Origin of the sequence: Microbacterium sp. SZ1, assembly GCF_002362255.1 — a bacterium.
Classification (GTDB): Bacteria; Actinomycetota; Actinomycetes; order Actinomycetales; family Microbacteriaceae; genus Microbacterium.
In genome coordinates this window covers 114,057-170,282 of record NZ_LPVV01000012.1, presented here as the reverse complement: position 1 = coordinate 170,282, position 56,226 = coordinate 114,057, and the positions used below count along the sequence as shown (strand labels likewise).

Genomic DNA, 56,226 nt, shown 5'->3' with positions numbered 1-56,226 from the left:
GGACCATGGCGTCACTGGCCGAACGCGGAATCGACCCGAAGGTGGTCGACGACCAGCGCGGGCGCCTCACGTTCGCCTCGCAGATCGCTCGCTTCATCCGCCATCTTCTCGATACCCGTCCCGACTACGGTGTGTACAATCTCACCTCCGAGGGCGACGTCGTCACGTGGGCGGATATCGCGCGACGTGTGTTCGAGCTGACGGGACATGACCCCGTGCGAGTGACGGGCGTGTCCACGGAGGACTACTTCGCTGCAGCGAAGGCACCCGTCGCGCCACGTCCGAGGAACAGCGTGCTGGATCTCACTCGCGCACGAGAGAGCGGATTCACAGCGGAGAGCGGGGACTCGCTGCTGCAGGAGTATCTCGCTCCGTGAGCACAGTGGTTCAAGAACAGGGGCGGTCGGTAGAGGCGAAGGATCGCAAGGTCTTCCGTACCGATATCCAGGCCTTGCGCGCCGTCGCGATCGGACTCGTCGTACTGAACCACCTGTGGCCCTTGAGGCTCACGGGCGGTTATGTCGGTGTCGACGTGTTCTTCGTCATCTCGGGCTTCCTCATCACCGGTCATCTCACGGGCGAGATCGCTCGGACAGGGGGAGTACGGCTCGGGGCGTTCTACGCGCGACGGATCCGCCGTCTGCTTCCAGCGGCGTTCCTGGTTCTCATCGTGTCGCTCGTGCTCGCCGCAGCTTTCCTGCCCTATCCACGGTGGGGACGCAATGCCTGGGAGATCGTTGCCAGCGCCGGATACGTCGAGAACTGGTTCCTCGCAGCCATGTCCGTCAACTACTCCGCCCTCAACGACGCGGCGAGCCTCGTCCAGCATTACTGGTCTCTCTCAGTGGAGGAGCAGTTCTACATCGTCTGGCCCGTGCTCCTGCTCGTCGCGGTCCTCATCGCGCGCCGGGCACCTTCGCTCACCCGGCGTGGCGCCAGATCGCGAGCCGCAACGGCGATCTCCATCGTGGTGATCATCGTCGGGGGACTCTCGCTCGCCTCGAGCGTCGTCTACACGCATCTCGCTCCCTCCCAGGCGTATTTCGCGACGTTCACCCGAGGTTGGGAGTTCGCGGCGGGGGCCGCGATCGCTTTGCTGGGACCGAAGATCCCGCTGCATCGTCTTGCGGCCAATGTCCTCAGCCTCGTCGGGTTCGGCCTCATCGCCTACGCGGCGCTCACATTCGACCACACGACGTCATTTCCGGGGTACGCGGCGCTGGCCCCTGTACTCGGAACGGCTTTGGTGATCCTCGCAGGCAATCATCATGCCGCCCTGTGGCACGCGCGCATCACGGCGCTCCGCCCCGTCCAATGGGTGGGCGGAGTGTCGTACTCGCTGTACCTCTGGCATTGGCCGCTGATAGTCGTCGCTCCGTTCGCCTTGGCCACGGAGGCCTCGACCTTGTCGAAGTTCGCCGTCCTCGGCATCGCGCTCATGCTCGCGGCACTCACGAAGGGGTTCGTGGAGGACGCCGGTCAGCGGTGGAGCTACTGGAAGGGGTCCACTGCACGGTCTCTCGCGCTCATGATCGCCGGCATGCTGACGATCGGCGCACTCGTCGCCGGTCTCCTCGTCTGGTACAACGCACGAGTCGAGGCGGACAGGCCACCCGACGAGGTCGTCGCCCTCTCGTGCGAGGGCCCGCTTGCGCTCGCGCCCGGAGCCGACTGCGATGATCCATTCGGAGCCGCCGACTACTCCGTCATGACTGACCGCAACCTCTACTCGTACACGCCCCCTGAGTGCGGAGCGTTCCTCCCCATCCTCGAGTACGGCGAGAAGAAGACCACGGTGGAGTGCGACTTCTCCGGCGGAGCGGAGGACCCGACGCGTGTCTGGCTGGTCGGCGATTCCCACGCCCAGCAGTGGCAGGGAGCGATCTTCGACATAGCTCGGGAGCGGGAATGGATCGTGACGACCAGCTACTTCGGCGGCTGCCCGGTGGCCGATGTCGCGTTCGTGGGCTTCCGTGGAGCCTGGGCACCGGCTGACGCGCGCCTCTGCGAGGAATGGTCGCACGACCTCTCAGAGACCATCATCGATGAGTCTCCCGATCTGGTCGTCACCGCCATGGCTTCTCGCCAGCAGACCGCGGACGACGGCAGTGGCACGCCACCCGATGAGCAGATGAAGCGGGGGCTGTCGAGTTACTGGCGGTCTTGGGCCTCGGTCGGGACGCGCGTGCTCGCGGTCGCCGATCCGCCCTGGAACGGAGAGGTGCGCTCGCCCGATTGCGTGCTGCTCAATGCGGAGGATCCGCTCGTGTGTGCTCGCCCGCGCGCTGAGGCTCAGCCGCCCGATCCGGTCGTCGCGGCCGCTGCGGACTCAGCGTCGCCACTGATCGCGTCGGTCGATCTCACGACCTCGTTCTGTGACGATGCGTCGTGCTACGCGGTGGTCGGCGGCGTTCCCGTCTACTATGACGCCGACCATCTCAATCTCGAGTACGTGCGGATGCTGAAGCCGCGTCTGGCCGAGGCGGTCGACGGCCTGCTACGTGCGACCGAATAGGCTGTCCACACCACTACGTCGACGAGGTGCGAGTGGCGCCGAGCCTTGCCGATACCGACATGTACGGAAGGCTCTCTAGGTGTGATGTCCAGGGACGTTGTTGAGTCGGTCGAAGGGTACGCCGCCAATCGCAGAGTGGTGTCGGTGGTGGTTGTAGAAGTGGAGCCAGCCGGGCAGCGCCAGGCGTCGTTCGGCCTCTGAACCGTAAAACCTGGCATAGGCCCAGCCGTCCCCGAGCGTGCGGTGGAATCGCTCGATCTTCCCGTTCGTCTGCGGCCGGTAGGGGCGTGTCCGCTTGTGTCGGATGCCGAGCCGAGCGCAGAAGTCCCTCCATGCGTGGGATCTGTATGCCGACCCGTTGTCGGATAGGACTCGCTCGACGGTCACGCCTCGTTCGGCGAACCAGGCCACGGCGCGTTCGAGAACTCCCACCGCTGTGCTCGCCTGCTCATCCGACCAGATTTCTGCGTATGCGACGCGGGAGTGGTCGTCGATGACTGTGTGAACGAACGCCGTCCCGGTGCGCGGCTTGTGATCTTTTCCTCGTGGTAATCCCGGAGTCGCGAGCTTGTTCCGTGCGCCTTGCTGCCGACCTACGTAACGATGTCCACCGCCGTCGGGGATGTTGCCGAACTTCGTGACATCGACATGAATCAACGATCCCGGATGAGGATGCTCATATCGCCGCAATGGCTCGCCAGTGACACGATCGATATGCGAGAGGCGGTTCACGCGGCAACGGACGAGGACCGCGTGAACAGTCGACGTCGAGAGACCAAGTCGCGCAGCGATCTGGGCTGGCCCCAGTCGAAGCCGCCAGCGCAGGTTGATGATCTTCTTCTTGACATGCTCGGGCGTCCTGCCTGGGATCCGGTGCGGCTTGCTGGAGCGATCCTGCATCCCAAACTCACCCTCTTCCCGGTAGCGGCCTGCCCATTTCCGGGCAGTGATCGGGGAGACCATGAACATCTTTGCGGCGATCGTGGCCGGATAGCCGTCTTCGACAATCAGCCGGGCTAACCGGAGACGGGCACGAGGAGTGAGAAGAGCGTTCGGATGGGTCATCAATTGGCCTCCGCCGCGGTCTTCGTAAGCGCGCGTCTGGTGAGAAGCATGATGACGAGAGCGATCGCTGTCAGCACCGAAGCGACCCAAACCGGCGCGAGCAGCCCCAGCCCGGTCGCGAGCCCGAGCGCACCAAGCACGGGCCCCGCTGCAGCTCCGATATTCAATGCTGCGGTTGCGTACGAACCGCCCATCGTTGGCGCACCCGATGCTGCATACAGCACACGCGTGATCAGAGTACTGCCGACGCCGAACGACAGGAATCCCTGAACGAGGACGAGGACGATAAGCGCGACGGGATGAGATGCGACCACTGCCAACACGATCCAGCCTGTCAGCAATAGCGGTCCGCCGACTGCGAGCACGAGGCCAGGTCGTTGATCTGATAGTCGTCCTGCGATCGTGACGCCAAGGAACGATCCGATGCCGAACATCACCAGCGCGACGGACACCCACGCTTCGGCCAAGCCCGCGGTCTCGGTCACGATGGGTGCCAGGAAGGTGAATGCCGCAAAGGTCCCTCCGTTGATCAGCGCTCCGAGTACCATGGCCAGGATGAGCCGCGGCGTCGCCAACTGGCTGAGCTCGACACGGAGCCTTGGTGAGGTCGCGCTAGTCTCGCTCCGACCAACATTGTTCGTGACGCCACGAATGACTCCAACGGCCGCGGGAATACAGAGGATGGCGATCGCCCAGAACGTCGTTCGCCAGCCCAGCGCTGTGCCGAGCAGTGCCCCGGCGGGGACGCCCACGACGGTTGCGATCGTCGTGCCGGAGAGCAGGATCGACAGTGCACGCCCCTTCTGGTTCGCTGGCACGAGGGTAGTGGCCGTGCTCAGTGCTACGGCGAGGAATCCTGCGTTTGCGAGAGCGCTGAGCACCCGGGTGATGAGCAGGAGAGAGAACACTGGTGTCATCGCTCCGATGACGTGGCTTCCCGCGAACACGAGAAGGCAAACGATCAATGTGAGCCGCGGTGGCCAACGGCGAGCGAATGCCGCCATCACTGGCGCGCCGACGACCATACCGACTGCGAATGCGGAGGTCAGCAGGCCCGCAGTGCCGACCGAGACGTCAAGTTCGGTCGCGATCGCGGGGAGCAATCCCGCGAGCATGAATTCTGAAGTGCCCATGACGAAGACCGCCAGGGCAAGCATGTAGAGGGCAAAAGGCATCGAGTACTCCGAGGTGTGAGATCAAGAAATGGTTCTTCTTGTCACCACGGCCAGCGCCCCGGGTACGCCAGACATACGCCCACACAGATCGTGGGCGTCGTAACTAGTGGTTCAAGGGGCTGGCGGTGTGACCGACAACCCCTGACCTGTCTGATTCGGGACTCGACATGCCCTAAACTCTAACATGCCTTCAATGGCGAGCGGTCTGGACAGATACTTCTTGAATCGGCACGGTGTCATTACGGGCGGGGGCCAGAACAACGTCCCTAGACATCACATCTAGGCGTGCCCTGCACCCGGCGGCTTCACCGGCGTGACTCCCGGCCAGGACTGCACCCGGAGGAGACCTGGCAAGCGGCGCTCTATATCGACGGCGATGACATGTCGGCCGCAGACGGGCGTGCTTCTGCCACGGTCGCCCGGATGCCGGGTCTCCGAGACCGGGCACCCGTCGACCCGCGCCGACGAGCCTGACAGGTTCGCAGACGGCGCTGCCGGTAGAGTGGACTGCTGTGTGCCGCGGCCAGTACCGCGCGTCTCTGAGCCTCCTCGGACAGAAAGCAGCAATATGGACCTCCTCGTCGTCGGATCGGGCTTCTTCGGCCTCACCATCGCAGAGCGGGCGGCTGAAGCCGGCCGCAAGGTCACGGTCATCGACCGTCGGCACCACATCGGCGGGAACGCCTACAGCGAGGCGGAGCCGGAGACCGGCATCGAAGTCCACCGCTACGGAGCGCACCTCTTCCACACATCGAACGCCACGGTCTGGGAGTACGTCAACCGCTTCACGTCGTTCACGAACTACGTCCACCGCGTGTACACGACCCACAAGGGCACGGTGTTCCCCATGCCGGTGAACCTCGGCACGATCAACCAGTTCTTCCAGTCGGCCTACACTCCCGACCAGGCGCGCGCCCTCGTCAAGGAGCAGGCGGGGGAGTTCGACGTCAGCAACGCCTCCAACTTCGAGGAGAAGGGCATCGCCCTCGTCGGACGGCCACTCTTCGAGGCGTTCTTCCGCGACTACACGGCCAAGCAGTGGCAGACCGACCCGCAGAAGCTCTCGGGCGACATCATCAGCCGCCTGCCGGTCCGGTACACGTATGACAACCGCTACTTCAACGACACGTGGGAAGGGCTGCCCACCGACGGTTACACCGCCTGGCTCGAGCGGATGGCTGATCACCCCAACATCGAGGTCAAGCTCGACGTGGACTACTTCGACGAATCCCAGCCGCTCAACAAGCGCGCGACGGTCGGGCAGCTTCCGATCGTCTACACCGGTCCTGTCGACCGATACTTCGACTACGCGGAGGGTGCACTGAGCTGGCGCACACTCGACTTCGAGCAGGAGGTGCTCAACGTCGGCGACTTCCAGGGCACCAGCGTCATGAACTATCCGGACATGGACGTCCCGTACACGCGCATCCACGAGTTCAAGCACTTCCACCCGGAGCGCAAGGACGTGTACAACTCCGACAAGACGGTCATCATGCGCGAGTTCTCGCGGTTCGCCGATCGCGAGGACGAGCCGTATTACCCGGTCAACACACCGACCGATCGCGAAGGCCTGCTGGCGTACCGCGAACTCGCCAAGGGCGAGCGGGACGTGCACTTCGGCGGCCGCCTCGGAACGTACCAGTACCTCGACATGCACATGGCGATCGGGTCTGCGCTGTCGATGTGGAACAACTCGCTCGCATAGACTCGACGCTGTGAGTCACGATGCTGTCGGGGCGCCGGGAACGCCCCGACGTTATCTGCATTCGCTGTGGTTGCTATCCGCCCGCGACCTGAAAGTCCGGTACGCGACGAGCTCACTGGGGTACCTGTGGTCGGTGCTCGACCCTCTGGTGATGAGTGCGATCTACTGGTTCGTGTTCACCCAGATCTTCCACCGCAGCGTGGGAGAGGAACCGTACATCGTGTTCCTCATCGTGGCTCTGCTTCCGTGGGTGTGGTTCAACACCTCCGTGTCGGATTTCACCCGCGCCTTCCGCAAGGACTCGCGGCTCGTGAGGTCGACGGCGATCCCTCGATCGATCTGGGTGAACAGGATCGTGCTCAGCAAGGGGATCGAGTTCCTCTTCTCGATGCCCGTTCTCGTACTGTTCGCGGTGTTCAGTGGAGCGACCGTGTCGTGGTCGTTGCTCTGGTTCCCCGTCGCTGTGGTGATGCAGGTCGTGCTGCTGGTCGGGCTCGGTCTTCTCGTGGCGCCGCTGTGCGTGCTGTACACCGATCTCGAGCGCACCACGGCGCTCATCCTCCGCGCGCTGTTCTACGCCTCGCCGGTGATCTACAGCTTCCGCGACCTGCCCGACCCGTTCCACATCATCGGCGCCTTCAATCCGCTCGCAGGGATCTTCACCCTCTACCGGGTCGGATTCTTCCCGGAGCTCTGGGATCCCGTACCCGTGCTGATCAGTGCCGTCATGTGTGTGCTCATCTTCGCGGCGGGCACATGGACCTTCCGCGCCCTCGAACGACCCGTCCTGAAGGAGCTGTGATGTCGGCAGCCATCGAGGTGTCAGGACTCGGCGTCCGCTTCCGGCGCAATCGCCGTGGGCGCCGAAGCTTCAAGGACCTGTTCTCCGGGTCGTCTCGACGGTCGCGCCCTGGCGAGTTCTGGGCGCTCCGGGACGTGACGTTCTCGGTGCAGCCCGGGGAGTCGATCGGGGTCGTCGGTCGAAACGGTCAGGGCAAGTCGACCCTCCTCAGGCTCGTAGCGGGAGTGCTGCTCCCAGACGAGGGCGCGGTCGAGGTGAACGGCGGCGTCGCTCCACTGATCGAGATCACCGGCGGCTTCGTCGGGGATCTCACGGTGCGGGAGAACGTCCGGCTGACCGCAGGGCTCCACGGCATGTCCCGCGACGAGGTGGCGCGTCGCTACGACGACATCATCGCGTTCGCCGAACTCGCCGGGTTCGAGGACACTCCGTACAAGCACCTCTCCAACGGCATGAAGGTGCGTCTGGCCTTCTCCGTCGTGTCGCAACTGGACGAGCCGATCCTGCTCGTCGACGAGGTGCTCGCTGTCGGAGACAAGGCGTTCCGAGACAAGTGCTACAAGCGCATCGATGAACTCCTCGCTGAAGGTCGCACCTTGTTCTTCGTGAGCCATAACGAGCGCGACCTGCGTCGCTTCTGCACGCGGGGACTGTACCTCGACAGGGGCGCCCTGGTCCTCGACGGCCCGATCGTCGACGTCCTGGATCGCTATAACGCCGACTACAACGCGTAGATCTCCGAGAGGCGGTGGTCAGCCGCCGAGCTTCTTCTGCTCGACGTGCGCGTTGATCGCCGTCAGCTCGGGGTGCGCGTCGAGGACGGCCACGAGTCCGGCGGCGTCGAGCCGTGCCGCGTCGTGATCTTCGATGAGCCTGCGGATGACGGTGAGGTCGTCCGCTGTGTCGAGCGTGATCCGGTGCCTCGAGGCGTCCGGCGTTCGTGTGATCGAGCGCAGGGTCGTGCGCCCGGATCGATTCGCGTAGAGGTACGGGGTGACGTGCTCGCGGTCGGACGGGTCGGTCGCCGACGCATCCGCATCCGCAAGTGCCGCGGCGGAGAAGACCTCGACATCGAGCCCGCGCGGGTAGGTGCGCTCGATGACGTTGGAGACGTACGCATCGGGATCGTTGAGCTCCGTGAAAAGGCGCACGGCGTCGCCGATGACCTCGGGGTCCAGCAGCGGGCAGTCGGAGGTGACTCGGACGACGGCGTCGAGGCCTGCTTCGTCCGCCGCTCCCGCGAAGCGACCGAGGACGTCCTCCTCGCTGCCGCGGAAGACGGTGAGGCCCCTGCTGCCTGCCAGACCGGCGATGGGGTCATCAGCGGCATTGGTCGTCGTCGCGACGATGACGGGCAGGTCGGTCGCGCTGAGCCGGTCCAGATGGATGTCGAGCAGCGGTCGACCCGCTGCCGTCAGCATGACCTTTCCCGGGAGACGAGTGCTCGTCATCCGCGCCTGGGTGATGATGCCGACCTTCATCGAAGCGCCTCGACGAGCGCGTCCACGACCGAGTCGACCTGCGAGTCGGTGAGCTCGGGGTGGATCGGGAGCGACAGCTCCTCCTGGTAGAAGGCCTCGGCGTTCGGACACATCCCGCGCCGGTAACCGGCGTCGGCATACACCGGGTGCCAGTAGACGGGCATGTAGTTCACCTGGACTCCGATGCCGTTCGCGCGCATGCGCTCGAAGACCTCGCGACGTCGCCCGTCGAGGATCCGCACGGGGTAGAGATGCCGCATCGGATCCACGTCAGCCCGTTGCACGGGTGTGCGAACGCCGTCGATGTCCGAGAGCGCGTCATCGTAACGACGGGTGATCTGAGTGCGACGCCGCTTGAATGCATCGAGTCGAGCGAGTTGCGAGAGGCCGAGGGCGCTCGCGATGTCGGTGAGCCGGTAGTTGACTCCGAACTCGTGCACCTCCTGGTGCCAGGGGCCCTCGTCGATGATCCGGAAGCGCTCCGGATCGCGCACCAGACCGATGAAGTGGAACTCGTGAGCACGCTGCGCGAGTTGCGCATCCTTGGCGATGAGAGCGCCGCCCTCGCCCGTGGTGAGGTTCTTGGTAGGAAAGAACGACAGTGCGGTGAGATCGGCGAGATCTCCCACCGGTCGGCCCTTGTACGTGCTGCCGATCGAGTGCGCTGCATCGTCGAGGACGAGCGCGCCGACCCGTGCCGCTGTGGCGTTCAGCGGGTCGTAGTCCGCGGGGTGGCCGGCGTAGTCGACGGCGGCGATGACGCGGGTCCTCTCGTCGGCGAGCGCGTCGACGGCAAGCGGGTCGATGAGCGCGGTGTCCTCCTCGACGTCGGCGAAGACGATGCGGGCTCCGAGCATCGACGCGGTGGCCGTCGTCGCCACGAATGTCATGGGCGTCGAGATCACCACGTCTCCGGCCGAGATCCCGGCTGCGGCGTAGGCCATGTGGAGGGCAGCCGTGCCGGATGTCGCTGAGACCGCGCGGTGTCCGCCTGCGATCTCTGCGAGACGCGTTTCGAACGCCGCTACAACCGGGCCGGTGGTGAGCCAGTCGCCGCGGAGGACATCGACCACCGCTTCGATGTCGCCCTCCGAGATCGACTGCCTCCCGTACGGCAGCATCGTCAGATCCCCGCCTCGATGATCGCGGCGATCTCCTCCCGCGAGTACCACTCGTCGTTGCTGTCCGAGCGATACGCGAAACCCTCCGGCACGGGGACGGCACCCTCCGGTACTCGGTAGCCCCACGAAGCGAGGTCGGGCTGGATGATGAAGTATCTCCCGTCCTGGACGACGACGGCACGTCGCCCCTCCTCCGGGCTGATCATCTCCTCGTGCAGCTTCTCGCCGGGTCGCAGGCCGACATCGACGAGCTCGGCGCCCGGCACGACGGCGTGCGCGAGGTCGGTCACCCTCATCGACGGGATTCGGGGGACGAGGAGCTCGCCGCCCTGCATGAGTTCGAACGTGTCGACGACCATCTGGACCGCCTGCGGCAGGGTGATGAAGAATCGAGTGCACCGCAGATCGGTGATCGGCAGCGGCTTGCCCTCGGCTCCGAGTCTCTCGAAGAACGGGATGACCGAGCCGCGCGACCCCATCACGTTGCCGTACCGCACGACGGCGAATCGCGTGTCGTACGCGGCCGCGTAGTGATTCCCCGTGATGAAGAGCTTGTCCGCGGTGAGCTTGGTGGCGCCGTAGAGGTTGATCGGGCTCGACGCCTTGTCCGTGGACAGTGCGACGACACGCTTGACCCCCGCGTCGATGGAGGCTTCGATCACGTTCTGACTTCCGAGCACGTTGGTCTTCACGAATTCGAACGGGTTGTACTCGGCGGTGTCGACCTGCTTCAACGCCGCGGCGTGCACGACGTAGTCGACGCCGTGGAGAGCACGCGCCAGGCGCCGCTCGTCGCGGATGTCGCCGATGAACCAGCGCAGGCGCGCGTCGTCGCCGAAGTGCTGTCGAACCTCGTATTGCTTGAGCTCGTCGCGCGAGAAGATGACCAGTCGACGCGGGTTCAGGTGGGTCAGAGCGTGGCGGATGAAGGCCTTGCCGAACGACCCGGTGCCGCCAGTGATGAGGATGCTCGCGCCCTCGAGAACTGACACTCTGTCTCCCTCAGCGTTGTCGTCGACGCGCGGATGCTCGGGTTGTCCCACGCCCGCCCTATCCTATCGGGTGGGTGCCTCCGCACCTCGGCAGGGAGGAGATCGCATGACCGCCGCTCGACGGGTCCTCTTCCACTGCAACGCCGGAGACGGCTTCGGCATGGGACACCTCATGCGGGTGATCGCGATTGCTCGGACAGCGGAGGAGCGGGGGTGGGTCACGTCCATCGCCGGCGATCTCGACGACGCGGCGGCGTCGGTCCTGGGGCGTCTTCTGCCTGGCTCCACGCTTCTTCGTGTCGCCCTCTCCAGCCAGACGGAGATGCTCGACGCTGCCAGGGGCGTCGACGTCGTGCACCTCGACACGTACTGGTCGGTGCCTGACCTGTCGCGGACCGGCGCCCTGATCAGCAATATGCAGGATGGCTCCTACGGCGTGCGCGCCGCCGACCTGTCCATCGACGCGAACCTGGGAGCCGAGCGCTCTTTCGTCGCACCCGAGCTCGGCCGCACGCATCTCGTCGGCATCGATGCTGCCGTGATTCGCGATCAGGTTCGACGCCAGCGCGCCGCGCCTCGCACCGAGAACTTGACGCCGCGGCTGCTCGTGGTGATGGGCGGCACGGACCCCGGGGGACTCACCGCGCGAATCGTCTCCGCGCTCGACGCGATCGACGATCCGCTCGAGGTCACCGCCGTCGATCCACGAGGACGAGCGGAGGTCGTGCAGGCGGCGCGGGCTTCGCGACACGCTGTCCGCGTCGCCGGCTTCGTCGACGACCTTCCGGCGCTCGCCCGGACGCACGACGTGGCAGTGACAGCGGCGGGAACCTCGGTGTGGGACTTCGCCTGCATGGGTCTGCCGATGGCGCTCGTCTGCGCGGTGGACAATCAACGTGCCGGCTATCGTGAGGTCGTCGAGGCGGGGCTCGCTGAAGGGCTCGGCGAACCCCCGCACGATGAGCTCGAGGAGCGGATCCGTTCTCTCGACCGCCTGCTTCGCTCCCCGCAGGAGCTGGCGGAGCTGGCGGCGCGTCTGTCGGCGACCGTCGACGGCCTCGGCACCTGGCGCATCGTCGCCTCCTGGGAGCAATTGCTGAGGACGCCTCGGATCGCGACGCCGACTGACGGATCGTCGACCGGTGATGCGCCAGCGTGCGCGCGTCCGGCTCGCCTGGACGACGCGGGGTTGCTCCTGGCGTGGCGGAACGACGAGATCACGCGCCGGAACTCACGCGACGGTTCACTCGTGGACGAGCGGGGGCATCTCGCGTGGCTCACCCGCAGTCTTGCTGCCGACGACCGGCGACTGCTCGTCATCGAAGAGGGAGCTGTTCCCGTGGCGACGTGCCGCTGGGACCGGCGCTCTGTCACGGACTGGGAGATCTCGATCACCGTCGCCCCCGACGCTCGCGGACGAGGTGTGGCCGGACGCGCCCTCGCCGCGGCGCAGCGAGCGCTGATCGCGCCGGACCCGGTGCGGATGATCGCCGTCGTGCACGAGCAGAACGCCGCATCGCGGCGCGTCTTCGAGCGAGCGGGGTATCTGCCGCAGAACCCTCCCGACGAGGCCGGATTCCTCAGCCTCTCGAGGTGGCGTCTACCAGAGCGATGAGCCGCCTCTAGAGCAGATCCCAGGTCAGCGGAGTGCCTCGCCGGACGTCGCGCGAGAAGGTGCGCGTGCGCACGAGATCGATATCGTCCGGATCGAGACCCCCGGCGGGGCGAATGGAGCGGACGTTCTCTGGAGTGATCCTGTCGCCGGCACGGACATCGGCGACCACGAAGAGCGAACGACGTAGCGCGAGCACCGCGTGCTCCTGCTCGGTCGGACCGAAGGAGACCCCGCTGGCGACGGCGATGCGGGCCTGCTCAGAGGCGGTGACGAGCGAGCCGAACTCTGAGGGCGTGAGCGAGAAGTCGGAGTCGACGCCGCCGTCGGCGCGGTCGAGAGTGACATGCTTCTCGATCACGACGGCGCCGAGGGCGGCCGCCGCGACCGCCACGCCGATGCCGAGCGTGTGGTCGGACAGCCCGACGGGTACGTCGAAAGCCTCGCGCAGCGCCCGGATGTTACCCAGACGCGCCTCTTCGGGGACTGCCGGATACGAAGCAGTGCAGGCGAGAAGGACGAGCTCGGTGCCCCCCGCTCCCCGGATCGCCGACACAGCGGCGTCGATCTCCGAGAGGGTGGCCATGCCGGTCGAGACGATCATCGGCTTGCCGGTGCGTGCGACCTCACGCAGCAGAGGCAGATCGACGATCTCCGCCGATGCTGTCTTGTAGAGCTCCACGCCGAGTTCCTCGAGGAAGGCCACGGAGCTGGGGTCGAACGGCGTGGAGAAGGGGATCAGCCCATGCGACCTCGCGCGCTCGAAGATGGCCGCGTGCCACTCCCAGGGGGTGTGCGCCTCCTGATACAGCGCGTACAGGTTGCGATCGCCCCACAGCCCGTGGTCGCTCGTCACGCGGAACGCCGGCAGGTCGGAGTCGATCGTGAGGGTGTCGGCCGTATAGGTCTGAATCTTGAGCGCGCTCGCTCCTGTCGCGGCCACCGCGTCGACGATGGCGAGGGCGCGATCGAGGTCGCCGTTGTGGTTGCCCGACATCTCGGCGATCGTGAACACCGGCGAGCCGGGACCGATGGTCGCCGAGGAGAGGTCGATCGTCTGTGCAGAAGTCACGCCGACTACTCTAAGGGGGCTCGCTTGCCGCGCCGGGATCGGCCGCCGGAGAGGCCGCCCCGCTTGCCCTAAGCTGGTTTCCTATGGGGCGTGTGAGGAAGCTCGTCGAGAGCGATCAGAGGTCGACCGACGAAGTCGCATTCTACGATCGCATCCGGCCGCTCGTGGCCTCGTACGGCGCCTCGCCGATTCGACGGGTCGCCGTCGTCGGCAACCAGCCCTTGGAGCCCTCGGAGGAGCGAGCCGCGATGATCGACTCCGCGGATGTCGTCTTCCGCGTGAACGGCTTCCGCATGGACGACGCCGGTTCGCCGGCGACGGTCGGTCGGCGCGTCGACGTGGTCGTCTTCAACAGGGGCGTGCGGCCCACTCCGTGGTTCTTCGACGCCTATCCCGAGCGGCTGTATCTCATGGTCGAGCCCGGTCGACTCCTCTGGGAGAACCCGAAGACACCGGCTTTCTGGCCAGCGGACCTCGGGATCGTGACCATCCCGAACAGGGAGGTCGTCCTGCCGCTCGGAGAGGCTCTCGGGGCGGATCCGAGGGAAAGCGGCCAGTGGGCGACCACGGGAACCGTGATGCTGTGGATCGCGACCAGGCTCTTCCCTGACGCCGCAGTCGACGCTACCGGGTTCTCCTTCGTCGATGCGCCGGATCAGACCTCGTGGAATCACGCGTTCGGCGACCCCTCGGCGGTAGGCGCGGAACACCGGATCGATCTCGAATCGACGCTCGTCCGCGCCTGGATCGAGAGCGGACGGATCACCTATCACCGCTGACAACGTCATCGTCTCCCCACCATCACCCGAATGATTGAGGAACCCATGCTGAACAGAATTCGTCGACGAATCGACATCGTGGTCGAGCGCCGAGTCGACGCGCGAGTGAACGAAAGACTCGGCGCGGCGCTCGAGCAGGTGGCGGCTTCGCAGCGCGATTACGATGCGCGGCTGACGGGCACGCAGGCCGACTTCTCCTATGTGCGCTCGGAGTTCGACCGCATCGCTCCGCAGCTCGCTGCGCTCGAGCAGCGCTTCGAGGTGCTGCGCGGGCGGCTCGCGCTGGAGGAGACGGATGCCGACGACGTGCTCTCTCGGGCTCGGGCCGAGCATGAGAGGGCCCGGCTGCGGCTCGAGCTCGCCTCTCACTACGAGGAGCGGCTCCGTCGCTTGGAAGCGCAAGCCTGATCGAGCGTCAGAGCCCTACGACAGTGCGGAGCTCCTCGGCAGAAGCCCGGGCGGACTCGGCGGAGGCTGACGTGCCGGAACCGTCGGAGACGGCGGTGCGAAGCGCGGCGAGCGACTCGGCGTACCTGCCCAGTGCCTCCGACCACCCGGATTGGATGGAGGTCGGCGCAGGAGTCTCGGAGAGCCGCTGCGCATCGTCTTCGAGGGTCTCGACGACGCTGAGGGCCTCCTGACCGCTCGATGCCGAGACGATGTCGATCCCGGTGAGGGCGTCATCGAGCCACCCTCTGACCTGTTCCCGGAAGGCGTCGACCGACGGATCCGGCACAGGTGGGGGAGTGGTGACGGGTGTCATGGTGGGGTCGGGCGCGATAGTCGGCGCCGGGGTCGGTTCCTCAGTGGTGGTCGCCGAGGGCGATGGCGTCGCGCTCGCCTCCGGACTCTGGCCGTCTGCGCGAGGGAGCAGGAAGAACAGAAGCACGCCGACGACGATGAGCGCGGCGACCGCGAGCCCGACGATGATCCAGATCCGTCCACGGCCGCGCGGCTTCTGCTCGAGCGGACCCCACTGCAGGTCCGGCTGGGTGTTCTCGGCCATGCGCTCACGCCTCCAGGGGTGGCATCGGCTTCCACGAGCGGTCGCGACCGAGTCGGCCGCCCTCCTTGAGCCCGCGGAAGAGGTTGCTCGTACCGCGCACGGTGCGCTCGACGAAGAACAGGCGGATGAGCTCCTTGGCGAAGGTCATCGCCGTGCCGAGGCCGAAGAGCACGGGGTTGTAGTTGTGGTGCACGCGGTAGTACTGCTTGAGGTACGCGCGGTTGCGCATGATGTAGAACCGGTAGGCGTTGCTCGACGCGTTCATGTGGCGGATCCCCATGTCCCACTGCTTGATCTCACGGGTGCGTCGCAGCACGAACTCGTCGACGATCACGGCCGTGGTCTTTCGAGAGGCCAGCCAGCCGTACATCTGATCGTCCCAGTAGATGAAGAAACGGGGGTCGGGGAGGCCGATCTGCGCGACGATCGAGCGATGGATGAACATGCCCTCGAAGCATCCGCTGTTCATCTCCTTGAAGCCGGACGCGTCGAAGCCCGACGGCGCGAACGGGATCGGGATGCCCATGCGCTCGGCGATGCGGTACTGCCAGTAGAACTCGCTGCCGTCGTAGTCGTAGCGGCGTCCCTGGATGCTCTTGAACCGCGGGGCCCACTTGCCCATCTTGGCGAGGCCGTCGGTCATGACCTCGACGTCGTCGTCCATCATCCAGATCCATTCGGACCCGAGCTCGTACGCCGTGCGCATGCCCTCGCTGAATCCGCCGGAGCCGCCCGTGTTGGTCTCGAGACGGCGGTAGACGACCTCGGTCCCCACGCGCGGGCGGAACGACTCGACGACCTCCGTCGTGTCGTCCGAGGACGCGTTGTCGATGATGACGACGTGCCCTGGCTTGGGGTCCATCGCCGTGATGCTCTCGAGGAGCCCGGTGAGGAGGTGCGATCGGTTGTAGGTGACGATGACGATCGTGGCGGACGCCGGGTCGAAGGGGACGTGTGTCACGAGTGGGATCTCCGGGAGGGTGTGGTCTCGCAGGGCGCCGCGAGCAGACCCCAGCCTACCCGGGCGGGGCGAGGAATCCCCCGAGGACGGCGCGTGCGGCTACCGCTCCGGGTGCAGTGTGGGGATTGCGCCCGTGTGCGCCGCGTCGATGTTCTCGCGCCACGACCGTGACTGACCGGCGCGCAGCGCGCAGAGCACGAGCAGGAACCAGCCGGCGCCCTCGAGGGTGAAGCTCTCGAACATCGAGTCGACGGCGAGGGTGACGAGCATGAGCGGCGTCCAGGCGTAGACGACGGAGCGGCGCACGCTCGCGACCAGCCAGGAGCGGACCATCGCGACGCCTCCGAGCAGGAGGAAGAGCACGAGCCCGGCCCAGCCGAGCTGCAGCATCACGTCGAAATAGGCGTTCAGTGCGCTCTCATGGCGGTCGTCGAGGAGGAAGTTGATGTAGGTGAAGGGGAACTCGCCACGCGCCCAGGGGCCGAACCAGCCCCAGCCCTGGATCGGCTTGAGCGAGACGAAGTCGAGGATCGTGTTCCACAGGGTCGCGCGGATCGAGAAGTCGGACCCGGCATCGAGCAGCCGGATGATCGCGTGTCGGAGGATGAACGCAGCGATGAGGGCGAGCACGACGAGCACGCTGAGTACCCACTGCACGACGCCGCGGCGCTCGCGGGGGGTGTGACGCACGATCGTGAGCGCGACCGTGCTCACCCCGACCGCGACCGCGAGGACGATCACGGTGGGGGAGGACGAGAGGAAGGCCAGCAGCGTGGCGAGTGCGATGGAGGGGATCGCGAGCGGTGCCGTGACCGACTGCGACCGCCACTCGATCACGAAGGTGATGAGCGCGACGACCGCGACGAAGCCCAGCATGTTGCGGCTGCCGAACAGCCCCTGCACGGGTCCGCCGAGCGCGAGGTTCCCCTGGATGCCGAGGAATCCGAACGGCATGTCGAGCAGGATGCCGGAGAGGATCTCCATCGCGAGCGACAGCACGAGCAGGACGCGCAGTGTGTCGCCGAGGGCTCGGACCGTCTGCAGGGTGTCGCGCACGTGCCCGACGGCGATCGCGAGGAACGCGAAGCCGAAGAGGGCCATCCAGCCGAAGGCCGTGTCGGATCTGTCGGCCGTCCAGACCAGGCTCACGAGCGCCCACGCCAGGAACGCGATCAGCGACGAGGGGGCGAGGCGCAGAGGGGAGAGCTCGGCACGGCGGACCCAGAGCACGCTGGCCCCGACGCCGCACAGCACGGCGATGATGGTCGCCAGAGTCACGGATGACGTGAGGCGCTCGATCGTGAACGATCCGAACACCGCGGTCAGCACCGCGATCGTGAATGCCCTGGCGAACTCCGCGGATCCGAGCAGGTCGGCGAGACGCCGTTCGGGCGTCACGGAACCCGCCGTGCTCTCTCGCCGCGCTCGATCACGCGGTCGCGCTCACCCACGCCGACGAGCGGGACGGATTTGATCTTGAAGCTGAGCATCACCAGCAGCATCCACCCCCACAGCATGATCGGGGTGGACTCGGTGAGACCCTGCACGAGCAGCACGATGGTGAAGAGGTTCGGGAGCAGGGTGAGCGGGGAGTACTCGCGATCGGCGGTGAGATCCCAGCGCGGGCGGTCGACCGCGAAGAACCAGGAGCGCCAGAGCAGGCTCAGGTACGCGAGCGCCATCAGCACGAGACCGACCACGCCGAGCTGCATGAGGACGTCGAGCCACATGTTGTGCGCGTGGAAGACCGTGATCCCGTGGTCGACGATCCACCTGTCGAATGCCGGGTCGAACGGGACCCACGGGCTGGAGAAGCCGTTGCCGAAGAGCGGATGATCGGCCACGCGGTCGAGCACCTTCTCCCAGATCTTGTCGGAGCGTCCGGTGAGATCGGCACTGCGACCGAGCACCGAGAGCAGCGGTGCTCGCAGCAGCCACACGGCGGCTGCGAGCGCCGCGGCGCCGCCGATGAAGATCACGTAGAGGCGGGTGCGGGCCCCGGGGGTGGCGGTGCGACGCATCAGCAGTGCGACGACGAGGACCACGAGGGCTGCCGCCGCACAGGCGTAAGCGGTCGCCGAGCCTGCCCTGATCAGGAAGTACGCCGCCAGCAGCGACCACAGCCCGAGCGTTGTGCGCCACCGAGCCCGAGCCGCGAATCGGATCCCGAACGTGATGAGGGCGAACAGGCTGATGATCGCCAGCAGGTTCGAGTTGCCGACGATGCCCTGGATGCGCTCGCCGTCGAACAGGTTGCCGCGGACCCAGTACCAGTGCGCGTTCATCTCGCCGTCCGGCCGGACGAAGAAGTTCGGCAGGATCGGGCCGTGCACGACGAGAGCGACCCACAGCTCGATCGCGAGTGACAGGCCGAGGATCCACTTGAACGCCGACGCGAGGGCGCGCACGATCTCGCTCCAGCTCAGCACATGCACGATGAAGAGGGCGTTCACGGTGACTCCGGCGAGCAGGGCCCACGTGAGAAGAGTGGCACCGCGCCACTGCGACCACGCGACCGACACGAGTGCGAGCACGGTGTAGGCGGTCGCGGCCCACGGCAAGCGGCGCCAGGCGAACGCCTGCGGGCGGCGGCGGGACACCATCGGGATGCCGATCGCCAGCGTGACGACGACGAACGCCGCGAGCACGATGCCGGCGCCGACCTCGCCGACGAGGTTGTAGACCGCCGAATGCGCGAACGTCGCGAACAGCACGAGGATGATGTAGCCGCGCAGCAGCAGATGCCCCGTCGACTCGCGTTCCGGTGCGCGGGGCGGAGCGGAGACCGGATGCTTCGTGTACTGCGCCATCGGGATCAGGCTACCGCGCGCACCCGGGCATCCACCGGACGCGCCGCGCGCCCGGTCCCGCTCGTGATCCTTCCGGCCACGTGTCATCGAGTCGCCCGCTGATCGCAGCGCGCCCTACCCTGGTGACATGCTGCTCAGCCTGACGAACGCGCCCCGCGACTACGCCTGGGGATCCACCACACTCCTCGCCGAGCTCGAAGGCCGCGAACCGGCGGCTCAGCCCGAGGCCGAGGTCTGGTTCGGCGACCACCCCGGAGATCCGGCCGACATCGACGGGGGCGGAACGCTCGATTCCGTCACCGGTGGCACGCTGCCGTACCTGCTCAAGCTGCTCGCAGCCGCATCGCCGCTCTCGATCCAGGTGCACCCGACGATCACGCAGGCGCGCGACGGATGGAGCCGTGAGTCGGACCTCGCCCTCGACGACCCGCGGCGCAACTACCGCGACGACAACCACAAGCCCGAACTCATCGTGGCCCTCAGCGACCGCTTCGAGTCTCTGAGCGGACTGCGCGAGGTGCGCAGCACCCTGCGGCTGCTCGCCGAGCTGGACCGTGGCACCGGTGTGGAGTCGCTCATCGAGCGTCTCTCCGGCGAGGGCGACGTACTGCGCGACGCGATCGGCTGGTTGCTGTCCGGCGATGCCCAGGGCGAGGTCGACGAGGTCATCGCTGCGGTGCGTGCGGCAGCCGGCTCGGCGACGGGGGAGTGGGAGGACACGCTGCGGGCGGTGTCGGCGATCTCGACGACGTACCCCGGCGACCCCGGCGTGGTCGTGGCTCTTCTGATGAACCACGTCGTGCTGAAGCGGGGAGAGGGCGTCTTCCTGCGAGCCGGTCTCCTGCACGCATACATCTCCGGTCTCGGCGTCGAGATCATGGCGGCGAGTGACAACGTGCTGCGCGGGGGCCTGACGCCCAAGCGCATCGACGTTCCCGAGCTGCTGTCGATCCTCGACACCACCCCCGGCGAGGTGCCGGTGCTGCGGCCGTCCGCGCGCGGCGCCCTCACGACCTACGAGGTGCCGGTCGCGGACTTCGCGCTGCAGCGCGCCGCACTGTCGGGCGACGACGTCGAGGTGCCGGTGAGCGGCCCGACGATGGTGCTCGCGACGGCCGGTGACGTGTCCGTGCTGTGCGCCGACGGCGAACGGCGGGCTGTGCCGGTGGGAACCGCTCTCTACGCGGACGCCGCGGAAGGGCAGATCATCCTGACCGGGTCCGGCGAGGCGTTCATCGCGACGCCGGGAGCAGCAGCCGACACGCGCTGAGATCGCGACACGCCGGAGCGACACGCCGATGGACCGCCGTGAACCTTCAAGAGATCGTTGAGGGTTTACGATCCGCGACTTGACCGATGCGAATGACACGGGTGTAATTAGTGGTGCACGGCCCGCCGAGGGGGCGGAATACAGGGTTGGAGATCGAGATGACGGGATACCGTTCGGACGTGCCGGACAACTGGTTCGTCGACCCGGTCAACCTCGGCGTTCCGGGGGTCCGCAGGGTCGAGGCCGACGACGACAACGCACTCGCGTGGCAGACCGACGCGCTGTGCTCGCAGACCGATCCCGAGGCCTTCTTCCCCGAGAAGGGCGGATCGACCCGCGACGCGAAGCGGATCTGCACCTCGTGCGACGTGCGCGGTGAATGCCTGGAGTACGCTCTGAACAACGACGAGCGGTTCGGGATCTGGGGCGGCCTCTCCGAGCGCGAGCGCCGCAAGCTCAAGCGCCGCGCGAGCTGACGACCGGGCTTCGGGCCACGCCGCACCCACTGCATCCGACGAGTGGCGAGCCCGCATAGGCTGACGACGTCATGCCAGCCCGAGTTCATGCCATCATCGTCGCGCGCCCCGGTTCGTCCGCCCGCGCGCAACTGCTGCACACGCTGGACGCTCTGCGTTCACAGACCGTCACGGCGGCGGCGATCACGCTCGTGATGTGCGGCGATGCGACGACGGCGCGGGAGAGCGCGACCGTCGGAGAGCTGGTCGAGGGGGTCATCGAGGCTCGTACGAGCACGTCGTTCGCCGACGCGATCGACCTGGCGAGGCCGCGGATCCCCGAGGGCAGCGCGGTGTGGCTTCTCGCCCACGACACCGCCCCGCATCCTCGGGCGCTGGAACGACTCGTCGGTACGCTCGAGCGCTCGCCGTCGGCCGCCATCGCTGCGCCGAAACTCGTGGAGACGGACGACGACCGCGAGATCGTCTCCCTCGGCGTGAGCATGACGAGCCTCGGGCGCTCCGTCGAGCTCGCCGCGGGCGAGCTCGATCAGGGACAGCACGACGGCCGCGACGACGTCCTCGGCGCCGACATTCGCGGGATGCTCATCCGCTCGCAGGTCCGGGAGGCGCTGCGGCCCGACCGCGCACTCGGCGGAGCAGACGAGGGCTTGGACCTCGGCGTCCGCGCCCGCCTCGGCGGCGGCCGCGTCGTGCTGACGCCCGCCGCCCGGGTCTCGGTGTCGCCCGACGGCCCCGCGGCGCTGCCGACAGGCCGAGGCAGGCGCGCCTTCGCCCAGCGCCTCGCACAGCTGCACCGCCGCCTCGCCTACGCGCCGGCTGCCGCGGTTCCCCTGCACTGGCTGACGCTGCTGCCGCTCGCGCTCTGGCGCTCCATCACGCATCTGATCGGGAAGCGCCCGGAAGCCGTGGCGCCGGAGTGGGGAGCCGCGGCGACCGCGATGGCGAGAGTCGGAGCCGTGTCGCGCTCGCGACGGCGCATCCGCGAGTTCCGCACATCCACCTGGTCCAGCATCGCGCCGCTGCGTGTGAGTCGAGCCGATCTCCGCCGCCGTCTGGATGACGGTCACGGAAGCGAACGCGGAGTGGCCAACGAACTCCGCTTCTTCTCCGGCGGAGGAGCGTGGGCCGTGCTCGCCGCCCTGGTGGTCAGCGTCGCGACCTTCACTTCGCTGCTCGCCTGGCCCGTCGTCGGCGGCGGTGCGCTGCTGCCGCTGCGCACGACACTCGCGGCTCTCTGGGCCGACGCCGCCTGGGGCATCCGCGGTCTCGGCGTCGACGTCGTGGGGCCCGCCGATCCCTTCGCCGGGGTGATCGCCGTGCTCGGCTCGCTGTGGCCGGCCGGCCCTTCCTTCGCCCTCGTCCTGCTGTGGGTGCTCGCGCTTCCGCTCGCGGTGCTCGGGGCATGGTTCGCGGCGACGCGCGTCACGGATCGTGCAGGTCTCCGCATCCTCGCCGGGATCGTCTGGGCACTGGCCCCGACCTTCCTCACCGCGCTCGTCGACGGCCGCCCCACCGGCGTCCTCGTTCACCTGCTGCTGCCGTGGCTCTTCCACGCGGCGGTCGTGTCGCATCGCTCGTGGGGAGCCGCCGGCGCCGCGTCCCTTCTCTTCGCGGGGGTCGCGGCGTGTGCGCCGTCGCTCGTCCCGGCATTGCTGCTGCTGTGGGTGATCGCGGTCGGCATCAGCCTCGCCGGTGCCCGCGTGCGCGGAGCGATCCGACTCCTCTGGGTGCTGGTGCCCGCCGCAGCGCTGTTCGCGCCCCTGGTCGCCTGGCAGCTCCGTCACGGAAGCCTCATCGCCCTGCTCGGCGACCCCGGTCTGACCTGGGCGGGACCTCAGGTCGCCGCCGATCCGGCAGGGCGACTCACGCTCGCCACAGGATTCCCGTCGCCGGACCTCGGCGGGTGGGTCGGCATCCTCGGCCCCGACGTGGCTCCGTGGATCGGGATGCTGTTCGCGCCGCTCGCGCTCCTGGCGCTGATCGCGGCGGTCTCACCGCGCTGGCGGGTGGGGATCACGCTTCTGATCGCGGCAGCGAGCGGACTCGCCACATCCTTCCTCGCGGTCGGCATCGCCGTGTCCTTCGCGCAGGGCACTCCCGTCACGATCTGGCCGGGGAACGGCCTGAGCCTCGCGTGGCTCGGTGTGCTGGGTGCGGCGCTCGTGACGCTCGACAGCGCGGTCTCGGTGCCGCGACTGCGCATCATCGGCGCGGCCGTCGCCGGTCTCGCCGTCGCCGTGTGCGCCGTGCCGGCTCTCGCCGCCTTCCACACGGGACGCACGGTGCTCACCGACGGACCTGCGTCGACGCTGCCGGCCTATGTGGCGGCGCAGGCGGGGGAGGACAGCCCTGTCGGAACTCTCGTGCTCACCCCGCGTGATGAGGGCGGGCTGGCGGCGGAGGTCGCATGGGGCGCGAGCGAGACGCTCGGAGCCCAGACCACGATGCTCTCCACCGCGACCGAGCCCCTCGGCCGCGACATCACCACGCTGTCGGTCGACCTGCTCTCGGCGCGTGACTTCGATGCCGCCGCACAACTCGGCGACCTCGGGATCTCGTACGTGCTTCTCGCCTCGGTGTCGGACGATCAGTCGGACCGCGCCAGGACGCTCGGAACCGCGGCGATCACCGCCCTCGACCAGCGCCCCGGGTTCGTGCAGGCGGGAACGACCGATCGCGGGGTCCTCTACCGGCTCGAAGCGGATGCAGCTCCGCGGGCGGCGCTGTCTGCGGGGCACGAGGCGACGGCCCGTCTCGTGATCACGGTGCAGCTCGTGCTTCTGTTCGCCGCCCTGCTCCTCTCGATCCCGACCCGCGCCTCCCGCCGTGCCGCGCGCGCGACGCCGCGCATCGTCGGCCTCGCTCCGGAGGAACGACTCGTTTTGCCTCGCCACGCGGAGGACCTGGACGGTCCGGAGCTCCCCGAGCACGACGAGGGCGACGATCGCGCCGAGGATGCCGCTGACGGCGGGGCCGATGTGCAGCGTCCGGGAACGGCGGACGAGGTCGATGCGGATGCGGAAGGAACCGCCGACGCGGACGCAGATGCCCGAGCGGCCGTCGAAGCCGACGAACCGGCCGCTCCCATCGACCCGACCGATCCATCCGATCCGTCCGATTCATCCGTCGATGACGGCCCGACCGACAACGATGATGCGGCGGTTTCCGCTCCCGAGCGTCCGATTGATCACCACTCGGACTCAGCGACCGTCACCGACCCCGAGGAGGGCAGGCGATGACCGCCAACCGAGCATTCCGCGTGGCGGCGACCAGTGCCCGCGTGGTCACCGGGGCGCTCGTCGCGGCGGCCTGCGTCGCCGGCACTGTGCTCGCGATCTCTGCCTCGCTGCCGACGATCGCCCACGAGCCGGCGCAAGCCGACGTCACCCCGCTGCCGGGTGATGCCGTGCTGGTGTGCAACGGCGACTTCCGCGCGCTCGGTCGTGATCCGCTGAACTCGCTGGAGATGGTGTCGGCGGCATCCCCGCGCTTCACGAGCGGCGGAACAGCGGGTGCACCGGCCTCGACCTCGATCACCGCCGACGACCTCGTCGGTGCGGGTGAGGTGCGCCGCCTCGTCGGCGAGGTGCAGGACCGCACGGCGCCGCTCATCGCCGGAACCGAATCGTTCGCGCTGGCGGAGGACGACCTCTTCGGCTTCGCCGCCGCTCCCTGCCGACCCGCGAGCAGTGAGTCGTGGCTGGTCGGCGGCACCGTCGAGACCGGCGCGAAGGACATCGTCGTGCTCACCAACCCGGGCGCCGTGCCCAGCACCGTCTCGCTGTCGGTCTTCGGCACGGTGCGCGCCTCCACCTCGGTCATCGTGCCCCCGGACACCCAGGTGTCGCTGCCCCTGTCATCGATCGCAAGCGGCTCGGAGGTCCCGATCGTCAAGGTGACCGCCACCGGATCTCCTGTGCGGGCGGTGCTGCAGTCCTCGCTCACCCGCACGCTCGACCCGGCGGGGATCGATCTGCAGGATGCCGTGGCGGCGCCGCAGCGGCATCCCGTGATCCCGGGGGTCCAGGTCCTGCAGGCGCCGGCTGACGGCAGTGAGATGGCGGTGCTGCGTCTGATGTCGCCCGACGCCGACACGGAGGCCGTCGTCACGATGCGGAAGGTCGGCGACTCCACGTCGACCACGCAGGTGCCGGTCACCCTTGCAGCCGATCAGCCGACCGAGATCTCCCTCGCCTCCGTTCCGGTCGGGGAGTACGTCGTGGACATCGAGGCCGAGGCGCCCGTCCTGGCCGGCATCCGCGAGCAGGACGGCTCAGGCCCGCAGACGGACTTCGCGTGGCTCCTGCCGGCTCCGGAGTTCGACGACGACGTCGTCGTGGCAATCCCCGACGGTCCTTCGCCTCGCCTGGTGTTCGCCAACGATGAGGACGAGGACGCCACGGTCGAGGTCGCGGTGCTCGGCGGCGAATCGTCGTCGGTCACTGTGCCGGCCGGATCCTCCGCCTCGTTCGAGGTGGACCCCCGCACCTCGTACTCGCTGAGCACTTCCGGTCCGGTCCACGCCTCCGTGCGCATGACGGCGGCCGGCGCGCTCGCGGGCTGGCCGGTATGGCCGGAGGCGGGGGCGCAGCAGACGATCACCGTCTACCCCTGACGTCGCTGAATGCCCTGACGTCGCTGAATGCCGAGGTCCCCGCGTCAGTGGTCGTGACCGCCGAGGTCCCAGGGCTCGCGCCCGACGTACTCGGCCGCAGCACGGAACACCGCGCTCTCGATCGCCATGCGCCGGTGCGCGTTGTCATCGTGGCCCGGGGGCAGCAGTCGCTCGATGGGGAGGCGGAACAGCACGATCCGGCGGTTCTCGCGGTCGAGGTACCAGCGGGGCACCTCCTCGGCGCTCTCGAACGCCGGCATCGCTCCAATCTCGAAGCGCACGTCCTGCAGCTCCGGCCACGTACCTCGGAGGAATTCCACGGCGGTGCCGACGGTCAGGTCGAAGCGGTCGATCCGGCCGTCGAGGGGCGCCAGCGGCGGCCGGACGACCTCGCTGCGACCGAGACGGCCGTGGCGGCCGTGGCGTGCCCCGCGTCGGGGAGAGGCGGACATGCGGGACCTGCGAGGCATAGCGAAAGTCTAGGCCGAACCGAGTGCGGCGCGGCGTCGAGGCCCGGCCATTCCGCGGACGTAACCTGACGGTGATGGACGGAAGACTCTGCTCGAAAGTCGGCTGCGCGCGTGAGGCCGTGGCTACGCTCACCTACGACTACGGCGACCAGATGGCCGCGCTCGGTCCGCTGGGCATCGCGAACCATCCGCACGCCCACGACCTGTGCGCCCCGCACGCCGACCGGCTCTCGGTCCCTGCCGGATGGCTCGTGGTGCGGCACGAGGCGCTGCGCGCCTAGACCCCGACGAGACGTGGTCGCGTCGGGACGCCGAAGCGCCTAGACGCCGACGCGCCGCCCCGTCAGGCGCTCGGCCCTGCGGTCGGCGTTCTCCAGCGCCCGCCGCTCGCGCTCGCGGCGCAGAACGGTGGCGCCGATCAGCACCTCTTCTGGCGAGACGGGCGGAAGGGGCGAGATGAACGGCGACGCCTCGACGAGCAGGTCGTGCGCCACGCGCGTCCGTGCTGCGGGGACCATGCGAGGCGCGCTCTGCAGGAACTGCGAGATGCGGCGGGCGAGGCGGTCCGGCAGTCGAGCGACGTCGGCGATCTGCGCCCACCCTGCCAGAGACGGCGGCAGCACGGGAACGGACGGGACGAGTTTCGGCGTGCGCACGCGCTGGCTGTACGTCCCGGCGACCATGTCGCCCAGGCGCTGCGATCGCGCGCTGAAGGCACCGGCGAGGACCGCGACGCTGCCGAGGGTCATGTAGATCTCGAGGACGCCGAGGAGAGCGCGGATGAAGGCGTGCCGGAATCCCGGGGCGCCGCCGTCGATGCGCACGATGCGCCCGCCGACCGCGAGCTTGCCGAGGCTCCGCCCCTTGAGCGCCATCTCCATGGTGATCGGCAGCACGACGAAGCTCACCACGAGCGCGCTCACAGTGGCGATGCGGTCCGTGGCCTCATCGAGGATGCCGGCGTCGAGCAGCCAGATGCGCAGGAAGATCCACAGCAGGAACACGCCGAGACCGACGAGCATGTCGATGATGGCGCCCGCGGCCCGCAGCACGAAGCCGATCGGCTGCACGTCGATCGCGACGGCCTCGCCGGAGAGCACCTCGTCGGACGTATCGAGCGGCGCGGACATGAGTACAGTAAATCAGGTGGATGCCGATGCGCTGACCGATGCACGCCGCGCCGAATGGGAGCGGCTCGACCGGTTGAGCCGTGAGCGCCTGGACGGAGCGGGCGTCGACGAGTTGATCGTGCGCTATCGTGCGGCATCCGCCGATCTCGCCGAGCTGAAGACCTCGGTGGGGGAGTCGCCGCAGGGGTCCTACCTCTCCACGATCCTCGTGCGGGCCCGACTGCGTCTCACCGGAGCCTCCGACAGCATCCTCACCCAGATCGCCCGCTTCTTCTCGCTGCAGCTGCCCGCCGCCCTCTACCGCCTTCGGTGGACAACGCTCGTGATCGCCGTCTCGTTCATCGCCGTCGCGGTCGGCACCGCCGTCTGGATCTCCTCCGATCCCGCGCTCGTCGCCACGCTCGGCCCGCCCGACATGCTGGCGCAGTACGCCGACGAGAGCTTCACCGGCTACTACACCGAGAACCCCGCCGCGGTCTTCATGGGGATGGTGTGGACGAACAACGCGTGGATCGCGCTGCAGTGCGTCCTGTTCGGGATCACCGGCATCTGGCCCGTGAACGCCCTGGTCCAGAACGCCATGGGCCTCGGGATCTCGGGCGCCGTCATGGCCGCACACGGGCGCGCCGACGTTATGGTGCTGTACATCCTTCCGCACGGTCTGCTCGAGATGACATGCATCTTCGTCGCCGCAGCCGGGGGTCTCCACCTGTTCTGGTCGTGGGTCGCGCCGGGGAACCGATCGCGCGGCGAGTCGCTCGCCGCCGAGGGCCGATCCCTCGCCACCGTCGCGATCGGACTGGTCTTCGCCCTGTTCCTCGCGGGGCTCGTCGAAGGATTCGTCACCGGCTGGGCGCTCCCGTGGCCTGTCAAGATCGGCATCGGGGTCGCCGCCCTCGCGGTGTTCCTCATCTACATGCTCGTGATCGGCCGCCGTGCATACCTCCGCGGCGAGACCGGTGACCTCGTCGAGTACGAGGCGGGCACCCCGCGTCTCGTCGCGGGCTGACCCGAGCCTCGACAACGCTCGACCCGGCCTCAGAGCCGGCCGGCGGCCTTGAGCTCCAGGTAGCGGTCGGCGATGCGCGGCGGCAGCGATTCCGGGTCGGCCGCGATCGCCTCGCCTCCCGCTCGGCGGATCGCGTCGGCGACGTTCTCGGCCTCCCTCATCGTCTGCTCGGCAGCGGCGGCGACGTAGATCTCTTCGCGGCTCCCGCGCTTTCCGGCGAGGTCGGCGATCCCGTCGTCGGTCACGGAGCCGACGAGGATCGACGTGGCCCGCGTCGCATCGGGGAAGGCGCCGAGGAAGCCCCGGGCGGACTCCGCGGCGTCCTGCGCGGTCAGCACGACGATGAGAGACGGCCGCGTCGTGAGGGTGCGCACCGCGGCGAACGCGCTCGGCCAGTCGGTGTCGACGAGACGGGCGTGCACGGGAGCCATCGCGTCGGTCAGAGCCGGGAGCAGGCCCGCGCCCTCCACTCCCGTGACGCGAGCCCTCGCCACGCGGTCGTACATCAGCAGGTGCACGTGGTCGCCCGCCCGCGCGGCGAGGGCGGCGAGCAGCAGCGTGGCTTCGAGTGACGCGTCGACACGAGTGCCGTCTCCGACGCGTGCCGCCGCGGTACGCCCGGTGTCGACGATGATGACGACGTGCCGGTCGCGCTCGGGACGCCAGGTGCGCAGCATCGTCGTGCCCGCGCGCGCGGTGGCGCGCCAGTCGATCGAGCGCACGTCGTCTCCGCGGACGTACTCGCGGAGCGAGTCGAACTCGGTGCCCTGACCGCGCACCTGGATGCTGGTGTTGCCGTCGAGCTCGCGCAGACGCGCCAGACGGGACGGCAGGTGCTTGCGTGAGGAGAACGCGGGCAGCACGCGGATCGCGCCGCGCACGCGATGGCGCGCCTGTCGACCCGCGAGGCCGAGCGGCCCGCGCGAGCGCACCATGACGAACTCGCTCACGAGCTCGCCACGTCGACGGGGGAGGAGCGGGATCTCCGCGCGGCGGCGCTCGCCGGGTGGGACCTCGAGACGCTGCCTGGCGCCGTCCGCGCCCGCCGTCGGCTGCCACGCGTCGCGGATAAGCGCATGCAGCGTGCGGGTGCCGGTGTTCTGCAGCGCCACGCTCACCGGCACGAGCTCGCCGATGCGCGTGCGATCCGGCACCCGGCGGGTCACGATGACCGAACGGGCACTCGGAGCAAGCACGACGTCGAGAGCGGTGAGCAGCACGCACAGCCCGATCCAGATGCCCAGCGCGGCGTACGCGGGGTACCCGGCGAGACCGGTGAGGACGACGGGAACGACGCCCACGCCCACCGCGAGAGCGAGACGACCGGTGACGAACACCTAGATCGGCACCCTGGTCTGCTGCACGACGGAGGTGAGGACCGCGTCGGCGGACACGCCCTCCATCTGCGCGTCGGGTCGCAGCTGCAGGCGGTGGCGCCACACCGGAACGAGCATGGTCTGGATGTGGTCGGGCGTCACGGCGGAGGATGCGTTGAGCCAGGCCCACGCCTTCGCGGCTGCCAGCAGACCGGTGGATGCGCGAGGGCTCGCTCCGAGCTCGACCGACGGCGACTGACGGGTGGCCCTCGCGAGGTCGACGACGTACCCCAGCACGTCGTCGGTCACGTCGACGCGAGCTGCGGCAGCCTGTGCCGCGCGGATGACTGCGGCATCCACGACGGCCTCCACGCCTGTGAGCTCCCGCGGCGAGAAGCCGGACGCGTGCTTGCGCAGCACCGAGACCTCGGCGTCGCGCTCCGGCATTCCCACGACCAGCTTCATGAGGAACCGGTCGAGCTGAGCCTCGGGCAGCGAGTACGTCCCCTCGTGCTCGATCGGGTTCTGGGTCGCGGCCACGAGGAAGGGGTCCGGCAGCGGCCTGCTCGTGCCGTCCGCCGAGACCCGGCGCTCCTCCATCGCCTCGAGGAGCGCCGCCTGCGTCTTCGGCGGCGTGCGGTTGATCTCGTCGGCGAGCAGGATGTTCGTGAAGACGGGCCCTGCGCGGAAGTCGAACTCCCCGGTGCGCGCGTCGTACACGAGCGAGCCCGTGACGTCGCCAGGCATGAGGTCGGGGGTGAACTGCACCCGCTTGGTGTCGAGGCCGACCGCGCGGGCGAACGACCGCACGACGAGCGTCTTCGCGACGCCCGGCACACCCTCGAGGAGCACGTGTCCGCGGGCGAGGAGCGCGACCAGGAGACCGGTCACAGTCCCGGCCTGGCCGACGACGGCCTTGTCGACCTCCGTCCTGACGCGATGCATCGCCTGACGCAGGTCGGCGTCGGTGGGGTTCTCAGGGGTCACGCTGGGCCTCGGCTTCCGGTCGGATTCGGTGTGGTCGGGGGCGGGGAGAGATCACTCACTCGGCCCTCCGCATCTCGCGGAGGGTGTCGTCGACGGCTCTTTCGAGCTCGCTCAGGCGGCGGGCCAGTTCGACGAGCCCGGCGTCATCGGTCGGGAGCGGGCCGGCGAGGAGAGTCTGCAGCGAGCCGCGCGGGATCCGGAGACGGTCGGATGCCGCGTCGGCGACTTCGTCGGCGCTCGCCTGCACGGCGAGACCCAGACGACGCGCGAGCCGACGTCGGCTGCCGTCGCGGATCGCTTCAGCGGCGTGGGCGGCGTCGCCGGCCTTGGCGGTGAGGCGTGCGCGGCCGAGCATCGTCTCCGAGGCCCGGACCGTGACGGGCAGCGTCTCGGCGACGAGAGGGCCGAAGCGCTGCCCACGCCACAGGCCCGCGGCGAGGGCGGCGAGCATGAGCATCAGGATCGCCGGGGTCACCCACTCCGGGGTGAGCGATCCGAGCGTGTCGGGTTCGGCCGCCTCGATGTCGGTGTCGGTGAAGCTGGGCACGTACCAGACGACCTTCTCCGTCTGTCCGAGCAGTGCGAGTCCGAGGGCCGCGTTGCCGTTCTCGACGAGGTACGCGTTGCTGAACAATCGCGCACCCTCCACCACGGTGCGCGTCTGGCCGTCGACCTCGCCGATGAGCACGGCCGCGGCATCCCTGGTACCGAAGCAACCCTGCACCCCGGGGTCCGGGGTGAACACCCGGTCGGGGCGGATCGCACCGACGCGCGCGAACTCGGTGACGTCGCAGTCGGCCTCCACCTCGGCGGACTCCGACGTCGCGTTGTCGCCCAGACCGAGCGAGGCGACGAGATGGGTGCTGGCGGAGAGGAAGACGACGCGGTCGGCCGGCTCGATGAGATCGGCGACTCCCTCGTCGGTGAGCGTGTACGGATTCGCCATCGCGAGGGTCGAATCGGAATCGAGCGCGGCCCGCACCTCGGAACGCGAGCGCACCACCTCGATCTCGACGCCCTGATCGCGCAGCAGCTCGGCGAGCGCTCGCGTCCCGGAATCGCCGACGCCCTCCGGGTCGAGTCCGCCGCGACCGCCGGGCATCTGGGTGGCCACCTGCGTCGCGACGACGACCCCGACGAGGACCAAAGCCGCGACGACGACCCACCCGGTCATCGCTTTCAGGCGCCGCCGCGGATCGGGTCGGTCCGCCGTCGACGTCGGCTGCTCTTCGGTCTCCGCCGTCATGCTGTCGCCAGTTCGGGTCGAAGCGCGGTCAGCCGGTCGTCGGTGGCGGCGAGCTCGGCGTAGCTCTCGGCGGACGCCGGATGCCGGAGGTAGCGCACGTCGTCGAACGACGTCGCCGCGCGCCGGACGGCGTCGGCCTCGGCGGTGAAGACCCGTGAGACCTCGCGGGCGATCGCCTGCGCGGTCGCGCCGGGCGAGGGGTCGATGAGATCCCGCTCGAGGAGACCGCGTGCCAGGGCACGGAAGCGCAGGACGGTCGCCTCGTCCCAGTCGCCGGATCGAGCGGCGCGCTCGGCATCCGCTCGCAGCTGGGATGCCGAGCGATCGTCGTCCGCGCCGAGCAGACCTGTGATCGGACGCCGTACGGCGCGTCCGCGTCGCGGTCTGCCCCAGATGACGAGCGCGGCCACCAGCGCGGCGAAGACGATGACGCAGACGACGATCAGGGCGGTCGGCCCGATGTTCTGCCCGTTGTCCGAGCTGAAGAGATCGGCGAGGAAACGTCCGATGTCGCGCGAGATCAGGTCGAACCATGTGGGCTTGGCGTCGGCGTAACGGGGGTCGGCGAGCTCTTCCTCCGCCCAGCGCCTGGCCTCGTCGCCGTCCGGGGCGAACACGTCGAGGAGAGCGATCATGCGGGTCCGCGCGACCCGGATCCGGGGGCGGTCCAGGTCGAGCTGTCGTCGGCTCCCGCAGTCGCAGGGGCGCTGGATGCGGCGGGCGGAGCCGGAGGCGCAGGGGGCGCGGGCGGCGCGGGGTACGCCTGTCCCGAGTAGGGGGGAGGCGAGTGCGGCTGACCGGCGGCGTTCGGGGCGGGGTACGCCGGCTGAGGCGGCGCAGCGGTGTAGGGCGGCGCGGGATAGGGCGCAGCGGGCAGGGGTGGAGCGGGGTAGGGCTGCGCGGGGTAGGGCTGGGCGGCGGGGTACCCGGTCGTCTGGTACGGCGCGTTCATCGCCCACTCCGGCACCTGCTTCGGCGGCGGCGCGCTCGTCACCGCGCGTCCCGGATCGACGACGAACGGGTCGCTGAGCTGCTCGTCGGCCCAGCCGAGGTCACGGCGCTCGACATGGCTGATGAGCGCCTGGTCGAGTCCCTCGTACCGCATGCGGCAGTCGAGGTAGACGAGGGTTCCCGCGGTGCTCTGCACGACGAGGGTGATCGCCTGCAGCACGAGGAGGAGGATCTGCGGCGCGAGGAGGGCGAAGACGAAGCCCAGGATCGCCGAGGGGTCGGTCGAGCCCGTCGGCGCGATCACCGTGCCGAGCATCGAGCTCAGCAGAGCCACGGGGATGTTCACCACCTGCATGGCGAGGCCCATGATCGCGCCGATGAGGAAGGTGACGCCCCATGCGACCCAGAAGCGTCCGCGGGTCAGACGCCACGACCGCACCAGCGCCTCGCGGAACGTCGCGCGCTCGAGCACGAGGATCGACGGCACGAGCATCAGCTTGGTGGTGAGCCAGACCACGAGCGGGATGGTGGCGAGCACGAGCAGGATCAGGAGGACGACCAGTCCGCCGATCGCCTCCATCGATCCGCCGAGCCCGCCGGCGATGAACCCGGCGATGATGAGGAAGGCGATCACGATGATGCCGAAGACGAACGCCACGGAGAGCGACGCGAACGCCGCGAGACGCCAGAACGCCGGGAGCATCTTCTTCCACAGCGCACCGAGGGAGGCCTTGACCCCGATCGCCGCATTGCCTATCTCGGCGGCCACCACACCCTGCATGAGGGCGGTGAAGGCGATCGACGCCAACCCGACCGCGATGCCGGCGACGAGGTTCATGCCGATCGTTCCGGCGAGCACCGCCTCGAAGTCCGGTGACGAGGGGGAGAGCGACTCGAGCCGTGCGAAGGTCGTCGCGAAGACGAAGCCCATGAGCGCCGCGCTGAGCACGACGACGATGAGCTGGATCACGACGCCGAAGCCGAAGAGCACCTTCGGGTTGTGGCGCAGAGCCGAGAACGATCGCCCGAGCAGCATCCCGAATGTGAGCGGATGCAGGGGGATGATGCCCCGCTTGGGGGCTGGGGTCCACGTCTGGCCGGTCACCGGCACTCCCTCCGTCGTGCGCTCCCATCGTGTCATAACACACGTCGCGCGCGCAGACGCCGAGTCGTGGGACTGAGTGCCATAAGGTAACAGTTATGACCTCACGCATCCTTGTGGTCGACGACGACACCGCGCTCGCCGAGATGATCGGCATCGTGCTGCGCACGGAGGGCTTCGAGCCGGTGTTCTGCGCCGACGGCGCCAAGGCTGTCGAGGAATGGCGCACACAGCGCCCGGATCTCGTGCTGCTCGACCTGATGCTGCCCGGCATGGACGGCATCGAGATCTGCACCCGCATCCGCGCGGAGTCCGGAGTGCCGATCATCATGCTCACCGCGCGCAGCGACACAGCCGATGTGGTGCGCGGGCTCGAGGTGGGTGCAGACGACTACATCGTCAAGCCCTTCAACCCGAAGGAGCTCGTCGCCCGCATCCGCACCCGACTGCGTCCTGCTCCTTCGACCGTGGGTGAGCAGCTGCGGGTAGGAGATCTCACGGTCGACGTCGACGCCCACGAGGTGCGCCGCGGAAACTCCCCGATCGCTCTGACACCGCTCGAGTTCCAGCTGCTCGTCGCCCTCGCCTCCAAGCCGCAGCAGGTCTTCTCCCGCGAGATGCTCCTCGAGCAGGTCTGGGGGTACCACTACAAAGCCGACACGCGGCTCGTGAACGTGCACGTGCAGCGCCTGCGGGCCAAGGTCGAGCTCGACCCGGACAACCCGAAGATCGTGATGACGGTGCGCGGTGTCGGCTACCGTGCCGGGAGTGCGGGCTAGGACCCATGGCCGCGACGACAGCGACCACCACCGCGGTCGCCGTCCTCCGCGACTGGCGAGGGTGGCCCGACGTGCTCGCCGCCCTGTGGCGACGGTCGCTGCGGTTCCGCACGCTGGCCATCACGCTGCTCCTCACCTCGACGGCGATCCTCATCACCTGCGTGACGATGGCCCTCGTCATCCAGAACGACCTCTTCGAGTCCCGTAAGAACCAGGCTCTCGAGGACGCGCGGCGGTCGATCGACCAGGCGCAGACGACGCTCGACTCAGCCGCGCTCGGAGACAATCCGGCTGCTCTGCAGGAGCTCTGGGACAGCGTGCAGGAGGATCTCGGTCGCAACTCGACGGCCGAGGGTCTCGCGGGCTTCCGCGTCAACGACGATGTCGCCGGGCCGCTCAACGGCTTCACCGCGGGTCTCAGCGCCAACTTCATCAGCCCCGCCCTGCGCAACCGCGTCATCGAGTTCGACGACTGGCAGTCCTGGCAGTCCGCGGCGATCGATCTCGGCGGACGCTCTGTGCCGGGCGTGATCGTGGGGCAGCAGCTGCAGGTGCCGGAGGCCGGTCCCTTCGCCATCTACTTCGCGTACGACTTCGCCGATGCCGACAGCACCCTCACCTTCGTGCAGCGCACGCTGTGGATCGCCGGAATCGGTCTCGTGGCCATCGTGGCGGTCATCTCCTCGATCGTGCTGCGTCTGGTGTCGACGCCGATCGTCGAGGCCGCGGAGACGAGCGCACGTCTCGCATCCGGAGACCTCGGGGTGCGGATCGACGTGCACGGCGAGGACGAGATCGCGACGCTCGGTCGATCGTTCAACGCGATGGCCGACAGCATCGAAGCGCAGATCAAGGAGCTCGGCGAGCTGTCGCTCGTGCAGCAGCGGTTCGTGTCGGATGTGTCGCACGAGCTGCGGACTCCGCTCACGACGATCCGCCTCGCCGCCGACATGCTCAACGACCAGCGCGAGGAGTTCGACCCGACCACGGCGCGCACCACCGAACTTCTGCACACGCAGGTGCAGCGCTTCGAGACCCTTCTGTCGGACCTCCTCGAGATCAGTCGGTACGACGCCGGCTCCGTGCAGCTGGAGCTCGAGGCCACGAGCCTCGCCCATCTCGCCGAGGACATCATCGAGCAGATGCAGCCGCTCGCGGACGGCCGCGGCAGCGAGCTGCGGCTCGTCGCCCCCGGCGGGTACTCACCGGTGGACATGGATCCTCGCCGCGTCCGCCGTGTGCTGCGCAACCTGATCGGCAACGCGATCGAGCACGGCGAGGGACGCCCGATCATCGTCACCGTCGACAGCAACCAGCACGCGGTGGCGGCCGGCGTGCGCGACTTCGGACTCGGGATGGATCCCGCGGATGCCGAGCGCGTCTTCGACCGGTTCTGGCGCGCCGACCCGTCGCGGCAGCGGACGATCGGCGGCACCGGACTGGGTCTCTCGATCGCCCTCGGCGATGCCACGCTGCACGGCGGGACGCTCGCCGTCTGGTCGGAGCTCGGCGTCGGCACGAACTTCGTCCTCACGATCCCGCGCGGTGAGGTCCTCGACGGCCCGTCTCCGATCCCCGTCGAACCTCAGGAGCCACTCACCGGGATGGGGGATGCGACACAGCCCATCCACCTCGCCGACCTCCCCGCCGAGCTGTTCGACCGAGGGAGCATCGAATGAGATCGGTTCGACGGCGGAACCTCCTCGCCGCCGCGCTCGCCGCCACGGTCCTCGCTCTGTCGGCGTGCACCGGTCTGCCCACGACGGGCGATGTCCAGCCCGGACTCGCGCTCGGAACCTCGCCCGAGGACCCCGACTTCCTCCCCCTCGCATCCGGGCCTGTCGAGGGCGCCGGGCCCGCGGAGATCGTCGAGGGTTTCGTGGAGGCGGCCATCACGCCGGCCGACAACTGGGCGACGGCTCGGAGCTTCATGACGCCGGAGATGGCGGCGGAGTGGCTGCCGAGCACCGGAGTCTCGATCGACGTGAGTGCGGCAACGCGGTCGTTCACCTCGACGGTGGAGGACGACGCGGAGGTGGATGACGGCGACACCGCCGACGTCCGCGTGACGTTCGACCAGTTGGCGAGCGTCGACGGCACGGGTGCGTACTCCGAGGCGTTCGGAGCCTCCACCTCGTCGTTCGTCGTCGAGCGGACCGACGGGCAGTGGCGCATCTCCGAGGCGCCGGACGGCGTCGTCCTCGATGAATCCCGCTTCTCTCGCGTCTATGACGACTACGCGCTGCAGTTCTTCGACCCGACCTGGGAGCGCCTCGTTCCCGACGTGCGGTGGTTCCCGCGGCGTGCCACCATCGCGACGACCATCGCGCAGGCTCTGATCGGGGGCGCGCCGAGCCCGTGGCTCGATCCGGCGGTGCAGAACGCGTTCCCCGCGGGCGTGCAGCTCGCGCGCGACGCCGTGCCGATCGACTCCGACCAGGTCGCCGACGTGGCACTGAACGGTGCGGCCGCCGGCCTGGATCAGGTCACTCTCGCCCGCATGCGCACGCAGCTGCAGGAGACGTTCCTCGCCGCTGGGGTGCAGGTGAGTCAGGTGCGTTTCAGCATCGACGGACGTACTCTCGACGCCGGTGTCGTCAAGCTCGTCGAGGACCCTCCCGACGGGGGGAGCCTCGTTCTCAAGGACGGCGCGTTCGGCAACCTCGTCGGCGGGGAGGTGACACCGCTGCCCGGGGTCTCGGAGGAGATCCTCGCGGTCACCCAGCCGATCATCGCGGTCGACGTCGCGCTCGACGGGTCGCACGCGGCCGTGCAGCTGGGCGACGGACACGTCTACATCGCCGGGAACGGGAACTTCGACGAACTCGATCAGCGATCGTCGCTCGTCCGCCCCTCGATGGATCCGTTCGACTACACCTGGTCGGTCCCCGCCACTGCGCCGTCCGCACTGCAGGCCATCAGCGTCGACGTCGCGCAGAACCCCATCGCCGACGCGTGGCCGGGCGCGTCCGAGGTCTCGGCCATCCGCGTCTCGGCCGACGGTGCCCGCATCGCCGCGGTGATCGCGGTCGGCGGTGAGCGATGGGTCGTGGTCTCGGCGATCATCCGGGACGAGAACGGTGTGCCGACGGCGCTCGGGCCGACCGAGGAGATCACCCAGCTGCAGGGCACGGCATCCGGCCTGGTCTGGCTCGGCCCCGACCGGCTCGCCCTGCTCGCCGACACCGACGACCGGATCGTCCTGACGCAGATCGTCGGCGGAACGGGAACCGTCGAGTCGGCGCCCGTGGGAGCGACGACGATCGCGGGGTCCCGTTCCGCGTCCGGAGTGCGGATCTGGAGCTCCGACGGCGCGGTCTTCGCCCGCAGTGGATCGGCCTGGAGTCAGGCGACGACGGGAGCGCAGCTGCTCGCGACTCGAGCAGGGCACTGAGCTCCACGCACGACGATCCTGCCACCTCTGCACAGAGGCGGCAGGACACGGAGCCCTTCACAGGCATCGACTGTCTGCGAAGCCTGGTCCGACGACGAGCCGCAGGTTGCGTCATGCTCGGCGGATGACTGATCACACCGCCTCCGCGACCGGCATCCGCGCCCTTGGGCGGGAGGCGCTCGCCCTCCTCCTGTCCGCGACGTGCCCCGGCTGCGACGAGCCGGGCACGCTCCTGTGCGACCCGTGCAGGGGTCGGCTGCAGGCTTCCCCTGTGGATGTGCGCACCCCGCAGGGACGCGTGGTGCGTGCGGCGCTCACCTATGAGGGGACCGCCGCTCGCTGCATCCGACGGCTGAAGGATGATGGCGAGACCCTGCTCGCACGTCCCCTGGGCGCCGCGCTCGCCGCCGTCCTGTCGTCCGTCCCCGGATCGGCTGTCTCGATGGTGCCGGTCCCGACCTCGAGAGCAGCGTTCCATCGTCGCGGCTACCGCGTGCCCGAGCTGCTGATCCGCCGCGCGGGCGCGCGCCCGCTGCGGGCCTTGTCCGCCTCGCACGCTCGGCGCGATCAGCGCGGGCTCGACGTCTCCGCGCGTGCCCGGAACGCGGAGGGGAGCGTGCGCGCGCGCCTCCGGGGCGAAGGAGTGCGTGTCGTCCTGGTCGACGACGTCATCACCACCGGCGCGACCGTCGACGAGGCGTCTCTCGTGCTAGACCGGGCGGGCTTCGACGTGGTGGCTGTGGTCGCACTGGCGGCCACACCTCTTCACGGAGGGCACCGCGCATTCACATCCGATCCATCGACGACACGGCGGAAGTGACCCGTGACATCCGCTCCGGACCCGACTACGGTGGGGGGTCACAAGGCGACCACGGTCCGCCCTTGGCCGGGTGGACCGGGACAAGGAGGCAGCAATGGAAACGAGCATCGTCGGCGTCGGAGTGGGTATCACCGATCGCTTCCGAACCGTTGTCGAGGAGAAGATCGCCAAGATCCAGACGTTCGCAGCGCGAGCGCAACGCCTGGACGTGAAGGTCACCCATCGCGTGTATCGCAACGGACGCGTTCCCGATGAGACCGTCGAGCTGACGCTGATCGGCAAAGGGCCCGTCGTCCGCGCCGAAGCCACCGACGGCGACAAGTTCGTCGCGTTCGACCTCGCTGTCGACAAGATGGCGGAGCAGCTGCGTCGAGCGAAGGAGAAGCGCGTCGACGGCCGCCAGCACCCGCGCGGACCTCACTTCGAGAAGGAGAGCGGCGCACTCGAAGGGATCGACGTGCAGCCCGCCTCGGCTGACGTGCTCCGCGCCGTCGCCACCGGCAGCATCCCCGTGCAGAACGACGAGGACGAGGTCTACTCGCCGGTCGTGATCCGCACCAAGAGCTTCGATCCCGAGTGGATGACCGTCGAAGAGGCGGTCGACCGCATGGAGCTCGTCGGCCACGACTTCTTCCTCTTCGTCGACGCGCGCACCGACCACCCCAGCGTCGTCTATCGACGCAAGGGCTGGGACTACGGCGTGATCGCGCTCGAGACGTCGGCACCGCCCGCCGAGGCGCTCGCCTCGTAGGCCTGGGACAAACGAAGACGGCCCGCTCCGGAAGGAGCGGGCCGTCTTCCGTATGGGTGGGAGCGTGCGATCAGTCGAACATGCCGTCGAGCAGGCCGCCGATCACGAGCCCGCCGAGGATGCCGGAGGCGATGTCTCCACCGCCCCCGCCGCGGCGACCGCCACCCCAGCCGCCACCGCCGCCCCAGCCGTTGCCGCCCCACTGATCCTGCGGGCGGGAGGAGTCGATGTCGCGCTGCGCGAGCTGGAGCGCCTCGGAGGCGAGGTGCGCCACGCGACGCGCCCCCGCGAGGGCCTGCTCCCTCGTCTCCTCCGCGGGCAGCAGATCGGAGAGGTCGACGCGCAGACGTTCTGCCTCGGCGAGGCGGGTGCGGGCGTCGGCGCCGATCCAGCCGCGATGTCCTGCGATGAGGCCGCGGGCCACGCCGAGCTGGCGGTCGGCATCGTCGATCGCGTGCTGCACCTGCTGGATGCTGGGGAGCGGATGCTCGGCCCGGTGACGGGCGGTGGCGATCGCCTCGTCGAGCGCGGTGTTCGCCGCCCGCAGCTGCGAGAGCTCCGCGAACGGGTCGCCGGGGGAGCCGGCCGGGGAGAGAGCGCTGAGCGCTTTCTGCAGGTCGCTCACGGCCGCGGCGACGGCCGGGACCTGCGGAGCGGTGCGCGCGGCGATCAGGTCGGACCGCGAGTCTGCGACGACCTCGGCGAGAGTCGACTCGGCGCGGAGCGCCTCGATCTCGAAGTCCTCCACGGCGTCGAGCAGGGCCGAGGCGCGGCGGGTCGCCTCCGTCGCCGTCTCCAGGGCGAGGTTGGCCTCCTCGTTCTGCTTCGCCTCACGGCGGCGCTCCGAGACGTCGGCGCCGTGGGTGGCGAACGCGATGAGCTGCTCCGCCTCGGCCGCGCTGGCGGTGATCTGGTGCATCGCCGATTCGGAGTACCGGCTCGAGAGTCGGGCGACGGTCGCGTTCGTCTGCGGGATGCGTTCGCTCAGCGCGGCGGCATCCGCACGCACCTGTGCGATGATCTCGGGAGCCCTACGCACCTTCGCGACCGACTCCGCGAGATCGCCCGTCTTCTCGTCGAGCAGATCCTGCGCCCAGTCGCACAGCTGCACGATGCGGGCGTTGCGCGTGCGCAGCTCCTCCGGCGTATCGGGGATCTCGTCGTGATTCAGCTGATGCAGCTGGAACGCCTCTCGCAGGTGCGTGCGCACCGCCGCGAGGGCCGTGCGGAGGTCGCTCGTGAGCGAATCGCCGAGCTCCGCCTCGGCGAACACCAGCTCGTCCGAGGTCGTGCGGATGCGCTCGTCGGCCGCGACGAGAGCCTGCTCGGCACGACGTGCCAGATCGGCATCCTGTGCGGCGAGTTCTTCCTGTTCGCGCTTGCGTCTGCCCCATATTCCAGCCATGACTCAGATCCTAGTTTCCCGGGCATCTCGGGTGGCTGTGCATCCGCTTCAGGCGAACGGCGATCAGACGAGGGCATCCCTCTCCACACGACCCGGGCGGCCGCGTCTGGGGCGATCGACGTCGAGCGCGAGTGCCAGCGCGTGCTGCGGGTGCTCGGCCAGACGCGCGCCCGCGTGCTCGAGCCACCGCGACTCCGCCTCGGCGGCGAAGATCATCGAGTCCAGCACGAGCGAGTGCGCGAGGTCCTCGGGGCCGGAGTCGCCGCGGGACGAGCGGACCCGGCGCAGCTCGGCCAGGCGTGTCTCGACCGCCGCGTGCTCGGCATGGATGACGGAGACGGCGTCGGCGTCGGGAAGCGTCGCCGCGAGTGCGACCTTGATCGCGAGCTCGTCGCGCGGGGCGGGGGCCCGCTCGACCGGACCGGAGAGCCAGAGTGCGACCTCGGCCGCGCCCGCCGGTGTGATCTCCCAGTAGACGTGGCCCTGCGCGTCGGCCTCGTCTCGGCTGACCAGACCGTCGCGCTCGAGGCGTTCGAGTGTGTTGTAGATCTGTCCGACGTTGAGCGGCCACACGGCACCGGTGCGACGCGCGAACTCGTGGCGCAGCTGATAGCCGTAGCACGGCCCCTGGGCGAGGATCGCGAGCAGGCTCTGACGCACGGACATGGGACCTCCTGGGCTCGCGACCAATATACATACTCGGAAACGCACCGCACGCGCGCCATGCAGGCGACGTGCAGGTCACGGGCCGGTAACATGACAACGTATGCCTTGTGCGCGCCCGATGTGCGGTGCTGCGAGGACCCATCGACAGGGAGATGACATCTGTGGCCAATCCTCTTGAGAAGCTGCTGCGCGCCGGCGAGGGGCGGGTCATCCGCCGCCTGAACCAGGTGGTGAAGGCCGTGAACGCGCTGGAAGAGGACATCTCCAAGCTCACCGACGACGAGCTGCGCAACGAGACGGCCGAGCTCCGCGCGCGCTATGAGAAGGGCGAGACGCTCGACCAGCTCATGCCCGAGGCGTTCGCGGCGGTGCGAGAGGCCGCCAGGCGAACGCTCGGCATGCGCGCCTACGACGTGCAGATCATGGGCGGCGCAGCCCTCCATCTCGGCAACATCGCCGAGATGAAGACCGGTGAGGGAAAGACCCTCGTCGCCACCTTCCCGGCCTACCTCAACGCCATCGCAGGCGAGGGCGTGCACGTCATCACCGTGAACGACTTCCTCGCGAGCTACCAGGCGGAGCTCATGGGCCGCGTCTACCGCGCGCTCGGAATGAGCACCGGCATCATCGTCTCCGGCCAGACACCCGCCGTGCGGCGCGAGCAGTACGCCTGTGACATCACCTACGGCACGAACAACGAGTTCGGGTTCGACTACCTGCGCGACAACATGGCATGGCGCAAGGAGGATCTGGTCCAGCGAGAGCACTTCTTCGCGATCGTCGACGAGGTCGACTCGATCCTCATCGACGAGGCGAGGACGCCGCTCATCATCTCCGGACCGTCTTCCGGCGAGGCCAACCGCTGGTTCGCCGAGTTCGCGAAGATCGCGCGCACCCTCGAGGCGGGGGAGGATTACGAGGTCGACGAGAAGAAGCGCACCGTCGGCGTGCTCGAGCCCGGCATCGAGAAGGTCGAGGACTATCTCGGCATCGACAACCTGTACGAGTCGGCGAACACCCCGCTGATCTCGTTCCTGAACAACTCGATCAAGGCGCTGGCCCTGTTCAAGAAGGACACCGACTACGTCGTGATGAACGACGAGGTCATGATCGTCGACGAGCACACCGGTCGAATCCTCGTGGGCCGTCGCTACAACGAGGGCATCCACCAGGCCATCGAGGCCAAGGAGGGCGTGCCGGTCAAGGCCGAGAACCAGACCCTCGCGACGGTCACCCTGCAGAACTACTTCCGCCTGTACGACAAGCTCGCGGGGATGACGGGTACCGCCGAGACCGAGGCGGCCGAGTTCATGTCGACCTACAAGCTCGGCGTCATCCCGATCCCGACGAACAAGCCGATGATCCGCAAGGACCAGTCGGACCTCGTCTACAAGAACGAGACGGCGAAGTTCGCCCAGGTCGTCGAGGACATCGCCGAGCGCCACGCGCAGGGGCAGCCCGTGCTCGTGGGAACCGTGAGCGTCGAGAAGAGCGAGTACCTGTCGCGGCTCCTCGCGAAGAAGGGCGTCAAGCACGAGGTCTTGAACGCGAAGAACCACGCTCGCGAGGCAGAGATCGTCGCGCGCGCTGGTCGCCTCGGGGCCGTCACAGTCGCCACGAACATGGCCGGTCGTGGAACCGACATCATGCTCGGCGGCAACGCCGAGTTCCTCGCCGTGCAGGAGCTCAAGAGCAAGGGCCTCGATCCCGTCGAGACGCCCGAGGAGTACGAGGTCGCGTGGGACGAGACCTACGAGGCGATGAAGGCCGTCGTCGCGGAGGAGGCCGAGAAGGTCATCGAGGCGGGCGGACTCTATGTGCTCGGCACCGAGCGGCACGAGTCGCGGCGCATCGACAACCAGCTCCGTGGCCGCTCCGGCCGTCAGGGAGACCCCGGCGAGAGCCGCTTCTACCTGAGCCTCACCGACGACCTCATGCGTCTCTTCCAGTCGGGAGCAGCCGAGGCGATCCTCTCGCGCACGAATTTCCCGGACGACGTGCCGATCGAGTCGGGACTCGTGTCGCGAGCCATCCGGAGCGCGCAGTCGCAGGTCGAGGCGCGCAACGCCGAGATGCGCAAGAACGTCCTCAAGTACGACGACGTCCTCAACCGTCAGCGCGAGGCCATCTACGCCGACCGCCGTCACATCCTCCAGGGCGACGACATCGCGGACCGCGTCCAGCACTTCATCGAAGATGCGATCAGCGGCGTCGTCCGCGATCACACCGGCGAGGGCCACAACGAGAGCTGGGACTTCGACGCACTCTGGACCGAGCTCAAGACTCTCTACCCGGTCAGCGTGACCATCGACGAGGTCGTCTCGGAGGCAGCCGGACGCAAGGGCGGCATCACGGCGGACGGGCTCACCCGGGAGCTGCTGTCGGATGCGAAGATCGCCTACGAGGCGCGCGAGGAGTCGCTCGGAGAGGCCGCCACCCGCGAACTCGAGCGTCGCGTCGTGCTGCAGGTGCTGGACCGCCGTTGGCGCGACCACCTGTACGAGATGGACTACCTCAAGGACGGCATCGGCCTCCGGGCGATGGCGCAGCGCGACCCGCTGATCGAGTACCAGCGCGAGGGCTACGCGATGTTCCAGTCGATGATGGGTCAGATCAAGGAGGAGTCGGTCGGCTACCTCTACAACCTCGAGGTCGAGGTGCGACGGGCGGGTGACTCCGAGACCGCCGAGGTCGAGGCGAAGGGCCTGGCCGACGGGGCCGCCGAGCAGCGCCTCGAGTACTCCGCCGCGAACGACGCCGGTGAGGTCGAAGTGCGGAACGACCGCGGACAGGTGCAGCAGGCCGCCACCGATCGTCTCCGCCAGGCAGCTGCGCGAGCACAGGCTCCGCAGCAGGAGGCAGCCGCACAGGAGGCACCGCGCGGCGCCTTCGGCCAGCGGACGGATGCCGCGCCCGCGCAGCCGGCGGGCAACCGCGAGGAGCGTCGCGCGCAGGCGAAGAAGAAGAAGTAGCACGCGCCGGAGATCGCCGCGTCGAGGAGGGCCAGTCCGTGAGGATTGGCCCTCCTCTCGTCGCTGTAGGCTTGGCCGATGACACCAACGCGCCACTTCGACCAGTCGTCGAAGCTCAAGAACGTCCTGTACGAGATCCGTGGGAACACGCTCGTCGAGGCGGCGCGGCTGGAAGCGGAGGGTCACCGGATCCTCAAGCTCAACACGGGCAACCCTGCGATCTTCGGCTTCGAGGCACCGCACCAGATCGTCCACGACATGCTCGCGGCGCTTCCGACGGCTCACGGCTACAGCGACAGCAAGGGAATCGTCTCCGCACGGCGCGCGGTCGTGAGTCGGTACGAGGAGATCGAGGGCTTCCCGCGGATCGACCCGGAGGACGTGTTCCTCGGCAACGGCGTGTCCGAGCTCATCACGATGACCATGCAGGCCCTTCTCGACGAGGGCGACGAAGTGCTGATCCCGGCGCCGGACTACCCGCTCTGGACCGCGATGACGAGCCTCGCCGGCGGGACGCCTGTGCACTACCTGTGCGACGAGAACGACGGGTGGCAGCCGGACCTGGAGGATATCCGCTCGAAGATCACGCCGCGCACCAAGGCGATGGTGATCATCAACCCGAACAACCCCACCGGTGTCGTGTACTCGCGCGAGATCCTCGAGGGAATGGTGCAGATCGCGCGCGAGCACGAGCTGCTGCTCCTGTCCGACGAGATCTACGACCGCATCCTCTTCGACGACGCGGTGCACATTCCGACCGCGACGGTCGCGCCCGATCTGCTGTGCTTGACGTTCAACGGTCTCTCCAAGACCTATCGGGTTGCCGGCTACCGTTCCGGCTGGCTGGTCATCACCGGCCCGCAGGCGCACGCCAAGGGGTTCCTCGAAGGCATCAACCTGCTCGCATCCACCCGTCTGTGCCCCAACGTGCCGGCTCAGCACGCCCTGCAGGCGGCGCTCAGCGGAGTGCAGTCGATCGATGCGCTGATCGCGCCGACGGGTCGCCTGCACGAGCAGCGCGACATCTCGTGGCAGGGACTCGAGGCGATCCCCGGAGTCTCGTGCGTCAAGCCGCAGGGCGCGCTGTACGCGTTCCCGCGCCTCGATCCGAACGTGCACGAGATCCGTGACGATGCGAAGCTCGTCTACGACCTGCTCGTGGCCGAGCACATCCTGCTCGTGCAGGGGACCGGCTTCAACTGGGCCACCCCTGATCACCTGCGCATCGTCACCCTTCCGGAGCCGCGCGTCCTCGCAGAAGCCGTCGAGCGACTCGGGAACTTCCTCGCGAGCTATCGCCAGTAGGCGGTCCTGCGAGGGGAAGGGCCTCGGCGGCCAGGCGTCTGACGGCGGCGGCGAGGGCCGATCGCGGAGCGACGTCGGCGATCGGACGCCCGTGCAGCAGAGCGGCATCCGCGGCTCGCTGGTCGAAGGGCAGGAACGTGACGTCGGTTATGCCGGCGAAGCGGTCGAGCGTCGCGCGGATCTGCCCGCGTGCATCGATGCCGAGAGGACCTGAGCGCACTCTGTTGACGACGACGTGGATCCTCGCCCTCGGCGCCAGGCGCCTCAGCTCCGCGTGATCGCGCACGAAGCGGCTGACGCCGAGCGGGTCGCCCGCGGCGACGGCGATCACGACGTCGGCCTCGTCGAGCGCTGCGACCGTGGCGGCGTGACGCCGGGGGCCGGTGACGTCGAAGGTCGCTTCGTCGTCGGCGTCGAAGGCCCCTGACACGTCGATGATGCTCTCCTCCGCCCAGGCTCGACTCGCCGCGAGCGCCGACCGCAGACGACGCGACGTCAGCTCGGCCCACCGGGCGGGCCGGCTGATGCCGGCGAGCACGTCGACGGCGCCGCCGCTCACCGCCAGAGAGGTCGCCAGCCGCGTGAGCTCCGCATCGTCGAGCGCGCCTGCCTCGGCCCGGCGGCACGCCGCGGCGATTCCCGGCGACTCGTCTCCGAGCCCGAGCAGGAGCGCGATGGAGGGCGCCACCGTGTCCGCGTCGATGAGGGCTGTCCTGCGACCACGGCGGGCCATCTCGACGGCCAGTTCGATGGCGATCGTCGTGCGACCCGGTGCGCCCTGCGGGCCCCAGACGACTGCGATCCGATGCGATGTCGCGGCAGCGCCGGACGGAGACGCGACCGGTGGCGCGTCGGTCTCGAGAGCGGCGACGACCTCCCAGCCGCTCGCCGTGCTCGGGAGCGCGGCCGCCAGACCGTAGCGTCCCAGGACGCGACTGTCACGGCCGCCGAAAGGGAGGATGCGTACTCCGGCCCGATCGCACGTCGCCACGAAGTCCGGCGTCAGCACCTCGCGCGCCGCCGGAACCAGCACCACCCGACAATCCTCGGGGAGGGGCAGGGGAGCGTCGGACGGGGCGACGACGGCCGCGACTCCCTCGAGCTCCAACTCGCCGACGAGTTCCGAGGCGCGCGGCTCGGGGATCGCGACGACGACGACGGTCATCGGGTGACGCCGATCGGGACGATCGACAGACCGGCCCCGTCCGCGATCGCCGCCAGGACGGCGGCCACGTCCGAACGATCGATGACGAGCTCGACTCCCGCCTCATCGGACGCGAGCACGCCCTGCTTCTCGACGATCGACGCGACGGTCGCCGCCTCGACGAGGATGCTCGGCGCTTCCGCCTCGACGCCTTCCTCCACGGCCACGGACTGCCAGAGCTCGACCGTGCTGCCGACCGACACCTCGCCCGGCACCGCGGTGCCCGTCTGGATCACGATCGTGGTCGTGCGCCTGCTGTCGGCATCCGCGAGGGCCGACGCGGGGACGAGTTCGTCGGCGGTGAGTGTGCGGGATGCCACAGAACCGCCTCCCAGATCCTCCGGCGCGAGGTAGCGATCGCCGAGCGCGCCCAGGTTCACCTCGACGACCTGGAAGTCGTCCGATCCGACCGCCTCCCCTTCGACGATGGTGCGCGTCGCCTGGAGGACCGGCGTCGTCGCGCCGGCCGAGGAGACCACCAACCAGACCCCGCCGATCGATGCGGCGATCATGCCGAGACCGACGAGGAAGCGGAGGTCGCCCCAGAACGCGCGACGGGATCGTGAAGGTGATCTCATGCGAGCCATGCTCACAGATCCGCCGAGGGCCGATTCGGAGTTATCCACAGCGCTGTGGTGTTCGCGGCGCACGCCCGGGTGCGGTGGAGAATGGGGGCATGCCCGACTCGACTTCTGCTTCCGCGCGCTTCCTGGCGCCGGCGCAGGTGGCCGAGCTGCTCTCGATCGAGATAGACGAGGTGATCGAGCTCGTCTATCAAGGTCGCCTCCGCGGCTCGCGTCTCGGATCTCCCGCCCGCTGGCGTGTCGAGGAGTCGAGTCTGGCCGAGTATCTCGCCGAGCAGACCGAGGAAGCGCGTCGCATGGCGCTGTGGCGGCAGGCGAACGAGGCGAGTTTTCCCGAGGTATGGGGCATATCCCGCACTCACGGCACGTGATCGCCGACGATCTGCACCGATTCCAGCGCGGCGAAGGGGACGACGCGGAAGTCCCGCACGGCGGCGATGGTTCGGGCGGTGCCCGCGTCATGCAGCGCGAGATCCAGGTGGTCCGCGCTCGCACGATCGATCGTCCCCTGCAGCTCGGAGCCGTCCGCGCGGAAGACCCGCACCGCGATCCGTCTCCGGGCGAGGTCGCGCAGGACGAACCCGAGTGACATCCGCTCACGGAGTGCAGCGGCGTCGGCATCCGCACCGTCGAGGCTCGCGAGCAGCAGGCCGTGATCGACACCGAGAGAGCGGATCGCGGACAACGGGATGATCCTCGTGGTCGGGGACCGCCGTACTCCTTCAGCCTCGATCATCGCAGCGGCGATCCAGTCCGCGCCGAGCGCCTGCAACCGCACTCGCACGCGACCCCCGGAGGCGACGTCGATCACCGTCGAGGCGCCGACACTGCACAAGACCCGCAACCGATCCCTGAGCGTGAGGCGCGAGATCCGCAACCGCTCCGATTCGGCATCCAGAGCCGCCCGCTCGCTCTCCCACTCCGAGGCGAGCTGACCCTCGAGGTCTTCGAACAGGTGATCCCAGTGCACTCGCATTACCGTAGGCGACCGCGCCGGCCGCGTACGAGTTATCCACATTGTTCTGGCCCACCCCCGATGAGCGGTCTGCGCGCGTGCTCTACTGACGGCAGTTTCCCGGATGGAGAGTGCTGTCAGATGTCGCTTCACGAGTACTTCGGCCCGCAACCGACGCCGCGTGCCGAGCTGCCCGATCCCCGCCCACTGCTGCGCAGCATCACCCGCGGCGTGCTCGAGGTGCTCGCAGGGGTGAGGGAGGCCGATCAGCTCGCGCGCTGGTTCAGCGAAGAGGCATACCGCAGCCTCGTCACCAGGGCGAACCTCTCGGCTCGTGCCCGCAGTGCACGCGGGGTGCCTCCGGCTCGTCCGACGTTCGAGATCCTCTCGATCCGCACCTCCGAACCCGTCGACGGCATCGTCGAGGCCGTCATCGTCGTCGCCGGGCCAGGACGCACGCGCGCCGTGGCCGCGCGACTCGAAGGACTGGATCGCCGCTGGCGCACGACCTCTCTGGCCATCCTCTGAGCCGGTGCGCTCTAGGCTGGGAGGGTGTCAACCCTCAGTGATCTCGCCCATGCCCAGGGGCTTCTGACCGACAACGACGTGGAGTGGCTGCATCGCCTCGCGGGCGACGGGCAGCTGCTCGCGGACCTCGCCTCCGCCGACATCGTGGTCTGGGTGCAGACCGACGACGGCTCCTTCATCGCGGTCGCCCACGCACGCCCGAGCGGTGCCGCGACCCTGTTCTACCGCGACATCGTCGGAGAACGGGTGCGCCCGCAGTGGCGGACGCAGGTGCAGGGAGCGTTCGACTCCGCGGAGATCGTCGACTCCTCGTCGCCCGACTGGTTCGAGGAGACGCCCACGCGCGTGCGCGCTGTGCCCATCGTCATCGAACGCAAGGATGCCGAGCGCGCGGCGTCCGTCATCGGCGTCGTCACGCGCCACACGAACCTCGGTGAGGCTCGGACGCCCTCTCGGCAGCAGATCACCTTCGACGAGTGCGCCAACGACCTCTTCCGGATGATCGCCGACGGGAGCTTCCCCGATCTCGCGGCGCCCACGTCTCCTCGTCGCGGAGCGCCACGGGCGTCGGACGGCCTCATCCGCATCGACGTGGACGGCATCACCACCTTCGCCAGTCCGAACGCCCTCTCGGCGTTCAATCGCATGGGCTTCGACGACGAGCTGGAGGGGGAGTCGCTGGCGGAGGTCACCACTCGCCTCGTCCCGCCCTCCCGTCAGGTGGACGAGTCGCTGCCGGTCGTCGTCACCGGACGGGCGCCGTGGCGCACCGACATCGAGGCGCGCGGGGTCACGGTCTCGCTGCGCGCCATCCCGCTCAAGGACCACGGCACCCGCATCGGTGCGATCGTGCTCTGCCGTGACGTCTCGGAACTGCGCCATCAGGAGCAGGAGCTCATCACGAAGGACGCCACGATCCGCGAGATCCACCACCGGGTCAAGAACAACCTGCAGACGGTCGCGTCACTGCTGCGCATCCAGGCGCGCCGTACTCACTCGGACGAGGCGCGGGACGCGCTCACGCAGGCCATGCGCCGTGTCGACGCGATCGCCGTCGTGCACGACACGCTCGCGCAGGGCCTCACTCAGAAGGTCGACTTCGACGAGGTCTTCCACCGCGTGCTCAAGCTGGTCGCGGAGGTCGCGTCCGCACCCAACACGCGAGCCCGCACGCGGTCGACCGGTCGGTTCGGCGTGCTGCCGAGCGAGTACGCGACGCCGCTCGCCCTCGCGCTCACGGAGGTCGTCACCAACGCGGTCGAGCACGGCCTCGCCGGGCAGGAGGGCATCGTCGAGATCGACGCGGCCCGCACGGAGGAGAATCTGCGCGTCACTGTGCGCGATACCGGTCACGGTCTCCCCGAGGGACGCATCGGTCAGGGCCTGGGCACCCAGATCATCCGCACTCTGATCCAGGGCGAGCTGGGTGGCTCGATCGAGTGGCGCGGGAGCGAGGGGGAGGGGACGGAGGTCGTGATCGACATCCCCCTCCGGTGGCTCACCGCGTGACCTCGGTCACGAGAACGGCCCGAGACATCGTCTCGGGCCGTTTCTCATCGCGCGGGGCGCGACGCGGATCAGGAGGCGCGACGGGCGCGCGCTGCGCGCCGCTTGAGGGCGCGACGCTCGTCCTCGGAGAGACCGCCCCAGACGCCGGAGTCCTGGCTGGTCTCGAGCGCGTACTGCAGGCAGATCTCGGTGACCGTGCAGGTGGCGCAGACGGTCTTCGCCTTCTCGATCTGGTCGACGGCCGGGCCGGTGTTGCCGACCGGGAAGAAAAGCTCGGGGTCGACAGTCAAACAGGCGGCCTTGTCGCGCCAATCCATGGGGGCTCCTCGGTGTGGGACTTGTGAGTCGTCGCAGCGCGATGACTCGGATTTCGGGTCGCAGTTCGGGTTCAGCTACCCTGTTGAGATACGGACGGATGCCCGCATTCTGTGATGCGGGCAGGAAGCCCGCCCCACGCCGCTGTGGGAGCACATGACGCTGTCTATTCTGTTACATGAAACCGGCGAAATCAAGGGTTTCTTCGCTTCTCATTCGATTCTCAGGAGACATCGTGCGCTCACCAGCCCTGGCTCGCGCCGCCGCCGCCGTCCTGGCTCTGGAGGGCCTGGCGCTGATCGTGTTCGCGCTCATCGAGCTGATCGGCCTGGGCGCCGGGAATGCCGCGTCGCTGCCGACGGCGCTCGCGCTGATCGTGCTGACACTCCTCGGCGCGGCCGCTCTCATCGCCTTCGCAGTGGGCGCGAACGGCGGACGCTCGTGGGCGCGCTCCGGCGGGATCGTGTTCCAGGTCCTCGCCGTCGCGCTCGCGCTCGCGTCGCTCACGATCCAGCCCGTGCAGTGGCTGTTCACGCTCGCCCTCGGCCTACCCGGTGCGCTCGGTTTCGCGCTGCTCGTCGCGAGCGCCCGCGCCGAGAACGCGCGTCCGACGGAATGACGCTCAGGCGTCGATACCGAGCTGCTTGCGCAGCCGAGCCACGTGCCCGGTGGCTTTGACGTTGTACTGAGCGAGCGTGATCGTGCCCTCCTCGTCGAGCACGAAGGTCGAGCGGATGACGCCCTCGACGACCTTGCCGTAGTTCATCTTCTCGCCCCACGCGCCGTAGGCGGCGTGCACGGCGTGATCGGGGTCGCTGAGGAGCGTGAAGGTGAGACCGTCGCGCTCGCGGAACGCCCTGAGCTTCGACGGCTCGTCGCGCGAGATGCCGACGACGCGGTATCCGGCTCCCTCGAGGGAGGAGATGCTGTCGCGGAAGTCGCACGCCTGCGTGGTGCAGCCCGGGGTCATCGCCGCCGGGTAGAAGTAGAGGACGGTCTTCCGCCCGCGGAGGTCGGCGAGGGAGACGTCGTTCCCGTCCTGGTCGGCGAGGGTGAACTCGGGGGCTGCGGATCCGGTGTCGAGGCGCTCAGTCACGCCTTCAGCCTAGCGGCCGGGCGCCTGCTCCGCCTTGTCGGCGAAGGTCTGCAGCAGCCGCTGCAGCGAGTCGAGACGCGCCATGCCGGTCTCGCTCAGCTCCCCGCGTTCCGCCGCCTCGATCAGTGCGCAATCCGGCGCGTCGGGCAGGTGCGTGCAGCCTCGCGGGCACTGTTCGGCGATCGCGGCCAACTCGGTGAACGCGGCGAGGATGTTCGCGGGGTCGACGTGTCCGAGACCGAACGAGCGGACGCCAGGGGTGTCGATGACCCAGCCTCGACCGGCAGCGCTCTCATAGCGCAACGACACCGTCGACGAGGAGGTGTGGCGGCCGCGGCCCGTGACCTGGTTGACGTGCCCTGTCGCGCGGAGAGCGCTCGGTACGAGCGCGTTCACGAGCGTCGACTTGCCCACCCCGGAGTGACCGACGAACACGGTCGAGTGACCGATGAGGGCCTCGCCGATCTCGTCGACCGGCATCTCGTCGCGGGCGCTCGTGAAGACGCGCAGGTCGAGGCCGTCGAAGTGGGAGAGGAAGGCCGAGGGGTCGGCGAGGTCGGTCTTGGTGACGACCAGGAGGGGGCGGATGCCGGCATCCAGCGCAGCGACGAGATAGCGGTCGACGAGGCGCTCCCGCGGCTCGGGGTCGGCGGCAGCCACGACGACGAGCATCTGATCGGCGTTCGCGACGATGACCCGCTCGACCTGATCGGTGTCGTCGGCGCTGCGACGCAGCAGCGACGTGCGGTCGACGATGCCCACGATCCGGCCGAGGGTGCCCTCGTCCCCTGAGGTGTCGCCCACCACGCGCGCGCGGTCGCCGGTGACGATGGGCGTGCGACGGAGCTCGCGCGCCCTGGCGGCCGTGATGGTCCGCTCCTCGGCGGTGTCCTCGCCGATCATCACGGTGTACCGGCCCCGATCGACGCCCAGCACGCGGCCGATCTGCGCGTCGTCGTGCGCTGGCCGGCGCTTGGTCCGGGGACGGTTGGCCTTCGGGTTCGGACGCGTGCGGATGTCGCTCTCGTCGTACTCCTCGTACTCGTCGTCGAGGTCGTCGGAGTCGTCGAGCCAGCTCACGCGGCCGCGCCTCGCAGCATCCTGTCCCAGAGGAGGGTGAACTCGGGAAGGGTCTTGGCCGTGGTGCCGATGTCGTCGACCTCGACGCCGGCGGTCCGCAGCCCGACCAGCGCTCCCGTCGTCGCCATGCGGTGGTCGTGGTGCGCCATCCACACGCCGCCGTGCAGCTCGCGGGGGATGATCCGCAGGCCGTCCGGAAGCTCCTCCGCCTCGCCGCCGAGCTCGCGAAGATTGCGGATCAGCGCCGCGATGCGGTCGGTCTCGTGCAGGCGGATGTGGCCGATGCCGCGAATGGTGGTCGGACCGGAGGCGAACGCCGCGAGGCCGACGAGGGTCGGCGTCAGCTCGCTCGCGGCGGACAGATCGAGGTCGAGACCGCGGATCTCGGTTCCCGCCTTGACCGTCAGCGCACCGCCGTGCCGGCTGACGTGCCCGCCCATCGCCTGCAGGATCTCTGGCAGGAGGGCGCCGGGTTGCGTCGAATGCACGGGCCATCCCGTCACCGAGACGGCGCCGCCCGAGACGAGAGCTGCCGCCAGGAAGGGGGCGGCGTTCGAGAGGTCGGGCTCGATCGCGATCTCCTTCGCCCGCGGCACTCCGGCCTCGACGAGCCACTCGCCGACCGCCGGGCGCTCGATGCGGATGCCGCGGCGGCTCAGCGCCTCGATCGTCATGTCGATGTGGGGGAGGCTCGGCAGGTGCTCGCCGGTGTGCACGAGGTGCAGGCCGACGTCGAAGCGCGGTGCCGCGAGAAGGAGGCCGGAGACGAACTGACTGGACGCGGAGGCGTCGATCTCGACGCGTCCGCCCCGGATGCGACCGTGACCGCGGATCGTGAAGGGCAGCGCCCAGGTGCCCTCGTCGTCGATGTCGACACCCAGGTCGCGCAGAGCGCTGATGAGGCCGCCCATCGGGCGATGCAGGGCGGTCTCGTGCGCGGTGAGATGCACGTCGTGCTCGGCCAGGCCCGCGAGCGGCGAGATGAAGCGCATGACGGTGCCCGCCTGACCGCAGTCGATCGTGGTGCCGCCGCGGAGCTTCGCCGGTGTCACCACCAGGTCGGGCCCGAACTCGCCGTCTCCCTCGACCTCCTCGATGCCGACCCCCAGAGCGCGCAGTGCGTCGACCATCCGGCGCGAGTCGTCGGAGTGCAGCGGGGCGATGAGGCGACCGGGACCGTCGGCGATCGCGGCGATGATGAGCTCGCGGTTCGTCAGCGACTTGGAGCCGGGGATCGTGAGCGTGGCGCGCACGGGATCAGCGGTCGTCGGCGCGGCGTAGGAGCCCTGGGCCGGGGACGGGGAATACCTGTTGGCGCTCATCGGTTCCCACCTTAGTGACAACGAGTCCTCGCCTCACCGATCGGCGCGGACTCGCCCAGGAGGAGAGAGAATGCTCGCCACGCTCGAACGCGGTTCGGTGCGACTCGGCGGCCTAGACTGGCCGGTGATGGATGACACCGAGACGGTAGACACGGTCGGCGACCCTCGACGCGAGTTCGAGGAGCAGGCGCTGCCCTTCATGGACCAGCTCTACGCGGCGGCGATGCGCATGACGCGCAATCCCGCCGATGCGGCCGACCTCGTGCAGGAGACGTTCGTGAAGGCGTACGGCTCCTGGTCGACGTTCGCGCAGGGCACGAATCTCAAGGCCTGGCTGTACCGGATCCTCACGAACACGTACATCAACATCTACCGCAAGAAGCAGCGGGAGCCGTTCCAGGGGACCATCGACGAGCTCGAGGACTGGCAGCTGGGCGGCGCGGAGTCGACGACCGCATCGCACAGCAGGTCGGCGGAGGCCGAGGCGATCGACCACATGCCGGCATCCGTCGTGAAAGACGCTCTGCAGGCGGTTCCCGAGGACTTCCGTCTGGCGGTGTACCTCGCGGACGTGGAGGGCTTCGCCTACCAGGAGATCGCCGACATCATGAAGACGCCCATCGGCACCGTGATGAGCCGCCTGCACCGGGGCAGGCGTATGCTTCGCGAGCTGCTGGCCGACTATGCCGCGGAGCGGGGAATCTCCGCGGCCGACACGAGGAGCAGGAAATGAGCGACTGCGGCTGCGACAAGGCCCGCCAGGATCTGGAGGAGTACCTCCGCAACGAGGTGTGCAAGACCGAGCATTCGGAGATCCGCGAGCATCTCGAGAACTGCCCGTCCTGCCGGGATGAGGCGCTCGTGGCGAAGACCCTCACCGAGGTCGTCGCCAGGGCGTGCAGAGAGACGGCGCCCGAGGAGCTGCGCGACCAGGTGTTCGCGCGTCTCCGCGAGGTGCAGGCCGCGCAGCACTGACCCCGGCGCCGTCTGCGCACTCGTCGGCGTCTGTCGCCGCCCATAGGCTGGGGGCATGACGATCATCGACGCCCGCGACATCCCCGCCGACTCCGCATCCGCCGGACGCCTGTCTGCACGAGGACTCGATTACCGCGTGATCGACGTGAGCGATGCGGCTGCGGCTGAGGCGTTCCAGCGCGCCGTGTCGCGCGGATTTCTCGGCCCGGAGTCGACCGCCGAAGCGCTCGCGTTCGGACGGCCCACCTTCGAGTCCCGCCGGAACACGGGCGTGTACGACTCCGCGGTGCCGGACGGTCGGCCTGTGGCGACGATCGACTCCTGGGTCACGCCCATGACGCTCCCCGGTGGGGGCGAACTGCCGATGTGGGCGATCAGCGGGGTCACCGTCTCCGCGACCCACCGTCGCCGCGGCATCGCCCGCGCACTCCTCGAGGGGGAGCTTCGAGCCGCTGCCGCAGCCGGGGTGCCGCTCGCGGGACTCACCGTGTCGGAGGCCACCATCTACGGGCGCTACGGCTTCGGCTCGGCCGTTCCCGTGATGCGCTACCGCGTCGATGCGCGCCGCGCGGGCTGGGCCGCGCCTGCGGCACCCGGGCGTCTCGAGTACATCGACCGCGACGCGCTGGCGGACGAGCTGGGCGCGGTCCACGAACGGGCCCGCACCGGGCGTCCCGGTCAGATCCCCGGGTGGTCCGCCCGGTGGGGCGGGATGGCGGGGCTGTCTCCCAGTGACTCGGACCGCGACAGGGTGCGCGGCGTGCGCTACCGCGACGGATCGGGCGAGGTGCGAGGGGCCATGGCGTACACGCTCGCCGAGGAGGGATCCGGCACCGCCTGGAGGCACACCCTTTCCGTGCGCCTCCTCGTGGCCGAGACGGCCGAAGCGACGGCG

General features: G+C 69.0%; 55 protein-coding genes (2 of these 55 running past the window's edge). 28 read left to right on the top strand and 27 right to left on the bottom strand.

Annotation, left to right across the window (positions count from 1 at the left end):
• Positions 1–377, top strand: partial view of a sugar nucleotide-binding protein gene (locus tag AUC47_RS08520; RefSeq protein WP_096714776.1) — the 3' portion only. The gene continues 1,039 nt to the left of window position 1, outside the view; only the last 377 of its 1,416 coding nucleotides appear in the window; its start codon lies off the left edge, out of view; the stop codon is at positions 375–377.
• A complete protein-coding gene (locus AUC47_RS08515) occupies positions 374–2,515 on the top strand; it encodes an acyltransferase family protein (protein WP_096714775.1) in 2,142 nt (713 codons plus the stop codon). Before AUC47_RS08520 ends, AUC47_RS08515 begins: the two co-directional genes overlap by 4 nt.
• A gap of 75 nt (positions 2,516–2,590) precedes the next feature.
• On the opposite strand, the gene AUC47_RS08510 is transcribed toward AUC47_RS08515, so the two are convergent.
• From AUC47_RS08510 to AUC47_RS17000, 3 genes are read right to left on the bottom strand one after another with little or no spacing between them, the layout of a single operon-like run.
• A complete protein-coding gene (locus AUC47_RS08510; RefSeq protein WP_011113072.1) occupies positions 2,591–3,580 on the bottom strand; it encodes an IS481-like element IS5564 family transposase in 990 nt (329 codons plus the stop codon).
• Entirely contained in the window at positions 3,580–4,755 is a 1,176-nt protein-coding gene (cmx, locus tag AUC47_RS08505) for a chloramphenicol efflux MFS transporter Cmx (RefSeq protein WP_047217927.1), read from the bottom strand. The genes AUC47_RS08510 and cmx overlap by 1 nt, the downstream gene beginning before the upstream one ends.
• Before the next feature lie 21 nt (positions 4,756–4,776).
• Positions 4,777–4,830 carry a chloramphenicol resistance leader peptide gene (locus tag AUC47_RS17000; RefSeq protein WP_011113070.1) on the bottom strand — a complete coding sequence of 18 codons (54 nt, stop codon included), beginning with the start codon at positions 4,828–4,830 and terminating at the stop codon, positions 4,777–4,779.
• Positions 4,831–5,323: 493 nt separating this feature from the next.
• Between AUC47_RS17000 and glf the strand changes: the two genes are divergently transcribed.
• From glf to AUC47_RS08485, 3 genes are read left to right on the top strand one after another with little or no spacing between them, the layout of a single operon-like run.
• Complete coding sequence (gene glf / locus AUC47_RS08495; protein ID WP_096714774.1) at positions 5,324–6,460, top strand: UDP-galactopyranose mutase; 1,137 nt, start codon at positions 5,324–5,326, stop codon at positions 6,458–6,460.
• 10 nt (positions 6,461–6,470) lie between these two features.
• Complete coding sequence (locus AUC47_RS08490; RefSeq protein ID WP_096714773.1) at positions 6,471–7,262, top strand: ABC transporter permease; 792 nt, start codon at positions 6,471–6,473, stop codon at positions 7,260–7,262.
• Entirely contained in the window at positions 7,262–7,996 is a 735-nt protein-coding gene (locus AUC47_RS08485; RefSeq protein ID WP_096714772.1) for an ABC transporter ATP-binding protein, read from the top strand. Before AUC47_RS08490 ends, AUC47_RS08485 begins: the two co-directional genes overlap by 1 nt.
• Before the next feature lie 18 nt (positions 7,997–8,014).
• On the opposite strand, the gene AUC47_RS08480 is transcribed toward AUC47_RS08485, so the two are convergent.
• The 3 genes from AUC47_RS08480 to pseB are packed head-to-tail and all read right to left on the bottom strand — an operon-like array spanning position 8,015 to position 10,856.
• Positions 8,015–8,743 carry a cytidylyltransferase domain-containing protein gene (locus AUC47_RS08480; RefSeq protein ID WP_096714771.1) on the bottom strand — a complete coding sequence of 243 codons (729 nt, stop codon included), beginning with the start codon at positions 8,741–8,743 and terminating at the stop codon, positions 8,015–8,017.
• Entirely contained in the window at positions 8,740–9,864 is a 1,125-nt protein-coding gene (locus AUC47_RS08475) for a DegT/DnrJ/EryC1/StrS family aminotransferase (protein WP_096714770.1), read from the bottom strand. The genes AUC47_RS08480 and AUC47_RS08475 overlap by 4 nt, the downstream gene beginning before the upstream one ends.
• A gap of 2 nt (positions 9,865–9,866) precedes the next feature.
• Positions 9,867–10,856, bottom strand: a complete 990-nt coding sequence (pseB, locus tag AUC47_RS08470; RefSeq protein WP_096714863.1) for a UDP-N-acetylglucosamine 4,6-dehydratase (inverting) — start codon at positions 10,854–10,856, stop codon at positions 9,867–9,869.
• A gap of 106 nt (positions 10,857–10,962) precedes the next feature.
• Between pseB and AUC47_RS08465 the strand changes: the two genes are divergently transcribed.
• Positions 10,963–12,471: a bifunctional UDP-2,4-diacetamido-2,4,6-trideoxy-beta-L-altropyranose hydrolase/GNAT family N-acetyltransferase gene (locus AUC47_RS08465; protein WP_096714769.1), complete on the top strand. Its 1,509-nt coding sequence runs from the start codon at positions 10,963–10,965 to the stop codon at positions 12,469–12,471.
• A 7-nt stretch (positions 12,472–12,478) separates the two neighbouring features.
• Here the strand turns inward: AUC47_RS08465 and pseI are convergent, their stop codons facing one another.
• Positions 12,479–13,540 carry a pseudaminic acid synthase gene (gene pseI / locus AUC47_RS08460; protein WP_256999489.1) on the bottom strand — a complete coding sequence of 354 codons (1,062 nt, stop codon included), beginning with the start codon at positions 13,538–13,540 and terminating at the stop codon, positions 12,479–12,481.
• 92 nt (positions 13,541–13,632) lie between these two features.
• Between pseI and AUC47_RS08455 the strand changes: the two genes are divergently transcribed.
• On the top strand, positions 13,633–14,319 hold the full coding sequence (locus AUC47_RS08455; protein WP_218838217.1) for a glycosyltransferase family 29 protein: 687 nt from the start codon (positions 13,633–13,635) through the stop codon (positions 14,317–14,319).
• Positions 14,320–14,364: 45 nt separating this feature from the next.
• Positions 14,365–14,727, top strand: coding sequence for a hypothetical protein (locus tag AUC47_RS08450; protein WP_096714768.1), 363 nt, complete (start codon positions 14,365–14,367; stop codon positions 14,725–14,727).
• 7 nt (positions 14,728–14,734) lie between these two features.
• Here the strand turns inward: AUC47_RS08450 and AUC47_RS08445 are convergent, their stop codons facing one another.
• The 4 genes from AUC47_RS08445 to AUC47_RS08430 all read right to left on the bottom strand — a co-directional run bounded on the left by AUC47_RS08445 (position 14,735) and on the right by AUC47_RS08430 (position 19,096).
• Positions 14,735–15,325 (bottom strand): hypothetical protein, encoded by a 591-nt coding sequence (locus tag AUC47_RS08445; RefSeq protein WP_096714767.1) that lies wholly within the window; start codon positions 15,323–15,325, stop codon positions 14,735–14,737.
• Between the two features lie 4 nt (positions 15,326–15,329).
• Positions 15,330–16,286, bottom strand: a complete 957-nt coding sequence (locus tag AUC47_RS08440) for a glycosyltransferase family 2 protein (protein WP_096714766.1) — start codon at positions 16,284–16,286, stop codon at positions 15,330–15,332.
• Between the two features lie 99 nt (positions 16,287–16,385).
• Entirely contained in the window at positions 16,386–17,684 is a 1,299-nt protein-coding gene (locus AUC47_RS08435; RefSeq protein ID WP_096714765.1) for an O-antigen ligase family protein, read from the bottom strand.
• Positions 17,681–19,096 carry an O-antigen ligase family protein gene (locus AUC47_RS08430; protein WP_096714764.1) on the bottom strand — a complete coding sequence of 472 codons (1,416 nt, stop codon included), beginning with the start codon at positions 19,094–19,096 and terminating at the stop codon, positions 17,681–17,683. The genes AUC47_RS08435 and AUC47_RS08430 overlap by 4 nt, the downstream gene beginning before the upstream one ends.
• A gap of 127 nt (positions 19,097–19,223) precedes the next feature.
• Between AUC47_RS08430 and manA the strand changes: the two genes are divergently transcribed.
• The 4 genes from manA (at position 19,224) to AUC47_RS08410 (ending at position 25,460) form a co-directional block, all read left to right on the top strand.
• Positions 19,224–20,366 carry a mannose-6-phosphate isomerase, class I gene (gene manA, locus AUC47_RS08425; protein ID WP_096714763.1) on the top strand — a complete coding sequence of 381 codons (1,143 nt, stop codon included), beginning with the start codon at positions 19,224–19,226 and terminating at the stop codon, positions 20,364–20,366.
• Between the two features lie 158 nt (positions 20,367–20,524).
• On the top strand, positions 20,525–20,842 hold the full coding sequence (locus AUC47_RS08420) for a WhiB family transcriptional regulator (protein ID WP_096714762.1): 318 nt from the start codon (positions 20,525–20,527) through the stop codon (positions 20,840–20,842).
• Between the two features lie 71 nt (positions 20,843–20,913).
• Entirely contained in the window at positions 20,914–24,084 is a 3,171-nt protein-coding gene (locus tag AUC47_RS08415; protein ID WP_096714761.1) for a glycosyltransferase, read from the top strand.
• Complete coding sequence (locus AUC47_RS08410; protein WP_096714760.1) at positions 24,081–25,460, top strand: DUF5719 family protein; 1,380 nt, start codon at positions 24,081–24,083, stop codon at positions 25,458–25,460. Before AUC47_RS08415 ends, AUC47_RS08410 begins: the two co-directional genes overlap by 4 nt.
• 44 nt (positions 25,461–25,504) lie before the next feature.
• Here AUC47_RS08410 and AUC47_RS08405 read toward each other — a convergent pair whose 3' ends face one another.
• Entirely contained in the window at positions 25,505–25,930 is a 426-nt protein-coding gene (locus AUC47_RS08405) for a hypothetical protein (RefSeq protein WP_256999488.1), read from the bottom strand.
• A gap of 74 nt (positions 25,931–26,004) precedes the next feature.
• Here AUC47_RS08405 and AUC47_RS08400 point away from each other — a divergent pair, with 74 nt between their 5' ends.
• A complete protein-coding gene (locus tag AUC47_RS08400) occupies positions 26,005–26,211 on the top strand; it encodes a DUF3499 family protein (RefSeq protein WP_096714759.1) in 207 nt (68 codons plus the stop codon).
• 39 nt (positions 26,212–26,250) lie between these two features.
• Here AUC47_RS08400 and AUC47_RS08395 read toward each other — a convergent pair whose 3' ends face one another.
• A complete protein-coding gene (locus tag AUC47_RS08395; RefSeq protein ID WP_096714758.1) occupies positions 26,251–27,060 on the bottom strand; it encodes an RDD family protein in 810 nt (269 codons plus the stop codon).
• A 16-nt stretch (positions 27,061–27,076) separates the two neighbouring features.
• On the opposite strand from AUC47_RS08395, the gene AUC47_RS08390 reads away from it, so the two are divergent.
• Positions 27,077–28,069, top strand: coding sequence for a stage II sporulation protein M (locus AUC47_RS08390; RefSeq protein WP_096714757.1), 993 nt, complete (start codon positions 27,077–27,079; stop codon positions 28,067–28,069).
• A gap of 29 nt (positions 28,070–28,098) precedes the next feature.
• Here AUC47_RS08390 and AUC47_RS08385 read toward each other — a convergent pair whose 3' ends face one another.
• From AUC47_RS08385 to AUC47_RS08365, 5 genes are all read right to left on the bottom strand, one after another.
• Positions 28,099–29,406, bottom strand: coding sequence for a DUF58 domain-containing protein (locus AUC47_RS08385; RefSeq protein ID WP_096714756.1), 1,308 nt, complete (start codon positions 29,404–29,406; stop codon positions 28,099–28,101).
• Positions 29,407–30,330 carry an AAA family ATPase gene (locus AUC47_RS08380; protein WP_096714859.1) on the bottom strand — a complete coding sequence of 308 codons (924 nt, stop codon included), beginning with the start codon at positions 30,328–30,330 and terminating at the stop codon, positions 29,407–29,409. It lies immediately after the preceding gene.
• Between the two features lie 97 nt (positions 30,331–30,427).
• Positions 30,428–31,618: a DUF4350 domain-containing protein gene (locus tag AUC47_RS08375; RefSeq protein ID WP_096714755.1), complete on the bottom strand. Its 1,191-nt coding sequence runs from the start codon at positions 31,616–31,618 to the stop codon at positions 30,428–30,430.
• Positions 31,615–32,253, bottom strand: coding sequence for a DUF4129 domain-containing protein (locus AUC47_RS08370; protein ID WP_096714754.1), 639 nt, complete (start codon positions 32,251–32,253; stop codon positions 31,615–31,617). The genes AUC47_RS08375 and AUC47_RS08370 overlap by 4 nt, the downstream gene beginning before the upstream one ends.
• Entirely contained in the window at positions 32,250–33,674 is a 1,425-nt protein-coding gene (locus tag AUC47_RS08365; protein WP_096714858.1) for a glycerophosphoryl diester phosphodiesterase membrane domain-containing protein, read from the bottom strand. Before AUC47_RS08365 ends, AUC47_RS08370 begins: the two co-directional genes overlap by 4 nt.
• A gap of 95 nt (positions 33,675–33,769) precedes the next feature.
• Between AUC47_RS08365 and mtrA the strand changes: the two genes are divergently transcribed.
• From mtrA to hpf, 5 genes are all read left to right on the top strand, one after another.
• Positions 33,770–34,450 carry an MtrAB system response regulator MtrA gene (gene mtrA, locus AUC47_RS08360; protein ID WP_096714753.1) on the top strand — a complete coding sequence of 227 codons (681 nt, stop codon included), beginning with the start codon at positions 33,770–33,772 and terminating at the stop codon, positions 34,448–34,450.
• Positions 34,451–34,455: 5 nt separating this feature from the next.
• A complete protein-coding gene (mtrB, locus tag AUC47_RS08355) occupies positions 34,456–36,129 on the top strand; it encodes an MtrAB system histidine kinase MtrB (RefSeq protein ID WP_096714752.1) in 1,674 nt (557 codons plus the stop codon).
• Positions 36,126–37,844, top strand: a complete 1,719-nt coding sequence (locus AUC47_RS08350; RefSeq protein WP_096714751.1) for an LpqB family beta-propeller domain-containing protein — start codon at positions 36,126–36,128, stop codon at positions 37,842–37,844. Before mtrB ends, AUC47_RS08350 begins: the two co-directional genes overlap by 4 nt.
• Before the next feature lie 124 nt (positions 37,845–37,968).
• Entirely contained in the window at positions 37,969–38,664 is a 696-nt protein-coding gene (locus tag AUC47_RS08345; RefSeq protein ID WP_096714750.1) for a ComF family protein, read from the top strand.
• A 94-nt stretch (positions 38,665–38,758) separates the two neighbouring features.
• Positions 38,759–39,415, top strand: a complete 657-nt coding sequence (gene hpf / locus AUC47_RS08340; protein WP_096714749.1) for a ribosome hibernation-promoting factor, HPF/YfiA family — start codon at positions 38,759–38,761, stop codon at positions 39,413–39,415.
• A 70-nt stretch (positions 39,416–39,485) separates the two neighbouring features.
• On the opposite strand, the gene AUC47_RS08335 is transcribed toward hpf, so the two are convergent.
• On the bottom strand, positions 39,486–40,820 hold the full coding sequence (locus AUC47_RS08335) for a hypothetical protein (protein ID WP_096714748.1): 1,335 nt from the start codon (positions 40,818–40,820) through the stop codon (positions 39,486–39,488).
• Between the two features lie 63 nt (positions 40,821–40,883).
• On the bottom strand, positions 40,884–41,486 hold the full coding sequence (locus tag AUC47_RS08330; protein ID WP_096714747.1) for a PadR family transcriptional regulator: 603 nt from the start codon (positions 41,484–41,486) through the stop codon (positions 40,884–40,886).
• 161 nt (positions 41,487–41,647) lie between these two features.
• On the opposite strand from AUC47_RS08330, the gene secA reads away from it, so the two are divergent.
• On the top strand, positions 41,648–44,458 hold the full coding sequence (gene secA, locus AUC47_RS08325; RefSeq protein ID WP_096714746.1) for a preprotein translocase subunit SecA: 2,811 nt from the start codon (positions 41,648–41,650) through the stop codon (positions 44,456–44,458).
• Positions 44,459–44,536: 78 nt separating this feature from the next.
• Positions 44,537–45,763, top strand: a complete 1,227-nt coding sequence (locus AUC47_RS08320) for a pyridoxal phosphate-dependent aminotransferase (RefSeq protein ID WP_096714745.1) — start codon at positions 44,537–44,539, stop codon at positions 45,761–45,763.
• On the opposite strand, the gene AUC47_RS08315 is transcribed toward AUC47_RS08320, so the two are convergent.
• Together AUC47_RS08315 and AUC47_RS08310 are read right to left on the bottom strand one after the other, a co-directional pair.
• Complete coding sequence (locus tag AUC47_RS08315; protein WP_096714744.1) at positions 45,687–46,928, bottom strand: AAA family ATPase; 1,242 nt, start codon at positions 46,926–46,928, stop codon at positions 45,687–45,689. The two genes, AUC47_RS08320 and AUC47_RS08315, sit on opposite strands and share 77 nt — an antisense overlap.
• Complete coding sequence (locus AUC47_RS08310) at positions 46,925–47,545, bottom strand: SAF domain-containing protein (RefSeq protein ID WP_096714857.1); 621 nt, start codon at positions 47,543–47,545, stop codon at positions 46,925–46,927. Before AUC47_RS08310 ends, AUC47_RS08315 begins: the two co-directional genes overlap by 4 nt.
• Positions 47,546–47,643: 98 nt before the next feature.
• Here AUC47_RS08310 and AUC47_RS08305 point away from each other — a divergent pair, with 98 nt between their 5' ends.
• Entirely contained in the window at positions 47,644–47,922 is a 279-nt protein-coding gene (locus AUC47_RS08305; protein WP_096714743.1) for a helix-turn-helix domain-containing protein, read from the top strand.
• Here AUC47_RS08305 and AUC47_RS08300 read toward each other — a convergent pair.
• A complete protein-coding gene (locus AUC47_RS08300) occupies positions 47,910–48,527 on the bottom strand; it encodes a hypothetical protein (protein ID WP_373557855.1) in 618 nt (205 codons plus the stop codon). The genes AUC47_RS08305 and AUC47_RS08300 overlap by 13 nt on opposite strands.
• Positions 48,528–48,647: 120 nt before the next feature.
• Between AUC47_RS08300 and AUC47_RS08295 the strand changes: the two genes are divergently transcribed.
• Both AUC47_RS08295 and AUC47_RS08290 read left to right on the top strand, forming a co-directional pair.
• Entirely contained in the window at positions 48,648–49,034 is a 387-nt protein-coding gene (locus AUC47_RS08295; protein WP_096714742.1) for an Rv3235 family protein, read from the top strand.
• A 24-nt stretch (positions 49,035–49,058) separates the two neighbouring features.
• Entirely contained in the window at positions 49,059–50,543 is a 1,485-nt protein-coding gene (locus AUC47_RS08290; RefSeq protein WP_096714741.1) for a sensor histidine kinase, read from the top strand.
• Positions 50,544–50,611: 68 nt separating this feature from the next.
• Here the strand turns inward: AUC47_RS08290 and AUC47_RS08285 are convergent, their stop codons facing one another.
• Entirely contained in the window at positions 50,612–50,860 is a 249-nt protein-coding gene (locus AUC47_RS08285; RefSeq protein ID WP_017203224.1) for a WhiB family transcriptional regulator, read from the bottom strand.
• Positions 50,861–51,093: 233 nt separating this feature from the next.
• Here AUC47_RS08285 and AUC47_RS08280 point away from each other — a divergent pair, with 233 nt between their 5' ends.
• Complete coding sequence (locus AUC47_RS08280; protein WP_096714740.1) at positions 51,094–51,477, top strand: hypothetical protein; 384 nt, start codon at positions 51,094–51,096, stop codon at positions 51,475–51,477.
• A 3-nt stretch (positions 51,478–51,480) separates the two neighbouring features.
• Here the strand turns inward: AUC47_RS08280 and bcp are convergent, their stop codons facing one another.
• The 3 genes from bcp to aroA are packed head-to-tail and all read right to left on the bottom strand — an operon-like array spanning position 51,481 to position 54,356.
• Positions 51,481–51,954: a thioredoxin-dependent thiol peroxidase gene (gene bcp, locus AUC47_RS08275; RefSeq protein WP_096714739.1), complete on the bottom strand. Its 474-nt coding sequence runs from the start codon at positions 51,952–51,954 to the stop codon at positions 51,481–51,483.
• A 9-nt stretch (positions 51,955–51,963) separates the two neighbouring features.
• Positions 51,964–53,034 (bottom strand): ribosome small subunit-dependent GTPase A, encoded by a 1,071-nt coding sequence (gene rsgA, locus AUC47_RS08270; RefSeq protein ID WP_096714738.1) that lies wholly within the window; start codon positions 53,032–53,034, stop codon positions 51,964–51,966.
• Positions 53,031–54,356 (bottom strand): 3-phosphoshikimate 1-carboxyvinyltransferase, encoded by a 1,326-nt coding sequence (gene aroA, locus AUC47_RS08265; RefSeq protein ID WP_096714737.1) that lies wholly within the window; start codon positions 54,354–54,356, stop codon positions 53,031–53,033. Before aroA ends, rsgA begins: the two co-directional genes overlap by 4 nt.
• A 70-nt stretch (positions 54,357–54,426) precedes the next feature.
• Here aroA and AUC47_RS08260 point away from each other — a divergent pair, with 70 nt between their 5' ends.
• The 3 genes in view from AUC47_RS08260 to AUC47_RS08250 are tightly spaced (at most 55 nt apart) and all read left to right on the top strand, a layout consistent with a single transcriptional unit that may run on beyond the window.
• The gene (locus tag AUC47_RS08260) at positions 54,427–55,089 is read left to right on the top strand and encodes a sigma-70 family RNA polymerase sigma factor (protein WP_096714736.1); all 663 of its coding nucleotides are present in this window, start codon (positions 54,427–54,429) and stop codon (positions 55,087–55,089) included.
• Positions 55,086–55,331: a zf-HC2 domain-containing protein gene (locus tag AUC47_RS08255; RefSeq protein ID WP_096714735.1), complete on the top strand. Its 246-nt coding sequence runs from the start codon at positions 55,086–55,088 to the stop codon at positions 55,329–55,331. Before AUC47_RS08260 ends, AUC47_RS08255 begins: the two co-directional genes overlap by 4 nt.
• Before the next feature lie 55 nt (positions 55,332–55,386).
• Positions 55,387–56,226 carry the 5' portion of a GNAT family N-acetyltransferase gene (locus tag AUC47_RS08250; RefSeq protein ID WP_096714734.1) on the top strand. 468 nt of this gene lie beyond the right edge of the window, so the window shows 840 of its 1,308 coding nt (coding positions 1–840); the start codon lies at positions 55,387–55,389; the stop codon falls past the right edge of the window.

Excerpts from the sequence above, each read along its gene's own strand:
- AUC47_RS08370 (WP_096714754.1), bottom strand. The coding sequence starts at position 32,253 with ATGATCGCTCTCCTCGACGTGTTCGCCCCGGACGGCGACGAGGCCAGG.
- AUC47_RS08415 (WP_096714761.1), top strand. The coding sequence starts at position 20,914 with ATGCCAGCCCGAGTTCATGCCATCATCGTCGCGCGCCCCGGTTCGTCC.
- manA (WP_096714763.1), top strand. The coding sequence starts at position 19,224 with ATGCTGCTCAGCCTGACGAACGCGCCCCGCGACTACGCCTGGGGATCC.
- AUC47_RS08485 (WP_096714772.1), top strand. The coding sequence starts at position 7,262 with ATGTCGGCAGCCATCGAGGTGTCAGGACTCGGCGTCCGCTTCCGGCGC.
- AUC47_RS08475 (WP_096714770.1), bottom strand. The coding sequence starts at position 9,864 with ATGCTGCCGTACGGGAGGCAGTCGATCTCGGAGGGCGACATCGAAGCG.
- AUC47_RS08450 (WP_096714768.1), top strand. The coding sequence starts at position 14,365 with ATGCTGAACAGAATTCGTCGACGAATCGACATCGTGGTCGAGCGCCGA.
- AUC47_RS08400 (WP_096714759.1), top strand. The coding sequence starts at position 26,005 with ATGGACGGAAGACTCTGCTCGAAAGTCGGCTGCGCGCGTGAGGCCGTG.
- AUC47_RS08350 (WP_096714751.1), top strand. The coding sequence starts at position 36,126 with ATGAGATCGGTTCGACGGCGGAACCTCCTCGCCGCCGCGCTCGCCGCC.
- AUC47_RS08430 (WP_096714764.1), bottom strand. The coding sequence starts at position 19,096 with ATGGCGCAGTACACGAAGCATCCGGTCTCCGCTCCGCCCCGCGCACCG.
- AUC47_RS08405 (WP_256999488.1), bottom strand. The coding sequence starts at position 25,930 with ATGCCTCGCAGGTCCCGCATGTCCGCCTCTCCCCGACGCGGGGCACGC.
- AUC47_RS08465 (WP_096714769.1), top strand. The coding sequence starts at position 10,963 with ATGACCGCCGCTCGACGGGTCCTCTTCCACTGCAACGCCGGAGACGGC.
- AUC47_RS08420 (WP_096714762.1), top strand. The coding sequence starts at position 20,525 with ATGACGGGATACCGTTCGGACGTGCCGGACAACTGGTTCGTCGACCCG.
- aroA (WP_096714737.1), bottom strand. The coding sequence starts at position 54,356 with ATGAGCGCCAACAGGTATTCCCCGTCCCCGGCCCAGGGCTCCTACGCC.
- mtrA (WP_096714753.1), top strand. The coding sequence starts at position 33,770 with ATGACCTCACGCATCCTTGTGGTCGACGACGACACCGCGCTCGCCGAG.
- AUC47_RS08320 (WP_096714745.1), top strand. The coding sequence starts at position 44,537 with ATGACACCAACGCGCCACTTCGACCAGTCGTCGAAGCTCAAGAACGTC.
- AUC47_RS08330 (WP_096714747.1), bottom strand. The coding sequence starts at position 41,486 with ATGTCCGTGCGTCAGAGCCTGCTCGCGATCCTCGCCCAGGGGCCGTGC.
- AUC47_RS08295 (WP_096714742.1), top strand. The coding sequence starts at position 48,648 with ATGTCGCTTCACGAGTACTTCGGCCCGCAACCGACGCCGCGTGCCGAG.
- glf (WP_096714774.1), top strand. The coding sequence starts at position 5,324 with ATGGACCTCCTCGTCGTCGGATCGGGCTTCTTCGGCCTCACCATCGCA.
- AUC47_RS08260 (WP_096714736.1), top strand. The coding sequence starts at position 54,427 with ATGCTCGCCACGCTCGAACGCGGTTCGGTGCGACTCGGCGGCCTAGAC.
- AUC47_RS08300 (WP_373557855.1), bottom strand. The coding sequence starts at position 48,527 with ATGCGAGTGCACTGGGATCACCTGTTCGAAGACCTCGAGGGTCAGCTC.
- mtrB (WP_096714752.1), top strand. The coding sequence starts at position 34,456 with ATGGCCGCGACGACAGCGACCACCACCGCGGTCGCCGTCCTCCGCGAC.
- AUC47_RS08375 (WP_096714755.1), bottom strand. The coding sequence starts at position 31,618 with ATGACGGCGGAGACCGAAGAGCAGCCGACGTCGACGGCGGACCGACCC.
- AUC47_RS08510 (WP_011113072.1), bottom strand. The coding sequence starts at position 3,580 with ATGACCCATCCGAACGCTCTTCTCACTCCTCGTGCCCGTCTCCGGTTA.
- AUC47_RS08380 (WP_096714859.1), bottom strand. The coding sequence starts at position 30,330 with ATGCATCGCGTCAGGACGGAGGTCGACAAGGCCGTCGTCGGCCAGGCC.
- AUC47_RS08310 (WP_096714857.1), bottom strand. The coding sequence starts at position 47,545 with ATGAGATCACCTTCACGATCCCGTCGCGCGTTCTGGGGCGACCTCCGC.
- AUC47_RS08395 (WP_096714758.1), bottom strand. The coding sequence starts at position 27,060 with ATGTCCGCGCCGCTCGATACGTCCGACGAGGTGCTCTCCGGCGAGGCC.
- AUC47_RS08480 (WP_096714771.1), bottom strand. The coding sequence starts at position 8,743 with ATGAAGGTCGGCATCATCACCCAGGCGCGGATGACGAGCACTCGTCTC.
- AUC47_RS08285 (WP_017203224.1), bottom strand. The coding sequence starts at position 50,860 with ATGGATTGGCGCGACAAGGCCGCCTGTTTGACTGTCGACCCCGAGCTT.
- hpf (WP_096714749.1), top strand. The coding sequence starts at position 38,759 with ATGGAAACGAGCATCGTCGGCGTCGGAGTGGGTATCACCGATCGCTTC.
- AUC47_RS08255 (WP_096714735.1), top strand. The coding sequence starts at position 55,086 with ATGAGCGACTGCGGCTGCGACAAGGCCCGCCAGGATCTGGAGGAGTAC.
- AUC47_RS08445 (WP_096714767.1), bottom strand. The coding sequence starts at position 15,325 with ATGGCCGAGAACACCCAGCCGGACCTGCAGTGGGGTCCGCTCGAGCAG.
- AUC47_RS08410 (WP_096714760.1), top strand. The coding sequence starts at position 24,081 with ATGACCGCCAACCGAGCATTCCGCGTGGCGGCGACCAGTGCCCGCGTG.
- AUC47_RS08345 (WP_096714750.1), top strand. The coding sequence starts at position 37,969 with ATGACTGATCACACCGCCTCCGCGACCGGCATCCGCGCCCTTGGGCGG.
- AUC47_RS08335 (WP_096714748.1), bottom strand. The coding sequence starts at position 40,820 with ATGGCTGGAATATGGGGCAGACGCAAGCGCGAACAGGAAGAACTCGCC.
- AUC47_RS08315 (WP_096714744.1), bottom strand. The coding sequence starts at position 46,928 with ATGACCGTCGTCGTCGTCGCGATCCCCGAGCCGCGCGCCTCGGAACTC.
- cmx (WP_047217927.1), bottom strand. The coding sequence starts at position 4,755 with ATGCCTTTTGCCCTCTACATGCTTGCCCTGGCGGTCTTCGTCATGGGC.
- AUC47_RS08305 (WP_096714743.1), top strand. The coding sequence starts at position 47,644 with ATGCCCGACTCGACTTCTGCTTCCGCGCGCTTCCTGGCGCCGGCGCAG.